This window comes from Streptomyces sp. bgisy159, assembly GCF_057707805.1.
In genome coordinates, this window is sequence record NZ_JBYIQX010000034.1 from 1 (window position 1) to 55547 (window position 55547).

Annotated in this window: 56 protein-coding genes and 1 pseudogene (1 of these 57 running past the window's edge); 25 read left to right on the forward strand and 32 right to left on the reverse strand. The window is 72.8% G+C overall.

Annotated elements, in window-relative coordinates:
• Positions 1-214 precede the first annotated feature (214 nt).
• Both AC3ET3_RS26595 and AC3ET3_RS26600 read right to left on the reverse strand, forming a co-directional pair.
• Positions 215-1684, reverse strand: a complete 1470-nt coding sequence (locus AC3ET3_RS26595; protein WP_435613016.1) for a DUF3152 domain-containing protein — start codon at positions 1682-1684, stop codon at positions 215-217.
• Positions 1685-1692: 8 nt separating this feature from the next.
• On the reverse strand, positions 1693-2658 hold the full coding sequence (locus tag AC3ET3_RS26600) for an alpha/beta fold hydrolase (RefSeq protein ID WP_432140096.1): 966 nt from the start codon (positions 2656-2658) through the stop codon (positions 1693-1695).
• A gap of 166 nt (positions 2659-2824) precedes the next feature.
• On the opposite strand from AC3ET3_RS26600, the gene AC3ET3_RS26605 reads away from it, so the two are divergent.
• The 4 genes from AC3ET3_RS26605 to AC3ET3_RS26620 all read left to right on the forward strand — a co-directional run bounded on the left by AC3ET3_RS26605 (position 2825) and on the right by AC3ET3_RS26620 (position 5010).
• Positions 2825-3049: a hypothetical protein gene (locus AC3ET3_RS26605; RefSeq protein WP_432140099.1), complete on the forward strand. Its 225-nt coding sequence runs from the start codon at positions 2825-2827 to the stop codon at positions 3047-3049.
• Positions 3050-3269: 220 nt separating this feature from the next.
• Complete coding sequence (locus AC3ET3_RS26610; protein ID WP_432140095.1) at positions 3270-3911, forward strand: TetR/AcrR family transcriptional regulator; 642 nt, start codon at positions 3270-3272, stop codon at positions 3909-3911.
• 284 nt (positions 3912-4195) lie between these two features.
• Positions 4196-4423 carry a DUF3107 domain-containing protein gene (locus AC3ET3_RS26615; RefSeq protein ID WP_432140094.1) on the forward strand — a complete coding sequence of 76 codons (228 nt, stop codon included), beginning with the start codon at positions 4196-4198 and terminating at the stop codon, positions 4421-4423.
• Between the two features lie 317 nt (positions 4424-4740).
• Positions 4741-5010 (forward strand): hypothetical protein, encoded by a 270-nt coding sequence (locus tag AC3ET3_RS26620; RefSeq protein WP_432140093.1) that lies wholly within the window; start codon positions 4741-4743, stop codon positions 5008-5010.
• Between the two features lie 88 nt (positions 5011-5098).
• Here the strand turns inward: AC3ET3_RS26620 and AC3ET3_RS26625 are convergent, their stop codons facing one another.
• Complete coding sequence (locus AC3ET3_RS26625; protein WP_432140098.1) at positions 5099-5854, reverse strand: ferritin-like fold-containing protein; 756 nt, start codon at positions 5852-5854, stop codon at positions 5099-5101.
• Between the two features lie 582 nt (positions 5855-6436).
• On the opposite strand from AC3ET3_RS26625, the gene AC3ET3_RS26630 reads away from it, so the two are divergent.
• Positions 6437-8542 carry a DEAD/DEAH box helicase gene (locus AC3ET3_RS26630; protein ID WP_435613017.1) on the forward strand — a complete coding sequence of 702 codons (2106 nt, stop codon included), beginning with the start codon at positions 6437-6439 and terminating at the stop codon, positions 8540-8542.
• A gap of 140 nt (positions 8543-8682) precedes the next feature.
• The gene (locus AC3ET3_RS26635) at positions 8683-9558 is read left to right on the forward strand and encodes an alpha/beta fold hydrolase (RefSeq protein WP_432138743.1); all 876 of its coding nucleotides are present in this window, start codon (positions 8683-8685) and stop codon (positions 9556-9558) included.
• 49 nt (positions 9559-9607) lie between these two features.
• On the opposite strand, the gene AC3ET3_RS26640 is transcribed toward AC3ET3_RS26635, so the two are convergent.
• Positions 9608-10501 carry an NYN domain-containing protein gene (locus AC3ET3_RS26640; RefSeq protein WP_432138742.1) on the reverse strand — a complete coding sequence of 298 codons (894 nt, stop codon included), beginning with the start codon at positions 10499-10501 and terminating at the stop codon, positions 9608-9610.
• 188 nt (positions 10502-10689) lie between these two features.
• Here AC3ET3_RS26640 and AC3ET3_RS26645 point away from each other — a divergent pair, with 188 nt between their 5' ends.
• Positions 10690-10842: a hypothetical protein gene (locus AC3ET3_RS26645; protein WP_432138741.1), complete on the forward strand. Its 153-nt coding sequence runs from the start codon at positions 10690-10692 to the stop codon at positions 10840-10842.
• A 107-nt stretch (positions 10843-10949) separates the two neighbouring features.
• Here the strand turns inward: AC3ET3_RS26645 and AC3ET3_RS26650 are convergent, their stop codons facing one another.
• The 4 genes from AC3ET3_RS26650 to AC3ET3_RS26665 form a co-directional block, all read right to left on the reverse strand.
• Entirely contained in the window at positions 10950-11555 is a 606-nt protein-coding gene (locus tag AC3ET3_RS26650) for a MarC family protein (RefSeq protein WP_432138740.1), read from the reverse strand.
• Between the two features lie 57 nt (positions 11556-11612).
• The gene (locus tag AC3ET3_RS26655) at positions 11613-12470 is read right to left on the reverse strand and encodes a PHP domain-containing protein (protein ID WP_435613018.1); all 858 of its coding nucleotides are present in this window, start codon (positions 12468-12470) and stop codon (positions 11613-11615) included.
• 364 nt (positions 12471-12834) lie between these two features.
• Positions 12835-13476 carry a DUF6758 family protein gene (locus AC3ET3_RS26660; protein WP_432138738.1) on the reverse strand — a complete coding sequence of 214 codons (642 nt, stop codon included), beginning with the start codon at positions 13474-13476 and terminating at the stop codon, positions 12835-12837.
• Between the two features lie 194 nt (positions 13477-13670).
• On the reverse strand, positions 13671-14255 hold the full coding sequence (locus tag AC3ET3_RS26665) for a suppressor of fused domain protein (RefSeq protein ID WP_432138737.1): 585 nt from the start codon (positions 14253-14255) through the stop codon (positions 13671-13673).
• Positions 14256-14705: 450 nt separating this feature from the next.
• Between AC3ET3_RS26665 and AC3ET3_RS26670 the strand changes: the two genes are divergently transcribed.
• Together AC3ET3_RS26670 and AC3ET3_RS26675 are read left to right on the forward strand one after the other, a co-directional pair.
• On the forward strand, positions 14706-15839 hold the full coding sequence (locus AC3ET3_RS26670) for a magnesium and cobalt transport protein CorA (protein WP_432138736.1): 1134 nt from the start codon (positions 14706-14708) through the stop codon (positions 15837-15839).
• A gap of 35 nt (positions 15840-15874) precedes the next feature.
• Entirely contained in the window at positions 15875-16390 is a 516-nt protein-coding gene (locus AC3ET3_RS26675) for a hypothetical protein (RefSeq protein ID WP_432138735.1), read from the forward strand.
• Positions 16391-16396: 6 nt separating this feature from the next.
• Here AC3ET3_RS26675 and AC3ET3_RS26680 read toward each other — a convergent pair whose 3' ends face one another.
• Positions 16397-17164 carry a hypothetical protein gene (locus tag AC3ET3_RS26680; RefSeq protein ID WP_432138734.1) on the reverse strand — a complete coding sequence of 256 codons (768 nt, stop codon included), beginning with the start codon at positions 17162-17164 and terminating at the stop codon, positions 16397-16399.
• A gap of 231 nt (positions 17165-17395) precedes the next feature.
• Between AC3ET3_RS26680 and AC3ET3_RS26685 the strand changes: the two genes are divergently transcribed.
• The 3 genes from AC3ET3_RS26685 to AC3ET3_RS26695 are packed head-to-tail and all read left to right on the forward strand — an operon-like array spanning position 17396 to position 20466.
• Positions 17396-18688 carry a magnesium transporter MgtE N-terminal domain-containing protein gene (locus AC3ET3_RS26685; RefSeq protein WP_432138733.1) on the forward strand — a complete coding sequence of 431 codons (1293 nt, stop codon included), beginning with the start codon at positions 17396-17398 and terminating at the stop codon, positions 18686-18688.
• Complete coding sequence (locus AC3ET3_RS26690) at positions 18678-19289, forward strand: DUF1003 domain-containing protein (RefSeq protein WP_432138732.1); 612 nt, start codon at positions 18678-18680, stop codon at positions 19287-19289. Before AC3ET3_RS26685 ends, AC3ET3_RS26690 begins: the two co-directional genes overlap by 11 nt.
• Positions 19290-19332: 43 nt before the next feature.
• Positions 19333-20466 carry an Mrp/NBP35 family ATP-binding protein gene (locus AC3ET3_RS26695; RefSeq protein WP_432138731.1) on the forward strand — a complete coding sequence of 378 codons (1134 nt, stop codon included), beginning with the start codon at positions 19333-19335 and terminating at the stop codon, positions 20464-20466.
• A 102-nt stretch (positions 20467-20568) separates the two neighbouring features.
• Here the strand turns inward: AC3ET3_RS26695 and AC3ET3_RS26700 are convergent, their stop codons facing one another.
• From AC3ET3_RS26700 to sigE, 5 genes are all read right to left on the reverse strand, one after another.
• Positions 20569-21228: a hypothetical protein gene (locus tag AC3ET3_RS26700; protein WP_432157675.1), complete on the reverse strand. Its 660-nt coding sequence runs from the start codon at positions 21226-21228 to the stop codon at positions 20569-20571.
• Positions 21229-21398: 170 nt separating this feature from the next.
• Positions 21399-21851, reverse strand: coding sequence for a sec-independent translocase (locus AC3ET3_RS26705; protein WP_432138729.1), 453 nt, complete (start codon positions 21849-21851; stop codon positions 21399-21401).
• 190 nt (positions 21852-22041) lie between these two features.
• Positions 22042-23745, reverse strand: coding sequence for a S1C family serine protease (locus AC3ET3_RS26710; protein ID WP_435613030.1), 1704 nt, complete (start codon positions 23743-23745; stop codon positions 22042-22044).
• A 703-nt stretch (positions 23746-24448) separates the two neighbouring features.
• On the reverse strand, positions 24449-25441 hold the full coding sequence (locus tag AC3ET3_RS26715; protein ID WP_432138728.1) for an anti-sigma factor family protein: 993 nt from the start codon (positions 25439-25441) through the stop codon (positions 24449-24451).
• Positions 25438-26148, reverse strand: coding sequence for an RNA polymerase sigma factor SigE (sigE, locus tag AC3ET3_RS26720; RefSeq protein ID WP_432138727.1), 711 nt, complete (start codon positions 26146-26148; stop codon positions 25438-25440). The genes AC3ET3_RS26715 and sigE overlap by 4 nt, the downstream gene beginning before the upstream one ends.
• A 234-nt stretch (positions 26149-26382) precedes the next feature.
• On the opposite strand from sigE, the gene AC3ET3_RS26725 reads away from it, so the two are divergent.
• On the forward strand, positions 26383-27081 hold the full coding sequence (locus tag AC3ET3_RS26725) for an O-methyltransferase (RefSeq protein WP_432138746.1): 699 nt from the start codon (positions 26383-26385) through the stop codon (positions 27079-27081).
• Between the two features lie 207 nt (positions 27082-27288).
• On the opposite strand, the gene AC3ET3_RS26730 is transcribed toward AC3ET3_RS26725, so the two are convergent.
• Positions 27289-27456 (reverse strand): DUF3117 domain-containing protein, encoded by a 168-nt coding sequence (locus AC3ET3_RS26730; RefSeq protein ID WP_003966491.1) that lies wholly within the window; start codon positions 27454-27456, stop codon positions 27289-27291.
• A 386-nt stretch (positions 27457-27842) separates the two neighbouring features.
• Between AC3ET3_RS26730 and chcB the strand changes: the two genes are divergently transcribed.
• Entirely contained in the window at positions 27843-28646 is an 804-nt protein-coding gene (gene chcB, locus AC3ET3_RS26735; protein WP_432157678.1) for a 2-cyclohexenylcarbonyl CoA isomerase, read from the forward strand.
• 51 nt (positions 28647-28697) lie between these two features.
• On the opposite strand, the gene AC3ET3_RS26740 is transcribed toward chcB, so the two are convergent.
• Complete coding sequence (locus tag AC3ET3_RS26740) at positions 28698-29291, reverse strand: DNA-3-methyladenine glycosylase I (RefSeq protein WP_432138725.1); 594 nt, start codon at positions 29289-29291, stop codon at positions 28698-28700.
• Positions 29288-29647 carry a DivIVA domain-containing protein gene (locus AC3ET3_RS26745; protein ID WP_432138745.1) on the reverse strand — a complete coding sequence of 120 codons (360 nt, stop codon included), beginning with the start codon at positions 29645-29647 and terminating at the stop codon, positions 29288-29290. Before AC3ET3_RS26745 ends, AC3ET3_RS26740 begins: the two co-directional genes overlap by 4 nt.
• A gap of 131 nt (positions 29648-29778) precedes the next feature.
• Here AC3ET3_RS26745 and folP point away from each other — a divergent pair, with 131 nt between their 5' ends.
• A complete protein-coding gene (gene folP / locus AC3ET3_RS26750) occupies positions 29779-30639 on the forward strand; it encodes a dihydropteroate synthase (RefSeq protein ID WP_435613019.1) in 861 nt (286 codons plus the stop codon).
• 57 nt (positions 30640-30696) lie between these two features.
• Here the strand turns inward: folP and AC3ET3_RS26755 are convergent, their stop codons facing one another.
• Positions 30697-31458 (reverse strand): LOG family protein, encoded by a 762-nt coding sequence (locus tag AC3ET3_RS26755; RefSeq protein ID WP_432138723.1) that lies wholly within the window; start codon positions 31456-31458, stop codon positions 30697-30699.
• Between the two features lie 119 nt (positions 31459-31577).
• On the reverse strand, positions 31578-32657 hold the full coding sequence (dapE, locus tag AC3ET3_RS26760; RefSeq protein ID WP_432138722.1) for a succinyl-diaminopimelate desuccinylase: 1080 nt from the start codon (positions 32655-32657) through the stop codon (positions 31578-31580).
• A gap of 107 nt (positions 32658-32764) precedes the next feature.
• Between dapE and AC3ET3_RS26765 the strand changes: the two genes are divergently transcribed.
• Both AC3ET3_RS26765 and AC3ET3_RS26770 read left to right on the forward strand, forming a co-directional pair.
• Entirely contained in the window at positions 32765-33748 is a 984-nt protein-coding gene (locus AC3ET3_RS26765; protein WP_432138721.1) for a VldE C-terminal domain-containing protein, read from the forward strand.
• 275 nt (positions 33749-34023) lie between these two features.
• A complete protein-coding gene (locus AC3ET3_RS26770) occupies positions 34024-34464 on the forward strand; it encodes an ATP-binding protein (RefSeq protein ID WP_432138720.1) in 441 nt (146 codons plus the stop codon).
• 193 nt (positions 34465-34657) lie between these two features.
• Here AC3ET3_RS26770 and AC3ET3_RS26775 read toward each other — a convergent pair whose 3' ends face one another.
• Both AC3ET3_RS26775 and fdxA read right to left on the reverse strand, forming a co-directional pair.
• Complete coding sequence (locus AC3ET3_RS26775) at positions 34658-35752, reverse strand: bifunctional succinyldiaminopimelate transaminase/glutamate-prephenate aminotransferase (RefSeq protein ID WP_435613020.1); 1095 nt, start codon at positions 35750-35752, stop codon at positions 34658-34660.
• A 134-nt stretch (positions 35753-35886) separates the two neighbouring features.
• Complete coding sequence (gene fdxA, locus AC3ET3_RS26780) at positions 35887-36207, reverse strand: ferredoxin (protein WP_030746389.1); 321 nt, start codon at positions 36205-36207, stop codon at positions 35887-35889.
• A 141-nt stretch (positions 36208-36348) separates the two neighbouring features.
• On the opposite strand from fdxA, the pseudogene AC3ET3_RS26785 reads away from it, so the two are divergent.
• Together AC3ET3_RS26785 and AC3ET3_RS26790 are read left to right on the forward strand one after the other, a co-directional pair.
• Positions 36349-37398: pseudogene (locus AC3ET3_RS26785) on the forward strand (GNAT family N-acetyltransferase); the annotation flags it as partial.
• 182 nt (positions 37399-37580) lie between these two features.
• Positions 37581-38435, forward strand: coding sequence for a transglutaminase family protein (locus AC3ET3_RS26790; RefSeq protein WP_432138718.1), 855 nt, complete (start codon positions 37581-37583; stop codon positions 38433-38435).
• A gap of 22 nt (positions 38436-38457) precedes the next feature.
• On the opposite strand, the gene AC3ET3_RS26795 is transcribed toward AC3ET3_RS26790, so the two are convergent.
• The 9 genes from AC3ET3_RS26795 to AC3ET3_RS26835 all read right to left on the reverse strand — a co-directional run bounded on the left by AC3ET3_RS26795 (position 38458) and on the right by AC3ET3_RS26835 (position 46878).
• Positions 38458-39072, reverse strand: coding sequence for a response regulator transcription factor (locus tag AC3ET3_RS26795; RefSeq protein WP_432138717.1), 615 nt, complete (start codon positions 39070-39072; stop codon positions 38458-38460).
• Positions 39069-40238 (reverse strand): sensor histidine kinase, encoded by a 1170-nt coding sequence (locus tag AC3ET3_RS26800; RefSeq protein WP_432138716.1) that lies wholly within the window; start codon positions 40236-40238, stop codon positions 39069-39071. The genes AC3ET3_RS26795 and AC3ET3_RS26800 overlap by 4 nt, the downstream gene beginning before the upstream one ends.
• A complete protein-coding gene (locus AC3ET3_RS26805) occupies positions 40235-40993 on the reverse strand; it encodes an ABC transporter permease (RefSeq protein ID WP_432138715.1) in 759 nt (252 codons plus the stop codon). Before AC3ET3_RS26805 ends, AC3ET3_RS26800 begins: the two co-directional genes overlap by 4 nt.
• A complete protein-coding gene (locus AC3ET3_RS26810) occupies positions 40990-41904 on the reverse strand; it encodes an ABC transporter ATP-binding protein (protein WP_432138714.1) in 915 nt (304 codons plus the stop codon). Before AC3ET3_RS26810 ends, AC3ET3_RS26805 begins: the two co-directional genes overlap by 4 nt.
• A gap of 185 nt (positions 41905-42089) precedes the next feature.
• Complete coding sequence (locus AC3ET3_RS26815) at positions 42090-44675, reverse strand: hypothetical protein (RefSeq protein ID WP_435613021.1); 2586 nt, start codon at positions 44673-44675, stop codon at positions 42090-42092.
• A gap of 194 nt (positions 44676-44869) precedes the next feature.
• Complete coding sequence (locus AC3ET3_RS26820; protein ID WP_432138712.1) at positions 44870-45280, reverse strand: DUF6113 family protein; 411 nt, start codon at positions 45278-45280, stop codon at positions 44870-44872.
• Entirely contained in the window at positions 45280-46134 is an 855-nt protein-coding gene (gene mshB / locus AC3ET3_RS26825; protein WP_435613022.1) for an N-acetyl-1-D-myo-inositol-2-amino-2-deoxy-alpha-D-glucopyranoside deacetylase, read from the reverse strand. Before mshB ends, AC3ET3_RS26820 begins: the two co-directional genes overlap by 1 nt.
• A gap of 370 nt (positions 46135-46504) precedes the next feature.
• Positions 46505-46666: a hypothetical protein gene (locus tag AC3ET3_RS26830; RefSeq protein ID WP_432138710.1), complete on the reverse strand. Its 162-nt coding sequence runs from the start codon at positions 46664-46666 to the stop codon at positions 46505-46507.
• A gap of 74 nt (positions 46667-46740) precedes the next feature.
• Positions 46741-46878, reverse strand: a complete 138-nt coding sequence (locus AC3ET3_RS26835; protein WP_435613023.1) for a hypothetical protein — start codon at positions 46876-46878, stop codon at positions 46741-46743.
• Positions 46879-47188: 310 nt separating this feature from the next.
• On the opposite strand from AC3ET3_RS26835, the gene AC3ET3_RS26840 reads away from it, so the two are divergent.
• The 5 genes from AC3ET3_RS26840 (at position 47189) to AC3ET3_RS26860 (ending at position 52083) form a co-directional block, all read left to right on the forward strand.
• Positions 47189-47443, forward strand: a complete 255-nt coding sequence (locus AC3ET3_RS26840; protein WP_432138708.1) for a winged helix-turn-helix domain-containing protein — start codon at positions 47189-47191, stop codon at positions 47441-47443.
• 247 nt (positions 47444-47690) lie between these two features.
• A complete protein-coding gene (locus AC3ET3_RS26845; RefSeq protein ID WP_435613024.1) occupies positions 47691-48095 on the forward strand; it encodes a DUF6507 family protein in 405 nt (134 codons plus the stop codon).
• Entirely contained in the window at positions 48092-50104 is a 2013-nt protein-coding gene (locus AC3ET3_RS26850) for a hypothetical protein (protein ID WP_435613025.1), read from the forward strand. Before AC3ET3_RS26845 ends, AC3ET3_RS26850 begins: the two co-directional genes overlap by 4 nt.
• A complete protein-coding gene (locus tag AC3ET3_RS26855) occupies positions 50101-50466 on the forward strand; it encodes a DUF6086 family protein (protein WP_432157687.1) in 366 nt (121 codons plus the stop codon). Before AC3ET3_RS26850 ends, AC3ET3_RS26855 begins: the two co-directional genes overlap by 4 nt.
• Before the next feature lie 186 nt (positions 50467-50652).
• Positions 50653-52083, forward strand: coding sequence for a DUF6177 family protein (locus tag AC3ET3_RS26860; RefSeq protein ID WP_435613026.1), 1431 nt, complete (start codon positions 50653-50655; stop codon positions 52081-52083).
• A gap of 181 nt (positions 52084-52264) precedes the next feature.
• Here the strand turns inward: AC3ET3_RS26860 and AC3ET3_RS26865 are convergent, their stop codons facing one another.
• The gene (locus AC3ET3_RS26865; protein ID WP_432138703.1) at positions 52265-52459 is read right to left on the reverse strand and encodes a hypothetical protein; all 195 of its coding nucleotides are present in this window, start codon (positions 52457-52459) and stop codon (positions 52265-52267) included.
• Positions 52460-52647: 188 nt separating this feature from the next.
• On the opposite strand from AC3ET3_RS26865, the gene AC3ET3_RS26870 reads away from it, so the two are divergent.
• A complete protein-coding gene (locus AC3ET3_RS26870) occupies positions 52648-54810 on the forward strand; it encodes a S9 family peptidase (protein WP_435613027.1) in 2163 nt (720 codons plus the stop codon).
• Positions 54811-54942: 132 nt separating this feature from the next.
• Here the strand turns inward: AC3ET3_RS26870 and AC3ET3_RS26875 are convergent, their stop codons facing one another.
• A protein-coding gene (locus tag AC3ET3_RS26875) for an ABC transporter ATP-binding protein (RefSeq protein WP_432138701.1) crosses the window boundary here: on the reverse strand, positions 54943-55547 show its 3' portion. The gene runs 466 nt beyond the window's last position; the window shows 605 of its 1071 coding nt (coding positions 467-1071); its start codon lies off the right edge, out of view; the stop codon is at positions 54943-54945.

A 55547-nucleotide genomic window follows, 5' to 3' on the forward strand; every position in this document is an offset into this window, starting at 1 on the left:
CCCCCCCCCCCCCCCCCCCCCCCCCCCCCCCCCCCCCCCCCCCCCCCCCCCCCACCGGAAGGGGTGAACGGCCGTAACTTTCGGGTGCGGGTCGCGTTCTGTCGCGCTAGGACATGGTCCGTACACGAAACGTGACGGCTCTCACACGTTGGGCGGGCGCCCGGTCGGCCCCCGCTCAGCCGCCACCGCTAAGCCGCAGCCGCTCAGCCGGCGATCATCCGCCACCGGGGTAGGGCCACGGGTTGGGCAGGCAGTGGATGCCGTCGTGGTCGAGGAACTTGGTCTGCTGCTGCATGACCGGAGCCAACTCGCCGTTCTTGTCGCAGTTCACATGGCCGTAGCCGAGCCGGTGGCCGATCTCGTGGTTGATGAGCATCTCGCGGTAGCCGCGGATGTCGTCCCCGTACGTCTCGGATCCCTGGGCCCACCGGTAGGCGTTGATCATCACGCGGTCGGTGGCGGCCGAGTCGCAGGAGACGTTGTCCTCGGTCGTGTCCAGCCCCGACTTCTCGCACCAGTCCGCAGTGGTGCCGGGGCTGGCGAGCGTGATGATGAAGTCCGGCCGGCCACTGTGGACGCGCTCGAAGGTGCGGGCGCCGTTGTGCGCCCAGCTTCGGTCGTCGTTGAGCGTCTTCTGGACGGCCTGCGCGAACAGCTCCGCGTCGAGGCCGAGCCCTTGCTCGACGTCCACCCGGTACGTGTACTTCCGGCCCTTCTCCGGCCCCTTGGCGATCCCCGGGACCGCGGCGAACTTCCCCGAGCCCTGGAGTGCGGGGTTCAGCGCGAACTTGGTGCCGAGTTTCTGCTCGTACGTCAAGGGGGTCGGGGAAGCCGGTGCCGAGGCACTGGGCCGGTCGTCGGCGCGCGAGGCCGGGTCCCGGGCGTCCCGGGCCTGCCCGGACGCGGCCTGCGCCGGCTCGTCGCCCGCCTCCGCGCCGTCCGTGACCTGTCCGGCCACGACCACGGCGAGCACGGTGGTGACGGCAGCAGCCGCGATGCCGGTGAAGGTACGGCCCCTGCCGCCGCGCGCGGAGGCCGGATCGCCGGTGGGCGGCGCGTCGTCCTCGTCGTCCGCGTCACCGGGCGAAACGGGGGGTGCGTGCCGGTCGGTGACGGAGGGGCGCGGGATCCTTCCGGTCGCGGGTCCGGCCCCCGTGCCGGGTCCGGCCCCCGTGCCGACGCCGACGGCGGCCGGATGCCGGGCGCGGAACACGTCGTCGTACTCGTCGAAGGCGTCGAGGTACTCCGGGCGCGGCCCGGACCCGTGGCCCGGCCGCTGCCGCGGTACCGCCGCCCGGGTACCGTCACCGGCCGGCGCGGCACCGTTCACCTCACCCCAGCCCCCGCCGGCCTCCCGCTGCTCGGGGTGCCCTCCCCGGACCCGGGGGACGCCGTGCGCGGGTGTGCCCTCCGGAAAGCGCGGCACTCCCTGAGCCGGGGTGCCGTCCCCGTACCAGCCCTCACCCGGGGCAAGCGAGCCGCCCTGCCCGTACCAGGCCTCGCCCTGAGCCGGCGGGCCCTGCCCGTACCAGACGTCGCCCTGGGCCTGCGCGGGGCCACCATCCCCGCGGCCGACACCGCCGTGGGCGGTGCTGCCCCCACTGTCGGCGGCCCCCGTTCCCCTCCTGTTGTCGCCCTCCGCACCGCGCTTCGGTGCGGGTCCCCGTCGGCTGTGGCGTCCCACCTGTCGCCTCAGCTCCCCTGGACGGTCGTCGTCGCGAGGAGTTCGCGGACCGCGGTCGCGACCGTGTCCGGGTACTCCATCATCGCCACGTGCCCGGCGGACGGCAGTGTCAGCAGCCGGGAGTCGCGGAAGGCGCGGGCGGCGCGCTGGGCCATGCGGAAGCCGACCAGCTGGTCGCGGCCGCCGTAGACCAGCAGGGTCGGCGCGAGGACGCGCTCGGCCTGGCGCCACAGCCCGTGCTGACCGCCGAGCGTGTACGCGTTGACGAGCCCGCGCGCGGAACGGGTCATCGCGTCCCAGAAGTACGGCAGCCGCAGCCGCCGCTCCATCTCCTCCACCGCGTGGCGGAACGCCTCCTCGGACACCCGCCCGGGCTCGCCGTAGCAGAGCCCGAGGACGCCGCGCACCCGCTGCTCGGCCGTCCACTCCCGGGTCAGCCGGCTGAACAGGGTGGCCGCACCCGGGAGGCTGAGCAGTCCCGTCGGCACGGCGCTGCGCTGGACCCGCAACTCCGGCAGGGCCGGCGAGACGAGGGTCAGGGTCCGCACGAGGTCGGGCCGTACGGCGGCCACGCGCGTCGAGACGGCCCCGCCGAGCGAGTTGCCGAGCAGGTGGACGGGGCCGCGGCCGGAGGAGTCGAGATAGCGGATCACAGCGCGCGCGTGCGCGGTGACGGAGTAGTCGCCGTCGTCCGGTGGCGGGGAGTCGCCGAAGCCGGGCAGGTCGACCGCCTCGCTCTCGACGACGCCGTCGAGCAACGCCATCAGCGCGGACCAGTTCTGCGAGGAGCCGCCGAGCCCGTGCACGTACAGCGCGGGCTCCAGGCCCTCGCGCGTCGCCGGTCTCGACCTGACCGTCAGGGTGGCCCCCGGAAGCCCCACGGACCTGAGCCGCTCACCCTCCGCGACCCGGACGGGCACCGCCTTCGGGAGCACACTGGTGGGCGGCACGGACGGCAGCTCGGTCGAAGACATGCGGCAATGTTACGAGACGATCACGTCGGGGTTCACGTGTTCGGTGTCACAGAACGTACCCGCACGACGTGGCATACGGAACCCGGTTCTCCTAGGCTCGTGTCACAGGGCACCCGCGTGTGGCCCCTGCTTGTTCACAGGGACGTCCGTAGGAAGGGAGCCCATGATGGCCGTCGACCCCACCGATCCCGAGACCTTCGAGCAGCTCGACACGGAGACGCCGGACGAGTACGACGTGGAGGCCCCGGAGAACGACGCTGCCGAGCAGCACGCCGATGTGACACCCGACCGGGACGACCCGCTGGAGGGCGTCGACCCGGCCACCGCCAACGAGGCCGATCTCGTCGAACAGGCGCGGATCGTCTCCCTGGACGAGGACGACTACCGCTGAAGACGGTTGCCCGAGCCGACGGCGCTGACCCGCAGGAGACCGGAAATCGGCTCATCATGCCCGGGCCGCCCCCGTTTGAAACGTTTTGCACGACTGTTCCGCCTGTCCGGTCCGTGAAATTCTGCGCTCGCACTGCGCACACAGCGGTTACCGAAAAGTACGATGGCGGGCGCAGCGGCACACCGCATGTGGACGACTGTGGACGACTTTGGGAGGCGGCGTGACAGCCATCGAGCAGACAGAGGCGGCACGCCCGAGGGGTACGCGCCTGCCGCGCCGTGCCCGACGGAACCAGCTCCTGGGCGCGGCCCAGGAGGTCTTCGTGGCGCAGGGCTACCACGCCGCCGCGATGGATGACATCGCCGAGCGCGCCGGTGTCAGCAAGCCGGTGCTCTACCAGCACTTCCCCGGCAAGCTCGACCTGTATCTCGCCCTGCTGGACCAGCACTGCGAGTCGCTGATCCAGTCCGTGCGCAACGCGCTCGCGTCGACGACCGACAACAAGCAGCGCGTCCGGGCGACCATGGACGCCTATTTCGCGTACGTGGAGGACGACGGCGGCGCGTTCCGCCTGGTCTTCGAGTCGGACCTGACGAACGAGCCCGCCGTGCGCGAACGCGTCGACAAGGTGACGAACGAGTGCGCCGAGGCGATCTGCGACGTCATCGCCGAGGACACCGGCCTGTCCCGCGCGGAGTCCATGCTGCTCGCCTCCGGCCTGGGCGGCCTGGCCCAGGTGGTGGCCCGCTCCTGGCTGCACAGCGACCGCAGCGTCCCGCGCGACGAGGCGGTGCAACTGCTGGCCTCGCTCGCCTGGCGCGGTATCGCCGGCTTCCCGCTGCACGGGGCCGAGCAGCACTGAGCGGTCGGGCGCTCTCGAGCGGCGTCGAGCGGTACGCGATCCGAGGAGCCGGCCTGGGCGTCCGGACGATCGGGCGGGTTCGTCCCCACCCGGGTCCGTTCCCGGCCGGTGTTCCGGCACACGGGGGTTCGCCCCGCACGCGTGTTTGCTCCCGGGTTTGTTCCCGGCCGGTGTTCGCTCCTGGCGTGGACGGCCGCGCCGTGTACGTCCCCTCACCGGGCTAATGTGTGCAGCGTACGGCGCGGACGCCCGCGCACCGCAGTGACCGTCGGAGGGACATAGCCGTGGAGGTCAAGATCGGCGTGCAGCACGCGCCCCGCGAGATCGTTCTGGAGAGCGGTCAGACTGCCGAGGAGGTCGAGCGCGTGGTGGCCGAGGCACTGGCCGGCAAGTCGCAGCTGCTCACCCTCGTGGACGAGCACGGCCGCAAGGTCCTGGTCCCGGCGGACCGCCTCGCGTACGTGGAGCTGGGCGAGCCGGCCCCGCGCAAGGTGGGCTTCGGCGCGCTGTAGCCGACAGCACGATCAGCACGACCGGAGGGGTCAGGTGACGTCGCGTCACCTGACCCCTCCGGCCTTTCGGCTCCTTCGGCCCTTCCCGGCCCGTCCAGTCCGTGCGGCCCTTCCGATCCGTCCGCGCCTCCCGTCCCACGCCCGTCCCACGCCCGTCCCACGCCCGTCACACGATCGACACGGTGTCACCACGTCACCGCCGCACCCTCACCACGGACGGAGCACATCGGGCCTCCTCGGGAGGATTGCATTTCGCAGGTCACGGGTATGACGGGCTACGACTCGACGCACAGCCCGGCCGTCTGGGAGGGACCCGCATGATCTTGGAAGCGCTAGGCTCCGCTGTGCTCGGCATCGTCCTCGCCTGGGCGGCGATCCACCGCCTGTCCCACCGGTTGCCCGCCCGCACCCTGGTCCTGGCGACCGGTGTCGCCGGAGCCCTGTTCGGCGCCTTCCTCATGGACAGCGCGCTGGAGTCGGGCAGCATCGTCCTCGTCCTGGTGGGTGCGACGGTGGTCTCGGCCGCCTCGCTCTCGCTGCTGCTGCGCCCGGCGGGGCGCCGTCTGCGCCGATCAGCGACGGCGTAGACCGCACCCTCGTCCGGAAGACAGCAGCTCCGCCGCTGTGCGGCAGCCGGCCCGCCCGTGGGGGCGCCGCGGCCTGTCGCGAAAGGCCCTAGGCCGCCAGGCCCAGCGCGGCCATCCGCTTGGTGTGCGCTTCCGTGATCCGGGAGAACATCTTGCCGACCTCGGCGAGATCGAACCCGTCGGCCACTCCGCCGACCAGCATCGTCGACAGCGCGTCCCGGTCCGCGACCACCCGCTGCGACTGCGACAGCGCCTCGCCCATCAGCCGACGCGCCCACAGCGCGAGCCGTCCGCCCACGCGCGGGTCCGCTTCGATGGCCGCCCGCACCCGCTCGACGGCGAAACCGGCGTGCCCGGTGTCGTCGAGCACGGCGAGCACCAGCGCCCGGGTGTCGGAGTCCAGCCGGACCGCGACCTCTCGGTAGAAGTCGCTGGCGATCGAGTCGCCGACATACGCCTTGACCAGGCCCTCCAGCCAGTCCGAGGGCGCCGTCTGCCGGTGGAACCCGTCCAGCGCCGCGACGAACGGCTCCATGGCCTCCGTCGGCTCCGACCCGATCTCCGTGAGCCGGTCCCGCAGCCGCTCGAAGTGGTGGAACTCGGCGGACGCCATCTTGGCCAGCTCCGCCTTGTCCGCCAGGGTCGGCGCCAGCTTGGCGTCCTCCGCGAGCCGCTCGAAGGCGGCCAGCTCGCCGTACGCGAGAGCCCCGAGCAGGTCCACCACGGCGGCACGGTACTGCGGGTCGGCGGAGGCCGCGGTCCAGTCCTGGGCGGCGATACCGGTGGCGGGGTCGGCGGGGGACTCGGCGTTCTCGGGCTTGTCAGAGGTGGTCATGCAGCGCACAATAGCCCGCTCACCGGACGGTGGAAGTCCCTGGTCAATCAGTGTGACCACGACGACGCACAGGACCGGCCGGCAGACCCGCCGCGCGACCGGGCGCGGAGCGGGACGGGAAGCCGTGCGGCGATGTGACAACCACTACGTGACCGAATCGGTCATCGCGTGTGCGCGATTCCGGGGTATGGTGGTAATGCGCCTGCTGGTACGACGGCACTTCATGTACGCGCCGTACCTCGACAGGCCGCACGTATGAGGATGCCCGGTCGGTGGCCCGATCGGCTCCGACCCGACAGCCCTCCTGGTCCGTACGGCACATCGCGTGCGGGGGCCAGAGGGAACCCTCAGCGGTGAGAGCGCTAGAGCGTCGGCAGAGGTCCCGTGTCATACGGCTTGCCCCAGTGGGTCGTCCGTAAGGCAGCCGACGTCCCCGGCACGGTCCGTCAACGACCCCCGCGCTCGCCTCGCACCGCGCCACACAGAAGAGGCAGCACCCTGACTACCACGTTCAGAGATCTCGGAATCCTCCCCGAGACCGCCGAGGCCCTCGAAGCCGTCGGCATCATCACCCCCTTCCCCATCCAGGAGATGACCCTCCCCGTCGCCCTCTCGGGCACGGACGTCATCGGCCAGGCCAAGACCGGCACCGGCAAGACCCTCGGCTTCGGTCTGCCGCTCCTGGAGCGCGTGACCGTCCCCGCCGACGTGGAGGCCGGCCGCGCCGAGCCCGAGCAGCTCACCGAGGCCCCGCAGGCGCTCGTCGTCGTCCCCACCCGCGAGCTGTGCACGCAGGTCACCAACGACCTGCTCACCGCGGGCAAGGCGCGCAATGTACGCGTCACCGCGATCTACGGCGGCCGGGCCTACGAGCCGCAGGTCGAGGCCCTGAAGAAGGGCGTCGACGTGGTCGTCGGCACCCCGGGCCGGCTCCTCGACCTGGCAGGCCAGAAGAAGCTCGACCTGAAGCACGTCAAGTGCCTCGTCCTCGACGAGGCCGACGAGATGCTGGACCTCGGCTTCCTGCCCGACGTCGAGAAGATCATCGACATGCTCCCGGCCCGGCGGCAGACCATGCTGTTCTCGGCCACCATGCCGGGCGCGGTCATCGGCCTCGCGCGCCGGTACATGTCCCAGCCCACCCACATCCGCGCCACGGCACCGGACGACGAGGGCGCGACCGTCGCGAACATCAAGCAGTTCGTGTACCGCGCGCACTCCATGGACAAGCCGGAGATGGTCGCCCGCATCCTGCAGGCCGAGGGCCGCGGACTGGCGATGATCTTCTGCCGCACCAAGCGCACGGCCGCCGACATCGCCGAGCAGCTGGAGCGCCGCGGCTTCGCCTCCGGCGCGGTCCACGGCGACCTCGGCCAGGGCGCCCGCGAGCAGGCGCTGCGGGCCTTCCGCAACGGCAAGGTGGACGTCCTCGTCTGCACCGACGTCGCCGCCCGCGGCATCGACGTCGAAGGCGTGACCCACGTCATCAACTACCAGTCCCCCGAGGACGAGAAGACCTACCTGCACCGCGTCGGCCGTACGGGCCGCGCGGGCGCGAAGGGTACGGCGATCACGTTCGTCGACTGGGACGACATCCCGCGCTGGCAGCTGATCAACAAGGCGCTGGAACTGGGCTTCAACGACCCGGTGGAGACGTACTCGACCTCCCCGCACCTCTTCGAGGAACTCGGTATCCCGGCCGGCACCAAGGGTGTCCTGCCGCGCGCCGAGCGCACTCGCGCCGGGCTGGACGCGGAGGAGCTGGAGGACCTGGGCGAGCCGGGCGGCCGGAGCCGCGGTGACCGGCGTGGCCGCGGCGGGCGGGACGAGTCCCGCACCGCCGAGCGCGAGCGCCCGGCCGCCCGTACGCCACGCCGCCGCCGTCGTACACGCGGCGGCGCCCCCCTCGACGCGACGTCGGGCTCGGCCCAGCCGGCTGCCGCCGGCCCCGCGGCCGAGCCGGCCGCGGTGACCGAGGACGCGGCCGCCCCGCGTACCCCGCGCCGCCGTCGCCGCACCCGCAACGGCGCCCCGCTCGCCGCCTCCGCCGCGACGGCGGCCACGGCGCCCGAGGGCACCGGTGTCCAGGCGTCCGCGGAGGCCGCGGTGGCGACCGCCGAGGGTCCGGCGCTGGACACCCCGGCCGTGGCCGCGCAGCCCACGGAGTCCGCCGAGGCGGTCGTGGCCCCGGCGGAGACCCCGGCGAAGTCGCGCCGCCGCACCCGCCGGAGCGCGGAGCCGACGGCGACCGCCCCTGCGGCGGAGACGGTGACGGCCCCCGAGGCGGAAGTCCCGGCCGAGGAGGCCAAGCCGCGCCGGACCCGGAAGGCCGCGGCCACCAAGGCCGCCGAAACCGCCGTCGACACAGCGGAAGGCACGGAAACCAAACCCCGCCGCACCCGCAAGACCACCGCCACCAAGACGGCCGAAACCACCGAAACCGCAGCGGACACCCCCGCCGAGCCCACCGAGGCCAAACCCCGCCGCACCCGCAAAACCGCCGCCACCAAGGCCGCCGAAACCGCCACGGAAACGGCCGAGGGCGTGGTTCCCAAGCCGCGTCGCACACGGAAGACCGCGGCTGCCGCGGAGGCTCCCGCCGAGGGCGCCCAGGGCGCCGACGCGACCGAGGCGAAGCCGAAGGCCCGGCGTACGCGCAAGGCCGTGGCGACGGTCGAGGCGCCCGCCGAAGGCTGACCGACCGGCACCGGCCGACGGCCCGGACCCGTACACCACGGGGCCGGGCCGTCGGCGTCTTCCCGAACCCGGCTCCCGGCCCGGCGCCCGGCCCGGCGCCCGGCCCGGGCGGCCCGCGGCCGAGCCGGTACCCTCCCCCCGTGACAGAACCCCCCGCCTTCCCTCCGCCCCAGGGCGCCCGCGCCTACCCCCTGCGCACCACGCGCGGTGCCTTCGCCGTCGTGGACGCGGGTACGGCGCAGCGGGGCGTGGTGATGCTGCTGCCCGGGTTCACGGGCAGCAAGGAGGACTTCCACCTGCTGCACGAGCCCCTCGCGGCGCGCGGCTACCGCACGATCGCCGTGGACGGGCGCGGGCAGAACGAGTCACCCGGGCCGGTGGACGACGAGACGCCTTACGCACAGGACGAGTTGGCGCGGGACGTGCTGGCGCAGGCTGCCGCGCTGGGCATGCCGGTGCACCTGGTCGGGCACTCCCTCGGCGGTCACATCGCCCGGGCGGCCGTCCTCCTCGACCACACCCCGTTCCGTTCGCTGACCCTCATGTCGTCGGGCCCGGCTGCGATTTCCGATGCCCAGCAGCACCGGGTGAAGCTGCTGCACGACGCGCTGGCGGTGCTGACGATGGCGGAGGTGTGGGAAGCGATCACGGCGATGGGCCCACCGGAGGAAGTCGGCGGCCCGGCCCGGGGTTTCGGCGGGCCGGGGCTGCTGCGCCGCCGCTGGCTGGCCCACAGCCCGGCACAACTCCTGGCCACGGGCCGTCAGTTGTGCCACGAGCCGGACCGGGTCGGCGCGCTGGCAGCGCTTCCGCTGCCCTTCCACGTGCTGTCGGGTTCCCGGGACGACACCTGGCCGGTGCCGCTCCTGGACGAGATGGCGGCGCGGCTCGGAGCCCACCGTACGGTCGTACCGGGCGCAGAGCACTCCCCCAACCTGGACCGCCCCCTGCCGACCGCCGCCGCCCTCGCCGGCTTCTGGGACGGGCACCGGGATCCCCGCGGGCACGGCGCCTGACAGGTGTCGGGCCGGGGTACTTCCGCGGCGGGCCCACCGGCCGGGTCCGCTAGTACTGCGTGCGCAGGTGCTCCCAGAACCCGTCCCGCAGGGCGCGCCGCAGCTCGGCCTGGCCGCGCAGCGAGTACTGCAGGATGGCCTCCGCCTCCACCAGCAGATCCTGGTCGACGGACCCCGGCAGATAGGGGTGGCCGGGCAGCAGTTCCCCGACGGAGTCGCGGCCCCGCGCCGCCAGCCACTTGGCGGCGATCTGCGCGCCCGCGAACCGTACGTCGTCCCGGGTCGGCCGGGCCCCCGAGGCCTCGTAGGCGGCCGGGGTGCGGCGGGTGACGTAGGGCTTGAAGAAGTCGAGGTCGAGGGTGCGCTGGCTGTCGACCTCCCAGAGCAGCGGCTCGGCCTGGTTGCGGCCCTCGGGGGCCTCGATGCCCCAGAGGTGCACCCGGGCTCCGTAGCCCTGGGCCGCCTCGACCGCCGAGACCAGGTCCTCGTCGCCGCCGAGGAGGGCCGCGTCGCTGATGGCGCGGTGGCGGGCGAGGGACTCCAGGTCGGTGCGGATCAGGGAGTCGACGCCCTTCTGCTGGTTGTTGGCGTTGAGGTTGCCGAGGCGCACCTTGACGTCGGGCAGCTCGGCGATGGACTGCTGCTCGGCGGTGTGGATGCGGCGGCGGGCGCCGTCGTACCAGTAGACCCGCAGCAGCCGGCTGTCGGCGAAGATCGAGCGGGCCCGGTCGATGAGCGCCTCGATCAGGCCCTCGGCGTCCAGGTCGAAGGCGCGCCGGTCCTCGGTGCCGGCGACCAGCCGTCCGGCGGCCGCGTAGAGGTATCCCGCGTCGACGAAGATCGCATGGGTCGAGGGGGTCTTGGCCACCTCGGCGAGCATGCGGGTCAGCAGTTCGTTGGTGTGGTCGATGCGGGCGGCGAGGGCCGCGAGGTCGTCGTTCATCGTCTCCATTGTCCCGGCGGTCACGCTGCGAACACAACCGATCCCGATCCGTCCCGGCGAGGCGCCCCGACGAGCCTCTTACCGGTCAGTATTTAGCCGTTCGAAAAATTTCTTTAGCGTAGGGAATGTTTGTAACACGGAGTCTGTTAACTCGGTTGTACAACGCCATCGAGACGAAGGGAGAAGCTGTGCGCTTCGAGATCATGCGACTCGACGATGTCGACGGCACGCCCGTGGACAGCACCGTCGTGGACGCCGCCTCCGTCAACGGGATCGTGCAGCAGGCCGCCGCCACCGGGCAGCGCCTCTGGATCCGCCCGGCCGCCGGCCCGGCCTCGTAACAGACGCGAACACACCCCGCAGCAGACGCGAACACGCCCCGCAGCAGCACGGAGCCCCCGTACGGCATGGATGACCGTACGGGGGCTCCGTGCCGCACGGGTGCCGGTCACGCCCCCTGGATCACCTGGGTCACCCCGTTGATGATCTGCTGAACGGCGATCGCCGAGAGCATCATGCCCGCGAGCCGCGTCACCAGCACCACACCACCGTCCTTGATGACCCGGATGATCAGCAGCGAGTACCGCATGACCAGCCACAGCACGACGTGGATCGCGAGGATCGCCGCCCACACCGACACCTGTGTGGAGACCGAGTCGGCCTTCTGGACGGCCAGGATGACCGAGACGATGGCACCGGGGCCGGCCAGCAGCGGCATGCCCAGCGGCACGAGGGCCACGTTCACGTCCTTGGTCTGCTGCGGCTCGTCGGTCTTGCCGGTGAGCAGATCCAGCGCGATGAGCAGGAGGAGCAGCCCACCGGCGATCATCAGCGCCGGCACGGACACGTGCAGGTAGTCGAGGATCTGGTGGCCGAGCAGCCCGAACACGGTGATCACACCGCCGGCCACGCACACGGCCTGCAGGGCCATCCGCCGCTGCGTCTTGCCGGGCCGCCCGGCGGTCAGCGCGAGGAAGATCGGGGTGATCCCGGGGGGATCCATGATGACAAAAAGGGTCAGAAACAGAGAGCCGAAAACGGCGACGTCGAACATGAGTGCCTTGCGGAGATATGAAACGTACGGAGGTGGGGTGAGCGCGGGGTGGAGCCCTCAGGCCCCGCCGGCCCCCGGCACCGGGAAGGCCCCGGTCGCCCGCCGCGTGATCTCGCCGTACACCTCGGGATCGGTGGTGTAGTCGCCGAGCCGGCACGTCTTGCGGCTGCCGTGGTAGTCGCTGGACCCGGTCGTCAGCAGTCCCAGTTCCTTGGCGAGACCACGCAGCCGGGCCCGGGTGTCGGGTTCGTGGTCCATGTGGTCGACCTCGATGCCGTCCAGTCCGGCGGCGGCCATCTCGGCGATCGCGGTCTCCGGCACCGTACGGCCGCGCTTGTCGGCGCCCGGGTGCGCGAACACGGTCACCCCACCCGCGGCCTTCACCAGCCGGATCGCCTCGAACGGATCCGTCTCGTGCTTCTCCACGTAGGCCCGGCCGCCGTCCGCCAGCCAGTCCGCGGTGAACGCGTCGCTCACCGTCGCCACGACGCCGAGCTCGACCAGCGCGGTCGCGACATGCGGGCGGCCGACCGATCCGTCCCCCGCGATCCGCGCGACCTGCTCCCAGGTCACGGGCACACCCAGCGCCCGCAGCTTCGCGATCATGCCCTTGGCCCGGGGCACCCGGTCGTCGCGCACCAGCTCCCGCTCCGCGAGCAGCGCGGGCTCCTCGGGGTCGAAGAGGTACGCCAGCATGTGCATGCTGATGCCGTCGATCCGGCAGGACAGCTCGGCCCCGGTCACCAGCGTCAGCCCGGCCGGCAGCGCGGCGACGGCCTCGGCGTGCCCGCGCGTGGTGTCGTGGTCGGTCAGCGCGACGACGTCCAGCCCGGCAGCGGCGGCGTTGCGCACCAGCTCGGCGGGGGAATCCGTACCGTCGGAGGCGGTGGAGTGGGTGTGCAGATCGATACGCACGACGCAACTCCAGGCGGTTCCGGACGGAAGGGGACGCTCCAGCATAACGGCAGCGCCGACGCCCTCCTGGGGCCGGGACAGCGCTCGGCACTCGTCCCTCGACCCTCGGCACCCGGCATGCCCCCCGTTCCAGGCTCCCAGCCCTCGGGCACCCGGCCTTCAAGCAGCGGCCCCTCAAGCACCCGGCCCCCAAAGACCCGCCGCCCCGGCGCCCCGCCCCCGCAGCCCTTCTCACAGCCGCGTGCTCACCGAGCCGTGCTTACCGGCTTACCCGGCCCTGCTCACCGGGCGGTGCTCACCGAGCCCCGCCCACCTCACGGACTCACAGAGCCCTTCTCGCCGAGCGGTGCCGCTCCCCCCGAGGTCACGGCTCCAACAGCCGCGGCGACAAGGCTCCGCAGGGCACCAGTTCCACCTCGGCCCCCGCCTCCCGCAGGTCCGCCAGCACCAGTTCGTCGTACATCAGCAGTCCCGACTGTTCGGGCCACACGACCGCCCAGAGCCACAGCCCCAGCGCCTCCCCCGCGAACACCGCGCGGTCGTCCGGCGAGCCGGCGACGTGCCACAGCGGGGTGGGCCGGCCGGCGGCCAGCACCTTGACCTGGGGTGGCTTCTCGACGTTCATGTACGGCCCGGGATCCGGTCCGTCGATGCCGGCGTACCGCGCGCCGAGTCCGACGCCGAGCTCCTCCGCGACCAGGATCAGCTCGCCCATCCCGCCGAGCGGCCCGGGTCCGGTGCAGGCGACGGCGCTCGCCCGGCCGCCGCTGCGGTCGTCACCGGCGCAGGCCGCACCCGTGAAGAGCCAGCCGACCGGCAGGGGCCACGGCATCCACACCGGCACCTGGGTCTTGGCGACGACGACGCTGAGCGCCTCGACACTGGGCGGGATCACGGGCTGCAGCGGATACACCGTCCCGTGCACGGCGCACTGCCAGGAGTCGGAGAAGAGACCGGGCGCCCTGACCCGGCCACCGCACTTCGGGCAACTGGGTTCGCCCCTCATAGAGCCCCACGGTCCTACCCCTGCCCCGCCACGTCAAGGACGATCACCCGTCCGGCCGGAAGCGCGGTGGTGAAGGCGTCGCGTCCGCGGGCGCGACCGGCGAGCCGCCCGCGCGGGCGGCTCGCCAACTGCCCCCTGTGAGCCACCTGTTGAGGCAGTCTCCGGTGAGCTTGCTCACGTCGGCCCTCGTCGGCTCAGGCCAGCGGGACGGACGCGCGGACCGGGTCGCGCAGGTCGGTGCCCTGGGTGAGCCACCGCTCCTGGAGAGCCTCGGCGCCGTGCACCCGCTTCCACGCGGCCTCGTTGGCGGTCATCGGCAGCAGCGGCAGGAAGCGCACCGGATCCATCGGCTCGTCGAGTTCCAGGTCCTCGACCAGACCGCCGGGCTCGGCGACCAGCACGGAGGTGAACGCGGCCCCCGGCCACAGCGGCTCCCCCACGTCGAGCGAGGCGCCGGGGGCCACCACCACACCCTCGACCTGCGGGGACGCGGCGAGGACGGCGAGCGGCCGGAGGACCTTGTCGGTGTCGGCGGGGCCGGTGCGCACGGACAGCACCAGCTCGGCGCGCGGGCCCTTGAACGGGTCGGCGACCATCGCCGTGGGGTCGTTCATCGGCTGCGCGGACATGCCGAGGGTGGCGTAGCGCACGATGTCGCCCTCGTGGAAACGGAGCACCTCGACACGGTCGGCGCCGAGGAAGGTGACCGCGGCACGCGCGTCCGGCTCGCCGAGCGCCGAGCGCAACCGGGCCTCGACCAGAGGAAGAACATCAGCCATGCGGCGAGCATAGAACTCGTCAGCACGCGGCAAAGCGGCGCCTTGACAGTTCAGTCGGCTGATACTGTTGCCCGGTGGTTCGGGGCAGCACGCATCTGCGTCGCGTATCAGCCCCGACGCCGAAGGAACTCCCTTACGAGGGACCGGCCGGAGGAGGTGGGGCTGCCATGGATCGAAGTCGACCGTGCAGTACCACTCGCTCTTCCGGCCGCTGAATCAGCTGTTCAGCTGCTCTTGCTCTGGCGTTCTGCCTCTCGCGTTCACCTTCATCCGGAAGAGCACTTCGTTTCGTCTTGCCTGATCTCAGTCAGTAGCGAAGCTCGCCACCGCGACGGTGCGGTGCTCCCCGCTTTGTGGACGTGCCAAACCTCCGGTGTCAGGACGTCCCCATTCCGGGCAGTTCCAGCCGTCGTGGCGGACTTTCTTTGCTCGTCGCGAAGGAGCCCTGCCATGTCGATGATCCGCGACCTGCGTGCCGTCGTCCGCCCGTCCCGCCCCGTCCTGCGCAAGCACCACGGGGCGGGCGGCTACGACGCTCCGTACGAGCCGGTCCGCGACGGCACGGCGTCCTCGGCCGTGGTCGACTGCGCCGTGTACCAGGACGGCGCCCGGGTGCAGACCGACACCCCGCTCACCCCGCACGAGGCGATGCGCCGGGTGCGCCGCGACGGCGGGTTCGTCTGGATCGGGCTGCACGAGCCCACCGAGGCCGAGTTCGCCGGCATCGCCGGGGAGTTCGGGCTGCACCCGCTCGCCGTGGAGGACGCCGTACAGGCCCACCAGCGGCCGAAGCTGGAGCGCTACGACGACTCCCTGTTCACCGTGTTCAAGACCGTGCACTACGTCGAGCACGACGAGCTGACCGCCAGCAGCGAGGTCCTGGAGACCGGCGAGGTCATGTGCTTCACCGGGCGGGACTTCTTCATCACCGTGCGGCACGGCGGCCAGGGCTCGCTGCGCGCCCTGCGCCACCGCCTCCAGGACGACCCCGAGCTGCTCGCCAAGGGCCCGTCGGCGGTGCTGCACGCCATCGCCGACCACGTCGTGGACGGGTACATCGCGGTCGCCGACGCACTGCAGGACGACATCGACGACGTGGAGACCGAGGTCTTCTCGCCGGGCCGCAAGGGCACCCCGCGGGGTACCGACGCGGGCCGGATCTACCAGCTCAAGCGGGAGATCCTGGAGTTCAAGCGGGCGGTGTCGCCGCTGCTGCGGCCCATGCAGCTGCTGAGCGAGCGGCCGATGCGGCTGATCGACCCCGACATCCAGAAGTACTTCCGGGACGTCGCCGACCACGTCGCGCGCGTGCACGAGCAGGTCATGGGTTTCGACGAGCTGCTGAACTCCATCCTGCAGGCCAACCTCGCGCAGGCCTCCGTCGCCCAGAACGAGGACATGCGCAAGATCACGTCGTGGGCGGCCATCATCGCCGTGCCGACCATGGTGTGCGGGGTGTACGGGATGAACTTCGAGTACATGCCGGAGCTGCGGTGGAAGTTCGGGTATCCGCTGGTCCTCGGGGTGACGGTCGTCATCTGTGTGGGCATCCACCGCACCCTGAAGCGCAACGGCTGGCTGTGAGAGCCCCGCTGGTGGCGCGGCACTAGGGTGATGCCATGACTAGCGAGCTGCTCGACCAGGCCCTCGTCGAGGAGGCCAGCAAGAAGTCCGGGCTCATCTGGGTCTCGGCGGACGGCGCCCCGGCCGCGCGTGCGCTGTGGCACGTGTGGCACGAGGGAGCGGCCTGCGTGGTGGGCGACGGGCCGGGCGAGCAGCCGCTGCCCGGGCTGGTCGACGGGGCGGCGGTCGAGGTCACCGTCCGCAGCAAGGACAAGGGCGGCCGGCTGGTCTCCTGGACCGCGCGCGCCGTCCAGCTCGCCCCGGGCGGGGAGGCGTGGGAGGCGGCGGTCGCCGAGCTCAAGGGCAAGCGTCTGAACGCGCCCGACGGTGAGGCGATGACCGAGCGCTGGGCGCGTGAGTGCCGGGTGCTGCGGCTGGAGCCGACGGGTACGACGCTGCCGCTGCCGGACGGGGACCTCGCGGCCCGTCCGGTGCCGTCCGCGGCGACGACGCGGGAACCGGCCCCCGCGGGCCTGCCCCGGCTCCTGCTGAGGAAGCGCCGCCGCCGGTAGCGGCCGTCAGGACGTCGGGAGCCGCTTGCCGTAGTCCACGGTCTCCTTCTCCGGCGGTTCCTCCAGGGCGAAGTCCTGGCCCCAGGCGGAGAAGGTGAGCGTGCCGGCGCCGCCCGCGCGGACCAGGCGCAGCGGGTACGGCCGGCCCTCAAGGGAGACGTCCAGGGTGCCACCCGAGCCGTCGCCGCCGGTGATGCGGATGGTGCGGACGCCGGCCTGCTCGTGGTGGCCGTCCGTCGACAGCTTGCCGTGCAGCGTGAGAAGGCCGTCCAGCAGGACGTTCTTGTCGGTGAGACCGCTGAACTTCTTGTACGCCGGATCGCCGGACGGCACCTTCACGTACTTGCCGCCGAGCTTGTCGGCCGCCGCCGCGTCCGAGCCGCCCTCACCGTCCTTGGCGTCGTCGCCGTCGTCGCCGTGGCTCCAGAAGTCCGCGTCGGCCTTCAGGTAGAGCTGCTCGCCGATCCGCAGCAGATGGAAGGTGGCGCCCTCCGCGGTGACCGAGCCGCTGCCGCCGTCCGCCTTCAGGCGCATGTCCAGCTCGTAGGTGCGCCCGCCGGCGGCCACCGTTCCCGCGAGGCGCACCGCGTTCACCGAGGAGGCCGCCGCCCTGGTGCGCTGCTGGATCTGCTCGGGGGGCAGCTTGCCGACCCCGTTGGTGCCCGCGTCCGGATCCTCGCTGCACCCCGTCAGCCCGAGTCCCGTCACGACCAGCGCGCACACGGCGCCCAGCAGTGCGGTCCGACGCGTACGACCCTGGGGCATCGCAGTCACGAAGAGGGCTGCCTTTCTGCGGGGGTGTCCTGAACGGCGTACGGCAGCGTACCGGGATCGGAGATCCGGAACGGAGTCAGTCCGTCCGGACCGCTCACCAGGGCGGAGCCGATACGGACGGGCTAGCCTGAAGCCCGCGGCAACGGGCATTCCGGAACAGGAACGCAGCACCGCCGAACCCGTCGGACACCGAAACGAACCCGAGAAGGACACCGAAAGGGACACTTCGCCATGGCAGCCGGCGCCCCCCGGATCTTCGTCTCGCACCTCTCCGGTGTCGCCGTCTTCGACCCCAACGGCGACCAGGTGGGCCGGGTCCGCGATCTGGTCGTCATGCTGCGCGTCGGCCGCCGACCGCCCCGTCTGCTCGGTCTGGTGGTGGAGCTCGCCACCCGCCGCCGCATCTTCCTGCCGATGACCCGGGTGACCGGCGTGCAGTCCGGCCAGGTGCTCACCACCGGGGTGCTCAACGTGCGCCGCTTCGAGCAGCGGCCCACCGAGCGCCTCGTCTTCGGCGAGCTGCTGGACCGCCGGGTCACCCTGGTCGAGACCGGCGAGGAGGTCACCGTCCTCGACTTGTCGGTGCAGCAGCTGCCGGCCCGCCGGGACTGGGAGATCGACCGGGTCTTCGTCCGCAAGGGCAAGAAGGCCGGCGCGTTCCGGCGCGCCAAGGGCGAGGCGCTGACCGTCGAGTGGACGGCCGTGACCGGGTTCTCCCTGGAGGAGCACGGGCAGGGCGCCGAGAGCCTGCTCGCCACCTTCGAGCAACTGCGCCCCGCCGACCTCGCCAACGTGCTGCACCACCTGTCGGCCAAACGCCGCGCGGAGGTCGCCGCCGCCCTCGACGACGACCGCCTCGCGGACGTGCTGGAGGAGCTCCCCGAGGACGACCAGATCGAGATCCTCGGCAAGCTGAAGGAGGAGCGCGCGGCGGACGTCCTGGAGGCGATGGACCCCGACGACGCCGCCGACCTGCTCGGCGAACTCCCCGAGCAGGACCAGGAGCGGCTGCTGAGCCTGATGCAGCCCTCCGACGCGGCCGACATGCGCCGGCTGATGTCGTACGAGGAGCACACGGCGGGCGGTCTGATGACCACCGAGCCGGTCGTGCTGCGGCCGGACGCGACCGTCGCCGACGCGCTGGCCCGGGTCCGCAACCCCGACCTGTCCCCCGCGCTCGCCGCGCAGGTGTACGTCTGCCGCCCGCCCGACGAGACGCCGACCGGCAAGTACCTCGGCACGGTGCACTTCCAGCGGCTGCTGCGCGACCCGCCGTACACGCTGGTCGGCTCGATCATCGACGACGACCTGCAGCCCCTCGACCCGGAGGCGCCGCTGTCGGTGGTCGCCGGGCTCTTCGCGACGTACGACATGGTCGCGGTGCCCGTCGTGGACGAGGCGGGGTCGCTGCTGGGCGTGGTCACCGTGGACGACGTCCTGGACCACATGCTGCCGGACGACTGGCGGGAGACGGAGTTCCACCTGGAGGTCGACGAGGCGGGGGGCGCGGCCCATGGCACCTGAACGCGACGGCATCCGCGAGGGCCGCGCGCACGCGGGCCCGGCCCGTGACCGCGCGCCCGTCGGCGCCACCGCCGCCACGCGCCCGCGCGCCCGCCTGGACCAGCCCATGCCGCCCCGGCGGCGGTTCCTGCCGGAGTACGACCCCGAGGCCTTCGGGCGGCTCTCGGAGCGCATCGCGCGCTTCATCGGGACCGGGCGGTTCCTGGTCTGGATGACGGTCGTGATCATCGTGTGGGTGCTGTGGAACATCGCCGCGCCGCACGACCTGCGCTTCGACGAGTACCCGTTCATCTTCCTGACGCTGGCCCTTTCCCTGCAGGCGTCCTACGCCGCCCCGCTGATCCTGCTCGCGCAGAACCGGCAGGACGACCGGGACCGGGTCAACCTGGAACAGGACCGGAAGCAGAACGAGCGGTCCATCGCCGACACCGAGTACCTGACCCGGGAGATCGCCTCCCTGCGGGTGGGCCTGGGTGAGGTGGCGACCCGCGACTGGATCCGCTCGGAGCTGCAGGACCTGACGAAAGAGCTGGCCCGCCACGACGGACACGCCGTATTCCCGGCAGAACGGTCGGCGGCACGTGACGCAGACGACCGCTGACGGGCTGGCCGACAGCCCCCGGGCGCGCCGTACCATCGTCCTTATGGCTACGGAAGACGCGGTGCGCGAAGCACTGGCGACGGTGAACGACCCCGAGATCAACCGCCCCATCACGGAGCTGGGGATGGTCAAGTCCGTGGAGATCGGCGCGGACGGAGCGGTCGCGGTCACCGTCTACCTCACGGTGTCCGGCTGCCCGATGCGCGACACCATCACGCAGCGCGTCACGGAGGCGGTCTCCCGGGTCGAGGGCGTCACCCGGGTCGACGTGACGCTGGACGTCATGAGCGACGAGCAGCGCCGTGAGCTGGCGGCGGCCCTGCGCGGCGGCCAGGCCGAGCGCGAAGTCCCCTTCGCCAAGCCGGGCTCGCTCACCCGCGTGTACGCGGTCGCCTCCGGCAAGGGCGGCGTCGGCAAGTCCTCGGTCACGGTGAACCTGGCGGCGGCGATGGCGGCCGACGGTCTGAAGGTGGGCGTCGTCGACGCCGACATCTACGGCCACAGCGTGCCGCGCATGCTGGGCGCGGACGGCCGGCCCACCCAGGTCGAGAACATGATCATGCCGCCGTCCGCCAACGGGGTGAAGGTCATCTCCATCGGCATGTTCACCCCGGGCAACGCGCCGGTGGTCTGGCGCGGCCCGATGCTGCACCGGGCGCTCCAGCAGTTCCTGGCGGACGTCTACTGGGGCGACCTGGACGTCCTGCTCCTGGACCTGCCGCCGGGCACCGGTGACATCGCCATCTCGGTGGCCCAGCTGGTTCCGAACGCCGAGATCCTGGTCGTCACCACGCCGCAGCAGGCGGCGGCCGAGGTCGCCGAGCGCGCGGGTTCCATCGCGGTCCAGACCCATCAGAAGATCGTCGGCGTGGTGGAGAACATGTCGGGCCTGCCCTGTCCGCACTGCGACGAGATGGTCGACGTCTTCGGCACGGGCGGCGGCCAGGTGGTCGCCGACGGCCTCACCCGGACGACGGGCACCAACGTCCCGGTCCTCGGCAGCATCCCGATCGACGTCCGTCTGCGCGAGGGCGGCGACGACGGCCGGCCGGTCGTCCTGACCGACCCGGACAGCCCGGCCGGCGCGGCGCTGCGCGCCATCGCGGGCAAGCTCGGCGGCCGGCAGCGGGGGCTGTCGGGGCTCTCCCTGGGGATCACCCCGAAGAACAAGTTCTGAGCCGCGGTCAGGGGGCGAGGGGCGCCGGGTGGCGCCCCTTTTCCGCTGCCCGCGCGTCTCCGTCTCTGCCCCGCGCGGGTCCTCCTGGCTGCGCGCTCCTGCTCACGCGTACGCGCCGATGTCCTTGATCATGGCGAAGCCGAGCCCGTAGGCGCTCATGCCCCGGCCGTAGGCGCCCAGGTGCACGCCCTGCTCGGTGGAGCCGGCGAGGACCCACCCGAACTCGGACTCGCGGTAGTGGAAGGGTGTCGGCACGCCGTCCACCGGCAGGGAGAGCGTGGACCACTCGGAGCCGGAGAGGTCGTCGGCCAGCGCCCACGCGGTCTCCGTCTGCTGCTCCAGCCAGTCGTCCCGCAGGCTGTGGTCCATCTGCCCCGGCCAGGTGAAGGACAGCAGCCCGACACCCGCCAGCCAGGCCGCCGAGGAGACCGACGTGGCCTCCAGCAGCCCCGTGCCGTCGGCGCTGCGCCGGGAGGGGTTCGCGGCGACGGTCACCACGACCGCGAACTTCCCGCGCTCCTCGCCGGCCGTCTCATGCCGTACGGACGGCTCGTCGCCGTGTCCCACCGACCCGTGCTCGACGGACCCGTCGGCCGCCGTCCCGACCTGCATCAGCCAGCGCGGCCCCGTGAAGGCCTCGTCGAGGCCGTACCAGGGGAACGGCGCCTCCAGGTAGCCGTCGGCGGTGCGCCGGGCGGAGGGAACCTGCTGTTCGTCCTCCGCGGCCGGCGTCTGCGCGACTGCCTGACTCGTCGTCTCCATGTACCCGGACGCCTCCTCGCTCTCGCCGGACCGGTCCGGCCCGCCCCCCTTCGGGCGGCCACGCCTCACGGCGTTCGATCCGCACAACAACTTGGCAGCATAGCCACCCATCTCCGGGCAGCCGGGAACGCGCCCGGCGCGCGGGGCGCGCGGGCGCCGTGTTCAGGCCGTCAGGTGGCGTCCGCGTCGAAGGGCGGCCGGGTGTCCGCGCCCGGCTCCTCGGGCTTCTTGGTCATGTCGACCCGCCCGGAGGGCGACGAGGACGACGAGGACGCGGCGGACGGCGTCGAGGCGTCCGACCCGCGGCTGTGGACGGCCTCGGTGACCTCGGCCATCTCCTTCTTCAGGTCGAAGCCGTTGCGGATCTCCTTCAGCCCCATGTCCTCGTTCTCCAGCTGCTTGCGGATGAACGTCTTGGGGTTGAGGTCCTCGAACTCGAAGTCCTTGAAGTCCGGGCCGAGTTCGCTGCGGATGTCGTGTTTGGCGCTGTCGGAGAACTCACGGATCTTCCGGATCGTGCGCGCCACGTCCTGGATGACCTTCGGGAGCTTGTCCGGACCGAAGACGAGCACGGCCAGGACGATGATCGTCACCAGCTCAAGCGCACCTATGTCATTGAACACCTGAAGCTCCTTGCGATGTCCGGGCCGGGTCCACGGTACCTGTCGGGGCTGGGCGACCGGTACCGTCCCGCGCGGTCGGAGTGCGGCGTCACGGCCTGTTTTCCGCGTTGTTTGCCTAGTGCCACGGTGTTGCGCGGTGTCTTCTGTGAGGTTGCTGTCACTTTGCCCCGTCCGGCCGGGTCCGGGCCGCTCAGTCCGAGGAGGAGCCGAGGACGAGGGAGAGCGTGCGGCGCGCTCCGTCGCGTTCGACGGTGAGCTCCAGGCGGTCGCCGGGGCGGTGGGCACGGGTCTTGATGATCAGCTCCTCGCCCGAGTGGACGGGCTGGCCGTCGACCTCGACGATGACGTCACCCGCCTCGATCCCGGCCCGGTCGCCCGGCCCTCCCACGACGACCGGGGCGCTGCCGTCGCCGTTCTTCGTGCCGACGCGGGCGCCGTCGCCGCCGTAGTCCATGTCGAGGGTGATGCCGATGACCGGGTGGGTCGCCCGGCCGGTGTTGATCAGTTCCTCGGCGACGCGCTTGCCCTGGTTGACGGGGATGGCGAAGCCCAGGCCGATGGAGCCGGCCTGGCCGCCGCCGGGCTCGGAGCCGCCGCCGGCGGACCGGATCGCGGAGTTGATGCCGATGACCCGGCCCCGGATGTCGAGCAGCGGGCCGCCGGAGTTGCCCGGGTTGATCGGCGCGTCGGTCTGCAGCGCGTCCACGTACGACACGTCACTGGCGTCGCCGCTCTCGCCGCCGGCGGTGATGGGACGCTCCTTGGCGCTGATGATGCCGGAGGTGACCGTGCCCGCGAGGTCGAAGGGGGCGCCGATGGCGACGACCGGGTCGCCGACCTGGACGCTGTCCGAGTTGCCGAGGGGCAGCGGCTTGAGGCCGGTCACGCCCTTCACCTTGACGACGGCCAGGTCGTAGCCGGCGTCGCGGCCGACGATCTCCGCCTCGGCGGTCTCACCGCCGTAGAACACGACGGTTATCCGGCCGCCGCCGCCGGCCGCTTCGACGACGTGGTTGTTGGTCAGGATGTGGCCGCGGCTGTCCAGCACGAAGCCGGTGCCGGTACCGGACTCGTCGCCGCCGACGACGTGCAGGGTCACCACGCCGGGCAGGGCCCGGGCGGCGATCCCGGCCACGCTGTCCGCCGGCCGCTCCGGGGCCTCCACCCCGGACTGCGGCAGCTCGACGGACCCGAGACCGCCGTTGCGCTCCAGGTAGGTCCCCGCGATGCCGCCCACGCCTCCCGACAGGAGCGCGAGGGCCAGCGCCGCCCCGAGCAGCCTCTTGCGCGCCCGCTTGCGCTGCTGAGCCTCGGTGAGCACCCCGGCGCCGGTCTGCTGCAGCGGTGCGGTCGGGGCGGGGGCGGCGGCCCAGGGGTCGTAGCCCTGCCAGGGATCGGGTGGCGATCCGGCCGACCCGGCTGGCCCGGGGGACGGCGCGCCGGCGGCCGATGTCGGCGCCGGGGCGGGTGCCGGGCCGGGGTCCGGTCCGGGAGCGGGGTCCGGTCCACCGGGAGCGGGGGCCCGTCCGGGGGATGGTACGGGGGCTGGGGGCGGGTCGGCGGCAGGAGAGGGGCCGGGGGCCGAGTCCGAGGCCGGTGGCGACGCCGGGGCCGGCGGGAATGCCGGGGCCGGGTGGGACGCCGAGGCGGAGGCCGGGTGTGATGCCGAGGCGGGAGCTGACGCCGGGGCCGGTCCGGGTGCCTGCGCCGGTACCGGTACGTCGCCGAAGGGGGCGGCCGTGGAACACCCGGCCTGATCGGCGCCGGGCTCGGTTCCGGCGCCGGTGAGGTGGCCGACCCGGCCCGACACCGCCGGATGCTGTACCGGCGGGGCGGGCGCCCAGGGCCCGGGCTCCCCGTACGGGGGCGTGCTGTAGGGGTCGGGGTCGTGCAGCGGCTGCGGCCGCTCCGGCGCACTCGCGGAGTGCTCCCCGGGGTGCCCCACGTCCCCGGAGAAGCCGCCGGTCGCCCCGGAGGGCCCGGCCGGGCTGCCCGGAGAAGCGTCGTCCGCCGTCACAGACCGGCCGGAGGGTTCCGGGGCGCCGACGCTCCCGGGGATGCCGACCACCCCGGAGGATCCGGCGGCGCTGTCCGGAGGGGCGCCCGAGGGCCCGGACTGCTCGGAGTACTCGGAGTACTCGGAGTACTCGGAGTACTCGGCCAGAGTCGCGGAACGGTCGACGGAGGCGCCGCCTCCGGAGGGTCCGGCTGGTGAGGGCTCGATTGAGGGACCGGTTGAGGGACCGTCGAAGTCGCCGGCGGGCGCGACGCGGTCGGTGGCGGGCCCGGGCTCGTCACAACCGGCGGCGGCTTCCGGCTCGTCGACGGCGGGCGGGGCCGACGGGCGGCTCAGTTCGTAGTCGCCGTCGGGCGTCGGCCGGGTGGGGTGGGCCAGCCGGAAGTCACCGTCGGCGTCCTCGGCCGGCGCGCCCGGCGCCTCCTGCGCCCGCGGCCGGCTCCACCACTTCCCCTTCGTGGGCTTGCCCTCGTCCATGCTCTCCCCGCACGCCTGAGCGCCCGGCCGGATGGCATAGGGGCGCGGTCCGGTCTGGATTCAATCAGGTTCCGGGCCGCGGGCGCACCGCGCGGCGGCTGGGTCAGCGCTCCCGCTGGCCGGAGTGACCTGGGGTGACGGCGGAAGAGGGGGTCGGCTCGGGGGCGCCGGTCCCCAGGGCGAGCAGGCCGGGTGGGCTGAACTCCGGGGCGGTGGTCAGGGACGTCAGGGAGATGGGTGGGACGTCGAGCGGACGTATCAGCGGTGACCTCGCCGCCGCTCCCGCGACCACGGGGGTCATGCCCTGGCGCCCGGCGGCCGGGGTCGGCAGACCGGGCAGCAGCGGCGCGGACACCTCGGTGGGCGCCGCGGGGTGGTCGCCGAGCCCGCCCTGTCGGCCGCTCTGCGTGAACAGCGGAGCGGAGCCCCGCCGCCGCGAGGTCTCGGGTGTGGTCGCCGATCCGGTGCCGGATGTGCGCGCCGGGGTGACGTTACTGCCGTTGCCGGAGCCGCCGCGGGCGTCCGCGGTGGGGTCGACGGGGACGCTGCCGGTCATGCCGCCCAGCGCGATCGCGGCCAGCGAGACAGCGCCGGCGGCGGCGAAGGCGAACCGCAGCCCCCGGGAGCGCTCGGCGTCGCCGCGGCCCACCGGGTGGATACGGAAGCCGCGGTCGTCGGCACCCGGCGCGAGGGCGGGGTTGCGTACGGCCGGGCCGGTGGCGAGGGCGGTGGCGGGGCCGCGGGTGGGGTCGTAGGAGAGGGCGAAGGGCTCGGGTCTCCTCATCCGGAAGGCGGCGAGTCCGCCCCCGCCGAGCGGCGTGCCACCGCCGTCCTCCGGGTCACCCCCTCCGGGGAGCCCCTGGAGACGGGCCAGGAAACTTTCGGAGGGCGCCGGTGGAGCCACGGCGGCGAACACGTCCTTCAGCCGGCGCTGGGCGTCCACCTCCGCCTTGCACTTCGGGCAGGTGGCGACATGGGCGAGGACGCGCTCACGCGTGTCATGACCGAGCTCTCCGTCCACCAGGGCGGAGAGTCGGTCTCCGAGATGCTGCTCTGCGAGGTGTCCCTCGACAGGGTTCGGCCGTGATCCACTCACGCGGTCGCGCCCCCTCCCCTCAGCACGGGAACGCGGGGCACGAGCGAGCGGCGCTCGGCGCGTGCCTCCGGCGACCGGTGTGCGAGGGCCTTGCGCAGCTGGGAGCGGCCGCGGTGGATCCGGGAGCGGACGGTGCCGAGCTTGACGCCGAGGGTCGCGGCGATCTCCTCGTAGGAGAGCCCTTCGATGTCGCACAGCACGACCGCGGCGCGGAACTCCGGCGCGAGGGTGTCCAGGGCCTGCTGGACGTCCGCGTCGAAGTGGGCGTCGTTGAGGATCTGCTGCGGGGTGGGTTCCTTGCTGGCGAGACGCTCGGCGGCGTCGTCGCCGAGGGTGTCGAAGCGGATGCGCTGCTTGCGGCGGACCATGTCCAGGAAGAGGTTGGTCGTGATGCGGTGCAGCCAGCCTTCGAAGGTGCCCGGGGTGTAGGTCGACAGCGAGCGGAAGACACGGACGAAGACCTCCTGAGTGAGGTCCTCGGCGTCGTGCTGGTTGCCGGTGAGGCGGTAGGCGAGGCGGTAGACGCGTCCGCTGTGCGTGCTGACGATCTCCTCCCAGGTGGGCGGAGTCCACGCCTGCCCGTCCGCGTCGGTGGCGAAGGTCGCGGTCTGGGCTCGGCCGGCCGTGGGGCCGGCGGCGGGGTGGTCAGCAGCGGTGTCGGTCACGGATTTCGGCTTGCCCGCCGATCCGAGAAGGCGCCGCAGCACTCTTCCCCGATCTCCAGGCGCAGCCGCACCTCCCCTGTCAGCTCTGGTGGTGTCCAGTGGAGCCCCTACCATAGCCACCTCGCCCGTTAGGACCGGATAAGCGGTTTTACGAGAATTTGATCTGGGCTGATACGGCTCATACGGCTGCGTCAGCAGTTGCCGACCGGCCCGCTCGCTGTCGTGATCCAACCGTGCCCCCAGTCGTCGTTCCCACCCTCTCAAACGCCTGGTCCCATCTGCGGGTTCCCGGCGGCAACGGATACAGTCACGCCGAGGCAACCATGGGGACAGGAGAGGGTCATTACCGGCAACCGGCAGACGAGCTGGGCGTTCGCCGACGCCTATGTCGCCGAGGACGACGCGCTGCGCTGGGCCCGCGACCGGGCCCGTGAGGCAGGGCTGCGCTCGGTGTCGCCCAGCACGGGCGCCGCTCTGCGACTGCTCGCCGCCACCGTGGACGCGAAGGCGGTCGCCGAGATCGGCACGGGCACCGGCGTCTCCGGTATCCATCTGCTGCACGGCATGCGCCCGGACGGCGTGCTGACCACCGTGGACCCGGAGCCGGAGCACCAGCAGTCCGCCCGGCAGGCGTTCCGGGCGAGCGGCTTCGCCAGCAACCGGTCCCGCTTCATCCCGGGACGCGCCCTCGACGTGCTGCCTCGGCTCGCCGACTCCGGCTACGACCTCGTCTTCTGCGACGGTGACCGCCTGGAGCTGCTGGACTACCTCGCTGAATCGTTGCGCCTGCTGCGCCCGGGCGGGCTGGTGGTGTTCGAGGGCGTCTTCGCGAGCGGTCGCACGGTGGACTCCGGCCCCCAGCCCACGGAGGTCATACGCATCCGGGAGCTGCTGCGCGCGGTGCGCGAGAGCCAGGAGCTGGTGCCGTCCCTGCTGCCGGTCGGCGACGGGCTGCTGTGCGCGGTCAAGCGCTGACGGGACGCACCGGTCCCACGCCCCCCCACGTACCGCACCGAGGCGCACGGACCCGGGCGGCGAAGCACGGGGCGACGAGGTTGCGGGGCGACGGGGTTGCGGGGCGACGGGGCGACACTGCCGATCACACGGGTCCGCCGGGCAAAACAACCGCCCCGGCACCTGATGTGATGCCGGGGCGGTTGAAAGGGTATGGTCGCTGGCGCGTCAGCCGACGACTTTCTTGAGGGCGTCGCCGAGGGCGTCGGCCTCGTCCGGAGTCAGCTCGACGACGAGCCGACCGCCGCCTTCGAGCGGAACGCGCATGACGATGCCCCGCCCCTCCTTGGTCACCTCGAGCGGGCCGTCGCCCGTCCGCGGCTTCATGGCCGCCATGCTCGTTCCCCTTCCTGAAACCAGCTCATCGTCAAAGCCGACGGCCCCTGAAGGGCATGCGCGGTCCTGGCGCCCGGAGGGCTGGGGACACGCGACACCGGCATCGAACACATTGCTTCCCAGCCATTATCCCGCATCTCAGGACCCGATGACCAACATCAGTCCGCATCGCTTGGGCAACGCACGCGAGCAAAACCACTCAATTCGGCGATGTGGCTGCGATACTGCGCGCCCTCACGGAGGGACGCCGTCCGGGAATCGGCCCGGATTCTTTGACGCAGCTCACACGGCCGGTCCGGCGCCCGGGCCGCGATCTCCGTCATGCTGTCCTGCAGACAACGACGTACTGAGCGGTACGTCAGTGCCGCGACCTGGAGGGGACACCCATGGCCGACACCGTGCTCTACGAGGTGAGCGACGGACTCGCCACGATCACCCTGAACCGCCCCGAGGCGATGAACGCGCTGGACGTCGCGACCAAGGTCGCTCTGCGTGACGCCGCGCGTGCCGCCGCGGACGACGACGCCGTACGGGCCGTGCTGCTGACGGCGGCCGGGGACCGGGCGTTCTGCGTGGGCCAGGACCTGAAGGAGCACATCGGGCTGCTCGCGGCCGACCGGGAGACGGGGTCGGGGCAGACGATGAGCACGGTGCGCGAGCACTACAACCCGATCGTGCGGGCGCTGGTTGAAGCGCCGAAGCCGGTGGTCGCGGCCGTGAACGGGGTGGCGGCCGGCGCCGGGTTCGGCTTCGCCCTCGCCGCGGACTACCGGATCGTGGCCGACACGGCGAGCTTCAACACGTCGTTCGCGGGCGTGGCGCTCACCGCCGACTCCGGGGTCTCCTGGACCCTGCCGCGGGTGATCGGGCCGTCCCGGGCGACCGACCTGCTGCTCTTCCCGCGCACGGTCAAGGCGCAGGAGGCGTACGAGCTCGGCATCGCCAACCGGGTCGTCGCCTCGGCGGAGCTGCGGGCCGAGGCGGAGAAGGTGGCCCGGGGGCTCGCCGCGGGTCCGACCGTGGCGTACGCGGCGCTGAAGGAGGCGGTGGCCTTCGGGCTGACGCACTCCCTCGCCGAGACGCTGGAGAAGGAGGACGAGCTGCAGACCCGCGCCGGGCAGTCCGAGGATCACCAGATCGCGGTGCAGGCCTTCGTGAACAAGGAACGCCCGAAGTACCTGGGCCGGTAGGCGACGGGGTCCCCGGGTCCGGTGCGGGCGTTCTTCCCGCACCGCGCGTCGCTAGACGGCGGCGCCCCGGGCCACGCAGGTCGCCAGGTGGTCGTCGACCAGTCCGCACGCCTGCATCAGGGCGTACGCCGTCGTCGGGCCGACGAAGCGCAGCCCCCGCTGCTTCAGCGCCTTGGACAGGGCCGTCGACTCCGGGGTGATCGCGGGGACGTCGGCCAGGGACTTGGGGACCGGGCGGAGGGCTGGGTCCGGGGCGTGGGACCAGATCAGCTCGTCGAGGTCGCCCGGGGCCCAGTCCGCCAGCACGCGCGCGTTGGCGAGGGTGGCGTCGATCTTGGCGCGGTTGCGGATGATGCGCTCGTCGGTGAGGAGACGCGCGCGGTCCTCGTCCGTGAAGCCGGCCACGGAGGCGATCCGGAAGCCGGCGAAGGCGGCGCGGAAGCCGGGGCGGCGGCGCAGGATGGTGATCCAGGACAGGCCGGACTGGAAGGCCTCCAGGCTGAGGCGTTCGAAGAGGGCGTCGTCGCCGTGGACCGGCCGGCCCCATTCCTGGTCGTGGTACGCCACGTAGTCCGGCGTGGACAGGGCCCAGGGGCAGCGCGGGGCGCCGTCCGGGCCGGTCAGGGCGGTGCCGTCGGTCGTCACCGGGAGTCCTCCTGGTCGGGCTTCTCCATGGAGAGGTGCGGGGGGTGCGGTCCCTGGGTCCGGGCGCCGGACAGCGCGGCCTCCAGGTCGGCGATGCGCGCGTCCCGCTCGGCCAGTTCGGCGGAGAGGCGGTCGAGGGCGTCGTCGACGTCCGCCATGCGGTAGCCGCGGGCGGCGAGCGGGAAGCGCAGGGAGTCGATGTCTGCGCCGGTGACCGGACGGTCGTCGGGCAGCGGGTCGTGCAGCCGCTGGGGTTCGGCCTCCGGCAGCGGGCCGGTGCCCTCGCCGCCGCCGACCACGGCGAGCGTGACCGCGGCGACGACGACGGCGAGCGCCACGACCAGGAAGAAGAACATAACCATCGGCGGGTCCCCAGGCTCGGTGTGCGCGAAGTCGGATGTGTCAGGCTCCGATCGTGCCATGCGGGTGTGACCGTTAGGGTCGCAGGCGGTGGTTGTCGGGACGGCACAGGGAGAGGTCACAGGGGATGCTCAGGCTGGGCAGGCGGGAATTCGGCGAGCACGAGCCGGTGATCATGGCGATCGTCAACCGGACCCCGGACTCCTTCTACGACCAGGGCGCCACCTTCCGTGACGAACCGGCTCTCGCGCGCGTGGAGCAGGCGGTGGCCGAGGGCGCGGCGATCATCGACGTCGGCGGGGTGAAGGCGGGACCGGGTGAGGAGGTCACCGCCGAGGAGGAGGCGCGGCGCACGGTCGGGTTCGTGGCGGAGGTGCGGCGGCGGTTCCCCGAGGTGGTGATCAGCGTGGACACCTGGCGCGCGGAGGTCGGGGCGGCGGTGTGCGAGGCCGGGGCGGATCTGCTCAACGACGCCTGGGGCGGGGTGGACCCGGGGCTGGCGGAGGTCGCGGCGCGGTACGGGGTGGGGCTGGTGTGCACGCACGCGGGGGGTTCGCAGCCCCGTACCCGCCCGCACCGCGTGACCTACGACGACGTGATGGCCGACATCCTGCGGGTGACCGTGGGCCTGGCGGAGCGGGCGGTGGCGCTCGGGGTGCCCCGCGAGTCGGTGCTCATCGACCCGGGGCACGACTTCGGGAAGAACACCCGGCACAGCCTGGAGGCGACGCGACGGCTCGGGAAGATGGTGGAGACGGGCTGGCCGGTGCTGGTCTCGCTGTCCAACAAGGACTTCGTCGGGGAGACCCTGGACCGGCCGGTCAAGGAGCGGCTGATCGGGACGCTGGCGACGACGGCGGTCTCGGCGTGGCTCGGGGCGCAGGTGTACCGGGTGCACGAGGTGGCGGAGACCCGGCAGGTGCTGGACATGGTGGCGACGATCGCGGGCCGGCGGGAGCCGGCGGTCGCGCGCCGGGGGCTGGCGTAGGTCCGTGCCGCCCGGCGCGGGGCTCCGCCGCGACGCGGAGCCCCCCGATCGGTCGCCTCAGCGCGCGGCCTCCTTCGACACCAGGGCCACCGCCTCCTGCACGTCGTCGGTCACGTGGAACAGCAGCAGGTCCTTCTCCGTCGCCTTGCCCTGGGCCACCAGTGTGTTCCGCAGCCAGTCCACCAGGCCGCCCCAGTAGGCGGTGCCGAACAGGACGATGGGGAACCGGGTGACCTTGCGGGTCTGGACGAGGGTGAGCGCCTCGAAGAGTTCGTCGAGGGTGCCGAGGCCGCCGGGCAGGACGACGAACCCCTGGGCGTACTTCACGAACATCATTTTTCTGACGAAGAAGTAGCGGAAGTTGAGCCCGATGTCGACATAGGGGTTCAGCCCCTGCTCGAAGGGCAGCTCGATGCCGAGGCCGACGGAGGTGCCGCCCGCCTCGCAGGCGCCCTTGTTGGCCGCCTCCATCGCGCCGGGCCCGCCGCCCGTGATCACGGCCCACCCTGCCTCGACCAGGCCCCGGCCGAGGCGCACGCCGGCGTCGTAGTCCGGGGAGTCCACCGGGGTGCGGGCCGAGCCGAACACGCTGATCGCGGGCGGGAGTTCGGCGAGGGTGCCGAAGCCCTCGATGAATTCCGACTGGATGCGCAGGACCCGCCACGGGTCGGTGTGCACCCAGTCGGAGGGTCCTCCCACGTCGAGGAGGCGCTGGTCGGTGGTGCTCGTCTGGATCTGACCGCGGCGTCGGAGCACCGGTCCCAGGCGCTGTTCCTCCGGCTGCCGCTCCTGCGTCCCCTCGGGGTTGCCGGTCGCCATGTGCGCTCCCTCCGCTTGCCTGTTTTCCGCATCAGCGTAGATCGCCGCTGGTTACGGGCGGGGGACTTCGGCGTGTCCGCCGTTCAGCGGCACCGGGCGCGAAGATCGCCGGGAGCGGCTCAGGCGGTGAGCCAGTCGCGCAGGCGCTCCTCGGCGGCCAGGATCTTGGCGGTCTCGACCCGTTCGTCGCGGCGGTGCGCCAGGTGCGGGTTGCCGGGGCCGTAGTTGACGGCGGGGATGCCGAGGGCGGCGAAGCGGGAGACGTCGGTCCAGCCGTACTTGGGCTGGGGGGTGCCGCCGACCGCCTCGATGAACGCGGCCGCGGCCGGGTGGGAGAGGCCGGGCAGGGCGCCGCCGCTGTGGTCGTCGACCACGAACTCGTCGACCCCGCAGTCCGCGAACACCTCGCGGACGTGGTCGACGGCCTCCTGCTCGGTGCGGTCGGGCGCGTAGCGGAAGTTGACGGTGACGACGCAGTCGTCCGGGATGACGTTGCCGGCCACGCCGCCCGAGACGCGCACGGCGTTGAGGCCTTCCCGGTACTGCAGGCCGTCGATGACCGGGTTGCGGGGCTCGTAGGCGGCGAGGCGGGCGAGGATGGGGGCGGCGGCGTGGATGGCGTTGGAGCCCATCCAGCTCCGGGCGGAGTGGGCGCGCTCGCCCTTCGTCCGCAGCAGCACCCGCAGCGTGCCCTGGCAGCCGCCCTCCACCTGGCCGTCGGAGGGTTCCAGCAGGACCGCGAAGTCGCCGGTCAGCCAGTCGGGGTGGGCCTCGGCGACGTGCCGCAGGCCGTTCAGCTCGGCGGCGACCTCCTCGTTGTCGTAGAAGACGAAGGTGAGGTCGCGGTTGGGGGCGGGGACGGTGGCGGCGATGCGCAGTTGCACGGCGACGCCGGACTTCATGTCACAGGTGCCGCAGCCCCACAGCACGCCGTCCGCGTCCAGCCGGGAGGGGACGTTGTCCGCGATGGGGACGGTGTCGATGTGGCCGGCCAGGATCACGCGTTCCGCCCGTCCGAGGCCGGTGCGTGCCACCACGTTGTTGCCGTACCGGTCGACCGTGAGGTGCGGCAGGGCGCGCAGGGCGGCCTCGACGGCGTCCGCGAGCGGCTTCTCGCTGCCGCTCTCCGAGGGGAAGTCGACGAGCCGCGCGGTGAGGGCGGCGGCGTCCAGCGTGAGGTCAAGCGAGGTGTCGGCCATGGCGTCGACCCTAACCCGGTGGGTGACGGCCGAGCGCGAGCGCCCGTTTTCAAACAGGCTTTCACACGGGCCTCCTGCGGCTCCGTACTCTCCAGTACCTTGTACCCGTGCCAGCGCCGTCCCCCTCCGCCAAGCGTCGTCGCCGCCCCCTGCGTTTCGGGGCGGGTCTCGTGGTCCTGCTCGCCGTCGCGGGCTATCTCGTGGTGCAGTACGTCACCGCGGGCGCCGGCGACCCGGGGTGCAGGGTCTTCTCGGCCGACGGGAAGGGGGCGTCGTACGAGTTCTCGCCGGAGCAGGCGGTGAACGCGGCGACGATCGCCGCCGTCGGCACCAACCGGGGCATGCCCGAGCGGGCCGTGACCATCGCGCTCGCGACCGCGCTGCAGGAGTCCGGGCTGCGCAACATCTCCTACGGCGACCGCGACTCCCTCGGTCTGTTCCAGCAGCGGCCCTCGCAGGGCTGGGGCACCGAACGGCAGGTGATGGACCCGTCGTACGCGGCGAACGTCTTCTACGAACACCTGGCGAAGGTCCCCGACTACACCGGGCTGCCGCTCACGGTGGCCGCGCAGCGGGTGCAGCGCAGCGGGTTCCCGGACGCGTACGCCAAGCACGAACCGGACGCCACACTGCTCGCGGCCGCGCTCACCGGGCGGTCGGCGGCCACGCTGACCTGCGGTGGCCGGCCCTCGGTGGGCACGGTGGCCACCGGGCCGCAGGCGGTGCGGGACGCGCTGGTGCGGGACTTCGGGCGCGCGGTGCTGCAGGAGGCGGGCGCGCAGGTCGGGGCGGCGCGGGAGAACCCGGCCGAGGGGACCGCACGCGGTCCGGCCGCGAGCAGCGGCGGGCGGACCGTGACCCTGCCGGTTCCGGCCGGTACCGGGACCGACGGGCGCGGTACCCGGGAACGCGGCTGGCAGCTGGCGCACTGGGCGGTGGCCAACGCCTCGAAGCTTCGCATCGAGCGGGTGTCGTACGCCGGGCGGGAGTGGGTCGCCGGGAACACGGACAGCCGGTGGCGGTCCACCGGGCCGGACCGGTCCAGCGAGGCCGGCGCGGCGAGCGACGTTCGAGTGGTCACCGCGCAGTAGTGCGGCCCTTCCCCCGCAGGGGTTGTGCGGAGGGTGCCCGCACCGCCGTGCTCCCGGGTTTTCCGACGGTTGCCGCCTTTCCCGCGAAGCCCTTGGGAACAAAGGGCTGCACGGCTTTCCCGGCGGTTTCCGAGGAACGACCTTTGTCCGTTTTTATCCGTAGCTGATAATGCGACGCATTACCAACTCTTTACGTTGGGCATGCGCAACTTCACGGGGAGTCGAGCGGTAGTCACGGCGCACGTGTTCCACAACCTCTCCCGTCAAGGAGCAACATGTCCCTCCCCCTGACCCGCCGGATCGCCCGTGCCGCGCTGCTCGTCGCTGCCGGAGCGGCTGCCGGGGTCGGTGCGGCCGGCTCCGCCAGCGCGGCCCCCGAACTGCCCGCCGCCCCGAACGTCGGCGGGCTGACCTCGCTGGACGCGGCGAGCGTCGGCACCACCCTCGACGGGGCCACCCAGAGCACCACGGGGCTCGCGACCGACGCCGGCGGCAAGGCCGTGCAGCAGTCGGGCAAGACCGGCGGCAAGGCCGTGAAGAAGGCCGCGCCGGCGGCGCAGAAGGCGGCCGGTGAGGCGGCCGGGTCCGCGGGCGACCTCCTCGGGGACGCCACCGGCACCGCGACCAAGGGCGGCCTGCCGACGGACTCGCTCACCCAGGGTGGCGGGCTGCCGGGCGCCCAGACCCTGCCGGTGAAGAGCCTGCCGCTCGGCTAGTCCGCGACACGTACGGCGACGGGGCCCGGGATCCTTCCCCCGGGCCCCGTCGCCGCGTCGTACCCGCACCGCGCCCGGCGGCGCGTCGTACCCGCACCGTGCCCCGCGCCGCGGCGTGCCCGCGCTGTGCCCGGCGGCGCACCCGCACCGCGTCTTACCCGCACCGTGCCCGGCGGCGCGCTGAGTTCGTGCGCTATGCCAGGCGCCGGGCCGCCGCCGCCACGCGCTCGTCCGTCGCCGTGAGGGCCACGCGGACGAAGTTCTCGCCCGCCGCGCCGTAGAAGTCGCCGGGGGCCACGAGGACGCCCCGTGCCGCGAGGTGGGCCACGGTGTCCCAGCAGGACTCGTCCCGGGTGGCCCACAGGTACAGGCTGGCCTCGCTGTGCTCGATGCGGAAGCCGTGGCCGAGCAGGGCCTCGCGCAGGACCGTGCGGCGGGCGGCGTAGCGTTCGCGCTGCTCGTGGACGTGGCTGTCGTCGCCGAGCGCGGCGACCACGGCCGCCTGGGTCGGGGCGGAGGTCATCATGCCGCCGTGCTTGCGGATCTCCAGCAGCGGACCCAGCACCGCCGGGTCGCCGGCCAGGAAGGCCGCCCGATAGCCGGCCAGGTTGGACCGCTTCGACAGCGAGTGGACCGAGACGATGCCCTCGTGGGAGCCGCCGTTGATGTCCGGGTGCAGCACCGACAGCGGGTCGGCCTCCCAGCCCAGCTCGATGTAGCACTCGTCGGAGAACAGCAGCACCCCGTGCTCGCGGGCCCAGGCGACCGTGCGGCGCAGCTCGTCCGCGGTCAGCACCCGGCCGGTCGGGTTGGAGGGCGAGTTCAGCCAGAGCAGCTTCAGGCCCGCCGGGTCCAGCCGCGTCGGGTCGTCGTACGCCTCGTGGTCCGCGCGGGCGAGCCGCGCCCCGACCTCGTACGTCGGGTAGGCCAGCCGCGGGTAGGCGACCCGGTCGCCGGGGCCGAGGCCCAGCTGGGTGGGCAGCCAGGCCACCAGTTCCTTGGAGCCGACGATCGGCAGGACGTGCCGGTGGGTGACCCCGCGAGCGCCCAGACGGCGCTCCAGCCAGCCCGTGATCGCGTCCCGCAGCGCCGGGGTGCCCCAGACCGTGGGGTAGCCCGGGGAGTCGGCGGCGTCGATCAGCGCCTTCTGGACCAGTTCCGGAACCGGGTCGACCGGTGTGCCGACGGAGAGGTCGACGATGCCGTCCGGGTGCGCGGCGGCGGTCTTCTTGTAGGGCTCCAGCTTGTCCCAGGGGAAGGCGGGCAGACGGTCGGAGACTGCGGACACGGGAATCTCGCTCACTTTCTTGTACGCCCGGGTACGGCGAAACGCCTCGGTCCCGTGCGGCGCTCACGATCGGGGCGATCGCGGCCGTACGGGACCGAGGCGGCGCGGCTCAGTGGTGCGGGCCGCTTGCGCGGTTACTCGCCCTGCGGCGGCAGAGCGGCCACGAACGGGTGATCACGCTCGATCAGCCCCAGCTTGCTGGCGCCGCCCGGGGAGCCGAGCTCGTCGAAGAACTCGACGTTCGCCTTGTAGTAGTCCTTCCACTCCTCCGGGGTGTCGTCCTCGTAGAAGATCGCCTCGACCGGGCAGACCGGCTCACAGGCACCGCAGTCGACGCATTCGTCCGGGTGGATGTACAAGGACCGCTGGCCCTCGTAGATGCAGTCGACCGGACACTCCTCGATGCACGCCTTGTCCTTGACGTCGACACAAGGCTGCGCGATGACGTAGGTCACGCTGTCGTTCCTCCTCGATAGGGCGCTGGCGGGCCTCCCACAGGCCCCGCCGCCTGGCGCGCGGGAGCGCGGCGTCGTCGATGCCCGCCCCTAGTATCTCCGTTCCTGGGCATGATCCGAACAGGAGGGGTGAACCGACCAGTGGAAATCTCGGCCGCCGGGCGCCTGGAGGTCCGTATCACCGCTGCTGACGTGGGCAAACGCGTCTCCGTCCGGCGGTTCGGCGGGCCTGGCGCGACAGGCGGGAAATTCACCGACACGGTGGGTGTTCTCACATCATGGGACAACGGTGTGCTGCTGATCACACGCCGGGACGGGGAGACGGTCCGGATCGACGAGGCCGCGCTGGTCGCGGGCAAGGTGGTGCCGGCCGCCCCGGCGCGGCGCCGGGGGCCCGCGGCCTCGTACGAGGAGCTGGCGCGGGTCACCACGCGCGCGTGGCCGCCGGTGGAGAACGAGCGGCTCGGCGACTGGCGGCTGCGGGCCGCGGTCCAGCCGGTGGAGCGTGCGGCGGGGGTGGCCGTCGGGCGGCGGGAGGGCTTCACCCGGCGCGCCAACTCCGTGCTGTCGCTGGGCGACCCCGGCATGCCTCTCGACGACGCCCTGGCGGCCGTACGGCGGTGGTACGACGAGCGCGGGCTGCCCGCCTACATACAGGCGGCCACCGGGGCCGAGGGCACCCAGGAGCTGCTGTGCGCGGAGCTGGAGCGGCGGGGCTGGATACGGGAGGTGACCGCCGAAGTGTGGGTCGGGGCACTGGCGCCGCTGGCCGACCGGGGTGAGCCTGGTGGTGTGGTGTCGGCGCGGGAGGCCGACGAGATGTGGCTCGCACGGTACCGACGCAAGGGGATGAGCGAGGTGGCGTTGCAGGTACTGTCCGGCGGCCCTTCGGTGTGGTTCGCGTCCGTGCCGGGTGGCGGGGGCGGGGCGCCGTCCGCGATCGGGCGGTGCGTGGTGGACGGCCGGTGGGCCGGGTTCGCCGCGGTGGAGGTGGACCCCGCGCGGCGGCGGCAGGGCCTGGCCACGGCCGTCATGGCCGCGCTGGCCCGGCGGGCGCTCGACGAGGGCGCGTCGGCGGCCTGGCTGCAGGTGGAGGCGGAGAACGCGGGGGCGCGGGCGCTGTACGCCGGCATGGGTTTCGCCGCGCATCACGCGTACCACTACTACCGGGCGCCGGAGGATTCGGGTTCCGGTCCTGGCTCCGGGTCCAGGTCCGGGTCGGGGTCCGAGTCCGGGGCCGGATTTCCTTCCGGTTCGGGCTCCGCATCCGGTTCGGGCTCCGCTTTCGATTCGGGTTTCGCTTCCGCTTCCGCTTCCGCTTCCGCATCCGGTTCCGGCCCGGACCGGTCGGCGTGAGAGGGCGCGGGCCTGTCATGCGGCGTCCTCCCTATCCCCCTTCGCCCGAGCGCTCGGCCGATCTGCGGCGGCGGTTCGCCGAGGAGGCGCGGTCCGAGCGGCCCGATCTGGCCGAGCTGTGCCTGCTGGTGGGCGCCACGGCGGACGGGGCGCTGGACGAGGCCGGGCTGGACGCCGCCCAGATGGAGCTGGACCGGCTGGCCGGCGAGCTGCCGTTCCGGCCGGGCGGGCCCCGCGCCTGGGCGGTGGCGCTGCGGGACCTGCTCGGGGAGCGGTACCGCTTCCACGGCTCGACCGGCGACTACGAGCGGCTGGAGTCGTCACTGCTGCACGAGGTGCTGCGGCGGCGGCGCGGACTGCCGATCCTGCTGTCGGTGGTGTGGCTGGAGGTCGCGCGGCGGGCCGGGGCGCCGGTGCACGGCGTCGCGCTGCCGGGTCACTTCGTGGTCGGGTTCGGGCCCCCGGACGAGCAGGTGCTCGCCGACCCGTTCGACGGGGGGCGGGTGCTGACCGACTCGGACGCGCAGACCCTCGTGGTCGGGGCCACCGGGGTGCCGCTGGACCGGTCGATGCTGGCGCCGGCGGATCCGCTGGAGGTCGTGCTGCGGATTCTCAACAACGTCCGCGCCTGGGCCTCGGCGCGCCCCGAGCGGGCCGACGTGGCGCTGTGGGCGGTGGAACTGGCGCTGCTGGTGCCGTCGCATCCGGCCCGGCTGCGCTACGAGCTGGGGCAGGTGCTCGTGCAGCGGGGCGACTTCGTCGAGGGCGCCGAGGAGATGGAGGAGTACGCGGACCTGGTGGAGGTCGTCGACGAGGCCCTGGCGGACAAGGTCCGGGCCCAGGCGCAGGCCGCCCGCGCGCTGCTGAACTGAGGGGCCGCGGTCGTACCGGCGGCTACAGCCAGCCCTTCTCCCTGGCTATCCGCACCGCCTCCGTGCGGTTGCGCGCCGCCAGCTTCTGGATGGCCGTGGACAGGTAGTTGCGCACCGTGCCCTGGGAGAGGTGCAGGGTCGCGGCGAGGTCGGCGTTGGTGGAGCCGTCGGCCGCGGCGCGCAGGATCTCCCGTTCGCGGTCGGTGAGGGGGTTGGCGCCCTCCGCGAGGGCCGCCGCAGCGAGGGTGGGGTCGATGACCCGCTCGCCGGCGAGCACCTTGCGGATGGCGTCGGCGAGTCGGGCCGCCGGGGCGTCCTTGACGAGGAAGGCGTCCGCACCGGCCTCCATGGCGCTGCGCAGGTAGCCGGGGCGGCCGAAGGTGGTGAGGACGACCAGCTTGACCGCCGGGAGTTCCGCGTGCAGGCGGGCGGCCGCCTCGATGCCCGTCGCGCCCGGCATCTCGATGTCCAGCAGGGCGACGTCCACGGCGTTCTCCCGGGCGGCGGCGGACACCTCGTCACCGCGCGCGACCTGGGCGACCACCTCGATGTCGTCCTCCAGGCCGAGCAGGGCGGCGAGCGCCTCGCGGACCATCGACTGGTCCTCGGCCAGCAGGACCTTGATCATGCGGGTCATGCCCCGGATCCTACGTGCGCCGCCTGGGCCGCCGGGGCGGCGGGGACCCGCGCGACCAGGCGGAAGCCCGGCCGGGCGGAGCCCGCCTCCAGGGTGCCGCCCGCCTTCTCCAGACGCTCGGTCAGCCCGGTGAGGCCGTTGCCGGGGCCGCCGCCGGAGCCGCCGGAGCCGTCGTCCTCGACGCAGAGTTCCAGGAGCGGACCGTCCAGGCTCTGGCGGCGCACCAGGTCGACGGTGCAGCGCCGGGCGCCGCTGTGCCGTACGACGTTGGTGACGGCCTCGCGCAGCGCCCAGGCGAGGGCGCTCTCGCTGACCTCGGGGACGCCGTCGAGGTCGGGCTCGGCGGGTATCTCGGCGGTGACGCCGGCGGCCGTCAGGGCCACCTTGGCGCCGGCCAGTTCGGCGGCGATGCGGGGGCGCCGGTAGCCGGTGACGGCCTCCCGGACGTCGACCATGGCCTGCCGGCTGACCTGTTCGATGTCGGCGACCTGCTGGGCCGCCTTGTCGGGGTGGGCGGGCAGCATCCGGCCCGCCAGCTCGCTCTTGAGGGTGATCAGGGACAGGGAGTGGCCGAGCAGGTCGTGCAGGTCGCGGGCGAGGCGCAGCCGCTCCTCGTTGGCGGCCAGCTGGGCGACGGTGGCGCGGGCCTCGCGCAACTCGATCGTGGTGCGGATCAGTTCCCGCACGCCGGCCATGGAGAAGCCGCCCAGCAGGGCCGGCAGCAGCAGCCCGGCGAGGAACTCGGTGCCACCGGGGACGCCGAACGAGACCACCGTCAGCAGGGCGGAGACCCCGGGGAGCACCCAGCGGGCGTACCGCATCGGCAGGGCCGCCCCGGAGGCGACCGCCACGTACACGTAGAGCACCATCCACTCCCGGCCCAGGGTGAGGGAGAGGATCGTGGACTGGGCGGCGAGGACGCCGAGCGCGGCGCCGACCGCGGCGACGGCGTCGCGGCGCCCGGCTCGGAAGATGAGGAGGAAGTACCAGGTGACGAAGGCCACCAGGCCGATCCAGCCGAGGATCCGGACGCCCGTGGCGTGGCCGCCGTGCAGCAGGTCGTCGACGGGTGCCTGCATGTAGGCCAGCCAGATGCCGGTCCACAGCAGTTTCATGGCCTGTTGCCTGCGGTTCTGCGGGCGCTGCCCGAGGCCGATGCCGCTCACGCCTTCAGCGTGTCCTTCCGGTACAGCCAGGCCGCGCCGCCCGTGAACAGGGCGAAGGACACGGCGAGGATGACGATGTCCCTGAGGTGCGGGGCGCGGCCCTGTTCGACGGCCTGCCCCAGGGCAGCGTACGCGTGGGTGGGCACCCAGCGGGCGGTCTCCCGCAGCCAGTCCGGGAAGTTGGTGGTGGGCATCCACAGGCCGCCCAGGATGGACAGCCCGAAGTAGATGATCATGGTGAGGGGGCGGACCGAGTCGCCGCTCGCCAGGTACCCGATGGCCACGCCGAGCGCGGCGAACACCAGGCTGCCCGCCCAGATCGTGCCGGTCAGCGCGAGCCACTGCCAGGCGTCCAGGCGTACCTCCTTCATCGCGGCGGCGACGGCGAAGACCACCACGATGGACGGCAGGCTCACCACGGCGGCACTGGCGGTCTTGGCGAGCACGTAGCCGTGGCCGGGCAGGGGGGTCAGCCGCAGCTGGCGTACCCAGCCGCTCTCCCTCTCCTTCGCGATGCGCTCGCTGTTGCCCATCAGGACGGCGGTGAGCGCCCCGAAGGAGGCCATGGAGACCATCATGTAGGTGGGGAGGGTGAGCCCCGTGCCGTCGATCTTCTCGTCGCCGTCGGCGCTGCTCGCGATCAGCAGGAAGAGCACGGACGGGTAGAGCACGGAGAAGAACAGGAACTTGCGGTTGCGCAGGGCGCGGGTGAGTTCGAGCCGGATCAGGCCGCTGGAGGCGAGGACACTCGTCATCGGGTGCGGGCCTCCTCGGCCGCGGTGATGGCCACGAAGGCCTGTTCCAGGCCGAGTCCGGCGACCTCCAGGTTGCGGGGGTACAGGCCGAGGCCGTAGAGGGCGTGGACGGTGGCGTCCGCGTCCGTCGACCGGATGCGGACGGTGGGGCCGCTGACGTCGAGGCCCGTCAGGAACGGCAGCGCGCCCAGGGCGGTCCGGTCGATCGCGGCCGGTTCCAGGTCGAAGGAGACGCGGCGCGACCCGGCCCTCGCCTTGATCTCGGCGGCCGTGCCGTCGGCCAGCAGCCGTCCGCGGTGCAGCACCAGCACCCGGTCGGCGACGGCGTCGGCCTCCTCCAGGTAGTGGGTGGCGAACAGGACCGTGCGGCCCTGGCCGGCCTGCTCCCGCATGGTGGCCCAGAAGGCCTGCCGGGTGGTGACGTCCATGCCGGTGGTCGGCTCGTCGAGGACGATCAGGTCGCTGTCTCCGGCGGTGGCGAGCGCGAACCGCACCCGCTGGACCTGGCCGCCGGAGAGCTTGTCGACCTTGCGGTCGGCTATCCGGTCGACGCCTGCCCGGGAGAGCACCTCGGACGGCCGGTGGGGCCGCGGGTGCAGGTCGCAGGCGAGCCGGACCAGTTCACCGACGGTGACCTCGTCCATCAGCCCGCCGCTCTGCAGCATGGCGCCGACCCGTCCGGCGGCGATGGCCTCCCGCGGGGTGGCGCCGAAGACCCGGGCCGTGCCGCTGTCGGGGGTCTTCAGCCCGAGCAGCAGGTCGAGGGTGGTGGACTTGCCGGCGCCGTTGGGGCCGAGCAGCGCCACGGTCTCCCCGGCGTCGAGGGCGAGGCTCAGGCCGTCGACGGCCCGTACCTCCCCGTAGTTCTTGGTCACCTGGTCGAAGGCGACCACCGCAGGTGTCGTCGTCATGGCACGATCCTGGCCGCCGGGGGCGGCCGCCCGGCAGTGTCGGCGGTCCTGACTGCCGTATGACAGATGTCATCCGGTGGCCGTGACGTGGCGCCGTGCCCGTCCGTGGGCGTCGGGGGGACGGCCGCACGACGCGGGGGACGCCCGGCGATGGCCGGGCGTCCCCTGTCGGTGTCGGAGCCGCGTCAGTTCGGGGTGGTGTCGACGACCGCGACCCGGTCGGTGGTGCTCTTGAGGGCCGGGCGCAGGGCGCTGATGACGTCCTGCACGGTGACGGGGGTCTTCTGACCGGTGCCCCGGGTGATCAGGACGCCGTCGAAGGCGCCGCCGTAGAGCTCCTTGAGCGCGGCCTGGTCGTAGCTCTCCACGAGCTTGCCGTCGACGGCCTTGACCCGGAGGAACTTCCACAGGGACTTCTCCGGGCTGAAGGCGATCCGCTGGACGCCGTCGTCGGTCTTGACCACGACCTTGGCGGACATCGCCGGCTCGGCGAACTCCTTCATCATGCGGTCGACCTCGGCGTTGCTGACGGTCGGCTGCTTGGCGGCGGTGGGGACCGGCACCGCGGCGCCGGGGCCGTTCGCCACCTGGCTGCGGTAGGCGTCCTCGACCGCGTCGGCGGCCCGGGCGGCGTCGATGCCCTTGCCCGCCTTGCCGTAGACGGCGACGGCCTTGCCGGACTCGAACCTGATGGTGCCGTCCACGGCCGATCCGGCACCGCCGGCCGCGGCCTCCAGGGCCGCGTGCAGCTTCTCCTCGTCGACCGGCATCGCGGGCTCGACGACGCGCTTCTGGCCGAACAGCGAGCCGACGACCGAGAGGGGGTTGTAGTCGCTCTTGGCGGCCGCGTCGACCGTGGCCTGCATGTCGAACTGCAGGCCGGCCTGGTCCGGCCGGAGCGTGACGGTCCGGCCGTCGACGGTCAGCTTCAGCGGCTGGCCGGCCCGCTCCTCGAAGGCCTGGTCGAGCTTCTTCACCGCGTCGTCGCGGGTGCCGCCGCCGATGTCGACGCCGAGCACCGTGGTGCCCTTGGGGACGTCGGAGTGGTTCATCAGCAGCCCGGCGCCGTAGACACCGACGCCGGCGACGACGAGGACACCGCCCAGCAGGACCAGCTTGCTGCGGCCCTTCTTTTTCTTCTTGCCCTGCGCCGGGGCCGCGCTCTGGGCGCCGGGCTGGGACGGCTTCGGCGCGGCCTGCGGGCCGGGGGCGTCGGAGCGCGCGCCGGGGGCGCCGAAGGGGCCGCCCTGGGCGGCGTTCGGGGGGACGACCGGGATGCCGCTGGTCACGGTGTGCCCGGAGACGTTGTCCGGGCGGGGGAAGCCGCCGTTCGGGCCGGGTTCGGGGGCCGGCTGCTGCGGGGTGAGGATCGCGGTGTCGTCACTCAGACCGCCGCCGGGGCGGGGGCCGCCGGAAACGGCTCCGGGGGCGCCCGGGGTGTTCCCGGGGCCTCCGGGGGCGTGCCCTGGGCCTCCGGGGGCGTTCCCCGGGCCTCCGGGAGCGTGCCCCTGGGAGCCGGGGCCGGCCGGGGCGGTGGGGCCGCCCGGGTGTCCGGTCCGCGCCTCGGGCGGGACCGGCGGCACCATCGGGCCCTTGCCGGTGACCGGGCCGGTGGTGGGTCCGGCGGGGCCGGCCGGGCCACCGAGGGGGGCATGGCCGCCGAGGGTGTCGTGGAGGGGGTCGCGGCCACCGGCGGCACCGGGACCGGCCGGGCCGCCCGTCGCGCCGGGGCCGGCGCCGAGGGGGTCCTGGGGTCCGGCGAAGTTCCGGGCCTCGTCGAAGCCGCGGGTGTCGTCGTAGTTCCGGGAGCCGTCGTAGTTCCGGGGGCCGTCGAACCCGCCGAAGTCCTCGTAGCCCTCGGGACCGGTCGGGGCGGCCGGGCCGGCGGGGGTGGTCGACCCGGCGGGGGTGCGGCCGTCGGGGCCGTAGCCGGAGGGCCCGCCCGGGTTCTGCCGCGTGCCGGGTTCGGAGAAGTACGGCAGGTCGTCGCGGGCCGGGTCGCCGCCGGTGCCGGGGCGGGAACTGGCGTTCAGCGCCTCGGTGACGTCGAAGGACCCGGTGCCGCCGCCGTGCCCGGGAGCCACCGGGCCGCCGGTGGCGCCGCCGGGCAGGCCGGAGCCGCCCTTGCCGCCGGGGCCGCCCGAACCGGGGCCGCCCGGCACGGACATGGAGCCGACGACCCCACCGGGCCGCCCGGCGCCGGACGCGGGACGCGGCGCTCCGGCCGCACCCGGGCCGGTCGAAGTCGAGGGCGCGGAGGGGGCGGAGGAAGCGGACCCGCCCGAAGCACCCGGCACCCCGGCGCCATTGGTGGAGCCACCGGCCTGACCGCCCTTGTTCGCCGCGGACTTGCGGGGCGCGAACCAGTCGCTGGTCCGCTCCTCGGCCGCGGGCGCGCTCTCGGCCGGCGCCGGAGCCGCGGCGGGCGTGCCCGTCGTCCCGGCGGTCCCGGCCGTCGCGGCTCCGGCGGCCGTCCCGGCCGCGCCTGCCGGACGCGTGTGGGTACCGGTGTCGTCGCCGGACCCCTCGGCGTCCCCGACGGGCTTGCGCACGACGACCGGCGGAATGGGCCGGGAACCGGGGATGTTGATACGGATCCGGGTCGTCAGCGTGGTCTCGGTCTTGCGTTCCTCCGGCCGGGCGGCCGAACGGCCCGCGTCCGCGTCGCCGTCGGACACCACGGGGGTGCCGTACGGCGGCGTGCCCGACGGGTACGCGGCTCCGCCGCGCCCGTTGGGCCCGGAGGACGGACTGTCAGTTTCACGACTCAAGGCAGGTTCTCCATGTTGGCTCCGCCGCCCGCCACGACCTCACATGGGGGGGTGACCCAGCCTCGACCGGAGTCGTCGGCACGGGGATGCTCGGCGGCGCGGTCCACCATACTGGCCACTTCTCGCCCGTATCCCACGACCGCCGGGGAAACCCACACGGGATACGCACGCCCACGTCCTGGCGAAGTGGTACGTCACTTGCCAAGTCGGACGTCGTCGCCCGGTGGTTGCCGCACCGGGGCAAGGGTGGCGCAGATCACAGCGAGGGCCATGCCGCCGAGCAGGAACAGATAGGAGCCGGCGCCGGCGCCGAAGAGGAAGTCGCCCTCGGGGCGGGACGCGGTGAGCAGCAGGACGGCGATCATCCAGCCGGCGGCGGGCGCGACGGCCCCGGCCCGGCCGGCGAGCGCGCGGGCCCCGCCGAGGAACAGTCCGGCCGAGCCGGCGAGGGCGAGCAGCAGCCCCCCGGGGAACCAGCCGGCCTGGACGAGGGCGCCGGCCGCGCCGGTGACGGCACCGAGCAGGAAGAGGCCCACGCCGGCGGCGAACCGCCCGGCGGAGGGGGCGCGCAGCGGCTGAGCGAGCAGCGATCCGCGCTCTGACATCACGCGACCCCCTGGAACAGGTCGGACTCCGGTCGCTCCGGCCGCTCGCCGCGCACCAGCTCGTAGTACTCGGTGGTGAAGAGGGGCTGGGCGAGCTCGTTGGAGAGCGCGAAGTACGGGGCGTCGGGGGCGACCTCGATCTGCGTGGCGTGCGCGCGCATGGCGGCGGCCTTGGCGGCGGCGTGCGCGGAGCCGTCGATCACGGCGGTGATCCGGTCGTCGTCGACGACGCCGGGTACGTCGGCGACGGCGGCGCTCTTGTCGAAGGGCAGCCCGGGCAGTTCCTCCCCCAGCCGCCGGAAGGCGTCCTCGGCGACCGAGCGCGGGACGCGGTTCCAGTAGACCTTGGGGACGCTCCAGCCCGCCTCGGCGGCCAGTTCCACGGCCCGCATGGCGACGCGGTGGGCCTGGATGTGGTCGGGGTGGCCGTAGCCGCCGTTGTCGTCGTAGGTGATCAGGACCTGGGGCCGGGTCTCCAGGATCACCTGGACGACGTGTCCGGCCGCCTCGTCGAGGTCGGCCTGCCAGAAGCAGGCCGGGTCCTCGTTGTCCGGAAGGCCCATCATGCCCGAGTCGCCGTACCGGCCCGCGCCGCCGAGCAGCCGTACGTCGGTGACGCCCAGTTCCCGCATCGCCGAGGCGAGTTCGCCCCGGCGGAACTGTCCGAGGGCGGCGCCGGTGAGGTGGCGCAGCTCCGGCGGGATGACCTCGCCGCGTTCGCCGAGCGTGCAGGTGACCAGGGTCACCTGGGCGCCCTCGGCGGCGTACCGGGCCATGGTCGCGCCGTTGTTGATCGACTCGTCGTCCGGGTGCGCGTGCACGAGCAGCAGACGCCGGGCGGGGGTTTCCGTCATGGCTCCACCCTACGAGGAGGCGTGCCCCGCGGGCGGCCTGGCCGGGGTGGACTCACACTCCCGGGGCCGCCCGCCCCTCCCGGGCCCGGGGGTACGGAGGGGCGGGCGGTCACCACGGGACCGCTACCGTCCTGCTGGCCCGTCGCCGGTCCGTCGCCGGTCAATCAGGACGGGTTCATCGCACCTCCTCCTGGGGCCTGCGTATGGCAGGAGCACGGGCAGCGGTGGACCAGGATCAGGCCCCGGCCGTGCGGCACGGGAACGTCCTCGGCCCGACGGCACCGGGCGTGCAGTTCCCGCAGGCCGTCGTCCTCCCGGGCGACCACGCACTCGGCCGACAACCGGGACGCGTCCACAGCGCCTCCCGCGTTCACCGCCCCTCACCCCCGCCGTCGACGACGGACGGCAGGAAGGCGAGCACGTCCGGCACCTGCGGGAACCCCGGGGCGCACTCCCGGCAGGCGTACACCGTGAACCCGGGCCCGGAGTTCTGGTGCACCTCGGACACGACGACCGGCGCATCGGTGACCACACCGCAGCGCACACACATCCGGACGGGCGCTCGCCGCTCCCGCGGAGCGGTCCCCGCCCCTTCGCTCCGCTCGCTCACCCGGCCACCGCCGCGAGGTCAGCCCCGAGCCCGGCGGCGAGCCGTCGGCGGCGCAGCCATGCCTGCTCGCGCTCGTGGTCGGCCTGAAGGACGTAGAGACGGACCGGGGCCAGGTCGTACTCGGCGAGAGGCATGTCGTGCCGGTGGGTCGGACGCTGAACGGGGAGCGGCGGAACGGCGGTCCGGGTTACCTCCCGATCAGGGGCAGGAGGTGCCGTTCCTCGCCGACTGCCGGACACAGACGCAACTGTTCCCGCGAGTCGGCGCAAGAGCGCGTGGATAATTCTCACCGTCATCAACCTCCACGGAGTTGCTGGCCACGCCCCCGGACCGCTGCAACGGTCGCGGGGGCACCTTCGCAATGTACCACGGTACGCCATGGGCGCCCTTGGTGCACCACGGCCCGTCAAGGCGGCTACTGGTATGCCACGCCAAGCTGAGGTCATGGCCGAGTACGAGTGGCAGCGCATTGCACGCGCCATCGAAGAAGAGATCCGATCCGGACGCATCCCGCCGGGTGGGGCGCTCTCCAGCATCACGCGGCTGGCTGAGACCTACGGCGTCGCCGACCGGACCGTCCGGCGCGCTCTGCGAGATCTCCGCGAGCGCGGGCTCATCGAGACGCTGCCGCACAAGGGCTCCTACGTCGTCGATTCTCTGCCACACGCCGACCCCTCCGACGGGCAGCCTCCCAACTGACCTGAGCCCTTCCGGCACCTCGCCGGCCCGGTCTCCTGGCCGGTCACCCGAGCCGTCCGCTCCCTCCGTTCCACCACGCCAATCCAGCCAGTCGGCCAAGCCACGCCTGCGAGTTGTCAGTGGTGCACGAGAGAATGTTCGACGACTCACGGGAGGAACAGGCGAGGCCCGTGCGGCTGCCGGAAGGAACGAGAAGGCCGCATACCGCCTCGCCGCACTGACACATGCGGGACTTGGGGGAAGCGGTATGACGGGGTGGGACATAGACGTCGTCGGGGTGTACGGGGTTCTGTCGCAGTCGGGTACGGAGGCGCGGAACCTGTCGGACACGGGGATGGCGATGCAGGGGAACCTGGCGGAGGCGGCTTCGGCGGCGGGGACGATCACCAGTGAGATGGGGCCGTACACAAGTACGGCCGGACTGGTGGGGGCGGCGCTGGGTGAGTTCCTGCAGCGGTGGAGTCTGGATCTGCGGTATGTGGCGGAGCGGACGTCGAAGTCGCTGAACGGGGCGGCGGAGGCCACCGGTTATTACGTGCAGGGTGACGTGGCGATGGCGGCGACGGCGCAGCGGGAGGCGGCGAAGGAGCCGAGGCTGGACCTGCCGGGCGCGGGCGGCACTGCGGGTGTGCGGGCGGGGGCGCGGGAGTGAGCGGTGGGGGCAAGGACCTGATCGATCCGTCGGGGATACCGCACTTCATCGGGGATCTGTCCACGCTGGAGACGGAGGTGATGCTGCTGAGCGCGAACGCGGCCCAGTTCCGTGCCTCCGGCGGGAACATCCATACCCTCTTCCAGGGATTGGCCGCGTTCTACCACGCCCCGGAAGCCTCCGATCTGTTCGCCACGACGGTGCCGGTGAAGGCGAAGACGGACGAGTTCGCGGGGGATCTGGAGCAGGTCGCGCAGGCGCTGGCGGACTACGGTGGCGAGGTGCGGCCGCTGGCCGGGAGGCTGGAGACACTGCGGGGGCAGGCGAGCGCGTTCGTGGCCTCGCTCGCGGGGGACGACGACTGGCACAAGGACCAGGACAAGGTCGACCGCAACAACGAGTTGTGGCGGGAGGTCAACCACACGGTGGCCGCGTTCCAGGCCGCCGAGCTGGCCTGTCACAACCGGATCACCGCGCTGGTCGGCGGCACGGTGTTCACCGTGGACGACGGCTCGCACGGCCCGGCCATGTACGGCTACCGGGCGGAGGATCTCGACCTGGCGGGCGAGACGCCGTGGGGTGCGCCGGCCGAGCGGGAGTACGAGGGCTGGGACTGGCTGAAGCACCACGTCTCGGAATCGTGGAACGGTGTCTGGGAGGACGGTGTACTGGCCACGGTCCACGGGGTGGCGACCCTGTTCGGGCACGACGGCTGGGCGGCGGCCGGGCAGGCGTGGAAGAGCCTGGCCCAGGTCAGCACCGCCTCTGCCCTGACCTCCGCGACCGCCGGCACCTGGTGGCTGGTCCCCGAGGACAAACTGCCCTCCTGGCTGCGGGAGTCGCGTACCGCCTACAAGCAGACGGTCAAGGGCTTCGTCGCCTGGGACACCTGGAAGACCAACCCCTCCCGCGCGGCCGGCACGGTCGGCTTCAACATCCTGACCACGATCGGCGGCGCCGAGGGCGCGGGCGCGGCCGCCTCCGCGGCCGGCAAGACCTCCGCCGGGGCCCGCGCCCTGTCCGTGGCCGGCAAGGTCGGCCGGGCCATCGACCCCATGACCTACGTCGGCAAGGCCGGCGGCTACGCCTTCGTCAAGATCGGCGACACCTTCCGCGTCCTGAAGGACCTCCACACCGGCGCCATCCCCCACCTGGTCGACCAGGCCGACGCGATGCGCTCCCCCAGGGTCCCCGCCGACGCCATCCCGGGCATCGACGCCGCCACCGGGAAGACCATCTACCTCGTCAAGGAAGGCGACCTCCTCAACGCCGACGGCACCATCCACCAGGCCAAGGAGCAAGCCCCGGTCGAGAAGTCGGCCGACGAACGCGCCGCGTCTACGGAGACATCCACTCGCCAACCAGAATTGGTGGGAGGAGGCCGCTGGACCGAAGCCACTGACCATGCCGGGGAAGGCCGGTCTCCTCAGGCGAGCCACGACGTTTCGGGAGGCCGCAGCGACAGGTCTGGCGACCTCGACGGTCCCCATACAGGGTCGGCCAACGGTGTAATTCATGACACCGGATCCGAGCACCCGGCGTCTGGACATGCCGACGCGACGTCCGGGCATGGCGGCCTCGAAGGCGCACATGGAGATGTCCCGCCGAAGGCTGTCCACGAAGTCCCAGGAGGGGACGGCTCCTCGAATCGAGAGCGTGCTCCCCGAGAAGGCGACACCAACTACGTGGTGGACAACCCAAACAACCGGGCGGACACCATCACTGATATTGATCGAATCGAAGACGGAACCTTGTGGGAAGAGAAGACCGCGACGGGGAATGATCCGCGCCTCAATGTGCAGAAGTGGATTGCCAAGCACGTCTTCAAGAAGCTCGATGCCTACGTCAGAGCCCGCCCGTACATGCCAGGATTCGAAGACGCACCGATCGGGCTAAGCTTCATAGAACGAGGAGCCACACCGCAGTTCAGAGCTGCAGTAGAGTCCGGCATAGCTGAGTGGCAGGCAAAGCACCCTGACGTCAAGGTAAAGGTGAGGTGGGCGGAGTGAGCTGTTTCTTTCAGGTGGGCGATGATGACGTATGGAACCCCTCCAATTCCCTAGCCAGAGCGTTCCTGGGACAGGCCGACGCACTGTCTCAGATCATCGGCAGGGACCCGGGACTGGGCGAAATCATCGAAGATGAATGCGAAATCGACCCGGCAGCATTTCCCGAGTTCGTGGATGCCCTGGTCAAGACATATCAGGACTCCAACAACGAGGCACTCAAGGCATTGCTGAAGGGCTTCGTCACGGTGGCGCTGGTACTGGTCGACCGGATGGGCTCCCAAGTCATGTCGATCAACCCCGAATACGCTGACATGTGGGCAACCGAGGCTGAGACGCAGGCGAAGTCCATGCCGTGGGGCTAGGCCCTTACGGCACTCTGGACGTTCTGCGATCAGGAAGACCGATCGGTATCCGATCCTGTGAAGGTACCGCTGAATCGAGCCGGGGAAGATCGACCCCTGAGCCCTGACCCGACCAGCAGACCGTGTGGGCTGGACCCGAATGAACGAACAGATAGAACCCACTTCTGTAGCGACGGAAAGCCACGCATGACAAGCGAGTTCATCGCACTCACCCCGAAGATGCCCGACAGCAAAGCGCTGCTGGCAGCCCTGCACGCCGGCGGTCCGGAGCTGCAACTGACCGCCGCCGAAGAGGGCGCCGTCGTTCACCTGTGCACCGCTGCGGGGCGTCCGCTGGTGTCCGTGGAGGCGCCGGTGCTCGTTCAGGTGCCCGGTGAGGCCCGGCGGCTGCTGGGGGACCGGGTGGCCGTTCCGGAGCTGCCGTTCTGGTGGACCGAGGTGCGGGCCGACACCGCGGTGCCCGAGGCGCGCTCCCTCGCGGAATCCGTGTGCGGGCGTCTGGTGACCTTCCTCGGCGGCACCGTGTGGCCACGAGCGGCGGCCACCACGCGCACGGTGAAGGTCCCGCCGGACACGCCTCAAGAGAGCCCGCAGAGCTCTCAAGAGCACGTGGACGGGACTCCCCGCGTCGACGTCCTGACCGAGTCGACCGCCGTCGTCGTCTCCGACCGCCCGCTCCTCCCCCTCACCACCTGGCTCTCCGGCCTCCTGCGCGACGCGGCCGGGTCGGACCGCGCCCTGCACCTCGTCACCCCGCCGCAGACCCGTCTCACTCTTCCCCTGCGCGCCGCACTGGGCCGGGTCCCCAACCGCTGGGTGGTGCAGGACCCGAACGGCGGCTACTACGACGGCTCGTCCGGGGTCCGGCTGAGCTGGCGGGGCGGCACGTTCGTGCCGGAGGCCGGGGTGGTCGCCGACGCCTTCGCGGCCGGGACCGGGGCCGGGCCGACGAGCGAACGGCAGCTCAACGTCTCGTTCCGTACGGTGCACGCGCCGGACGCCCGGCTCGTGCTCGGGCGGGCCCTGGAGGCCGCCTGGCGTCACCTGACCGGCGCGCCGCCCACCGGTTGGGGTACGGCGGAGCCGGTCAACCTGCCCTGGTCGACCGGTCAGTTGACCGACCTGGCGCGCGACCGGGCCCCCGCGGCCACCCACCTCGTCGCCGTCGGCTCCCCCGACCGCCCGGCCGTCGCCACCCAGCGCATCACCCGCACCACGGCGGGCGTCGCCGAGGAGGTCAGCCTCACGATCGGTTACGAGCGGCCCGACGACGTCCCCCTGGACGCCCTGGAGCCCCTCGCCGCGAGCCTCGTCGCGGAGCACGGACTGACCACCATGCTGGCCACCGTCCGCGCGGCCCGCGCCGACCTCACCGTCCCCGCGCACCTCGAAGTGCCGCCGGTGCCGGTCTCGTTGACGCTCGGCCCGCGAGACGTGCGCAAGGCCGGCCTCGCCCACGCCAGTCGGCCGCCCGTCCGGGTGCCACCGCGTCGGCTCGGCCCGGCCGCCGAACCCGCACTCCACTACCCTCTCGGCGACGGCACCGACCCCGGGGCCTGGACGGCGCTCCAGAGCCTCGACGCGCATCTGCGGAACGGCTCCGGCGGGCGCCGGTGACGGGTGCGGGCGCGGCAAGCCCCGTGCGGGCCGTGGAGGCCCTCCGGATCGCCGTCGGCCGCCCCCGGAGGAAGCCCGGCGTTGCGACGGCCGACGGGGCCCTCAGGGCCCTTGACGGTGGCGTTCCGAGCGGGACCCCGGCTGCCCGGCCCGGTCAGGGCAGGCGCGGCGCCGGACCTGCTCAGAACTTGATGCTGCTGATCATGCTCGCCACACTCGTCGTCAGATCACTGATCGTCGGAGCCATCGTCGACGAGGCCAGATAGAAGCCGAGCAGCATGCAGACGACCGCATGCCCGCCCTTCAGGCCTGACTTCTTGATCAACAAGAAGACGATGATCGCCAGCAGCACCACCGCCGAAATCGAGAGTGCCACGGCGGCTCACCTCCAAGAACCCGGGTACATGGGGGATGACAGAGCGGGTGAAGTTGTAAATCCATACAGCAGCCAGCAGGTTCATACCCACACAGCGCTAGTGATCATAACTATGAGTGCGCGCGCATCGGTCGGCGCACGGACGCGCAAGGGGGCGCATGGCCAATCATGGCCAATAGGGTCGGGGCATGACGACCGAGCCAGAGTCAGAGTCCCCGTCGGAGACCTACTCGTTCCCCCGACTGCACGCCCGCACCCAGCGGTTCACCCTCGGCGCGCCGCGTTCGTTCACCGTCGCCCCCGACGGCTCCCGTGTCGTGTTCCTGCGCTCCGGCTCCGGCACGGACCGCGCGGGCGCGCTGTGGGTCCTGGATCCGGCGGACGGCTCCGAGCGCCTCGCCGCGGACCCGTACGCCCTGCTGGGCGGAGCGACGGAGAACCTGTCGCCGCAGGAGCGGGCGCGCCGCGAGCGCAGCCGGGAGGGCGGCGCGGGGATCGTCGGGTACGCCGCCGACGACGCCGTGGAGCTGGTCTCCTTCACCTTGTCGGGGCGGCTGTTCACGGCCCGGCCGGCGTCCGGGGAGGTGCGGGAACTGCGGGTTCCGGGGCCGGTGATCGACCCGCGGCCGTCACCCGACGGCGGGTGTGTCGCCTATGTCGCCGGGGGTGCCCTGCGGGTGGTTGGGGCCGACGGGGAGGGCGACCGGGTGCTCGCCGCACCTGACAGTGAGTCGGTTTCCTATGGAATCGCCGAGTTCATCGCGGCCGAGGAGATGGGGCGGTCCAGGGGCTTCTGGTGGTCCCCGGCGTCCGACCGGCTGCTGGTGGCGCGCGTGGACGACACGCCGGTGCGGCGCTGGTGGATCTCGGATCCGGCCCATCCCGAACGTGACCCACAACACGTTCCCTACCCGGCGGCCGGCACACCCAACGCGGCGGTCCGGCTGTTCCTCTTCGGCCTCGACGGGGAGCGCACGGAGGTCGTGTGGGACCGGGAGCGGTACCCGTATCTGGCGCGAGTGCACTGGTCAGCGGCGGGTGCGCCGCTGCTGCTCGTACAGGCGCGCGACCAGCGGAGCCAGCTGTTTCTGGCCGTGGACACGACCTCCGGGACGACCCGGATGGTGCATGCCGAAGAAGATCCGATTTGGCTGGATCTTTTCGCCGGAGTGCCGTGCTGGAGCCCGTCGGGGCAGCTGGTGCGGGTCGCCGACGAAGGGGGTGCGCGGGTCCTGGTGGTGGGTGAACGTCCCCTCACGGGTGCGCAGTTGCACATTCGTGCGGTGCTTGACGTCTCCGCCGACGACGTCCTCGTGTCCGCCTCGGCGGGGCAGGACGCGGCGCGGCCGGAGATCGGCGAAGTGCACGTGTACCGGGTCAACGAGCTGGGGGTCGAACGCGTCTCCGAGGAGCCCGGCGTCCACTCGGCGGTGCGCTCGGGCGCGGTGACGGTGCTGGTGTCGGCGACGCTCGACCGGCCGGGCAGCCGGGTGCGGGTGCTGCGGGACGGGAAACCGGTGGCGACCGTGGCGTCCCATGCGTCGAATCCCGGCCTCACCCCGCGGGTCACGCTCACCGAGGGGGGCGCACGCCGCATCCCGTGCGCCCTGCTTATGCCTGCGGACTACCCCCGTGACACCTCCCGGGGTGACACCCCCCTGCCGGTCCTGCTGGACCCCTACGGCGGTCCGCACGGCCCGCGCGTGCTGGCCGCCCACAACGCCCATCTGACCTCGCAGTGGTTCGCCGACCAGGGCTTCGCGGTGCTGGTCGCCGACGGGCGCGGCACCCCCGGCCGCTCCCCGGCCTGGGAGAAGGGCGTCCACCACGACTTCACCGTCTCCCTGGACGACCAGGTCGAGGCGCTGCACGCGCTGGCCGAGCGCTACCCGCTGGACCTGTCCCGGGTGGCGATCCGGGGCTGGTCGTACGGCGGCTGGCTGGCGGGGCTGGCCGTGCTGCGCCGCCCGGACGTCTTCCGCGCGGGCATCGCGGGCGCGCCGGTCACCGACTGGCGGCTGTACGACACCCACTACACCGAGCGGTACCTGGGCGACCCGGTCGAGCAGGCGGCGGCGTACGCGAAGAGCTCGCTGGTGACCGACGAGGGGCTGTCCGAGCCGGCCGAGCCGCACCGGCCGCTGATGATCGTGCACGGCCTGGCCGACGACAACGTGGTGGTCGCGCACGCCCTCAGGCTGTCCTCGGCGCTGCTGGCGGCGGGCCGGCCGCACGAGGTGCTGCCGCTGTCCGGCGTCACGCACATGACCCCGCAGGAGCAGGTCGCCGAGAACCTGCTGCTGCTCCAGGTGGACTTCCTCAAGCGGGCGCTGGGTCTGCCGCGGACGTGACAGACGGCACAAATGCGCACGAAGTGCGTTAACACGGAGGCAACTTGGCGGAAGCGGTACCGATATACGGACGCGCGACGCTGAGCAGCGTACGGCCGTGCGGGTGCCGTAAGCGAGCCGGGGTGCGCCATGTCACCCCGGCTCGTTCCCGTCGTCCTCCGGGGTGTTCGTCTGCGCCTCGGGCGGGACCACCCGCTTCTCCTCGGCGAAGTGGCACGCCGAGTCGTGCGCCGCGGGCCCGGACGCGCCCTGGAAGGCCTCCGGGACCGCGAGCAGCGGCACCTCCACGGCGCACCGCTCGCGCGCCTTCCAGCAGCGGGTGCGGAAGCGGCAGCCGGAGGGGATGTTCGTCGGGGACGGCACGTCGCCCGCGAGCAGGATGCGCTCGCGGTACTCGCGGGCCTCCGGGTCGGGCACCGGGACCGCCGACAGCAGCGCCTGGGTGTAGGGGTGCGTCGGGTGGTCGTAGATCTCCCGGTCGGTGCCGGTCTCGACGATGCGGCCCAGGTACATGACGCCGACCCGGTCGGAGATGTGCCGCACGATGGACAGGTCGTGGGCGATGAAGATGTACGAGAGGTCGAGGTCCTTCTGGAGCCGGTCCATCAGGTTGATGACCTGTGCCTGGACGGAGACGTCCAGGGCGGAGACCGGCTCGTCGGCGACGATCACCTCGGGGTTGAGGGCCAGGCCGCGGGCGATGCCGATGCGCTGGCGCTGACCGCCGGAGAACTGGT

Excerpts from the sequence above, each read along its gene's own strand:
- mshB (WP_435613022.1), bottom strand. The coding sequence starts at position 46,134 with ATGACGGAAACCCCCGCCCGGCGTCTGCTGCTCGTGCACGCGCACCCG.
- AC3ET3_RS26630 (WP_435613017.1), top strand. The coding sequence starts at position 6,437 with ATGACCCTCCCCGTCGCCCTCTCGGGCACGGACGTCATCGGCCAGGCC.
- dapE (WP_432138722.1), bottom strand. The coding sequence starts at position 32,657 with ATGGCCGACACCTCGCTTGACCTCACGCTGGACGCCGCCGCCCTCACC.
- AC3ET3_RS26700 (WP_432157675.1), bottom strand. The coding sequence starts at position 21,228 with ATGGAGACGACGAGTCAGGCAGTCGCGCAGACGCCGGCCGCGGAGGAC.
- chcB (WP_432157678.1), top strand. The coding sequence starts at position 27,843 with ATGGCCGACACCGTGCTCTACGAGGTGAGCGACGGACTCGCCACGATC.
- AC3ET3_RS26695 (WP_432138731.1), top strand. The coding sequence starts at position 19,333 with ATGGCTACGGAAGACGCGGTGCGCGAAGCACTGGCGACGGTGAACGAC.
- AC3ET3_RS26790 (WP_432138718.1), top strand. The coding sequence starts at position 37,581 with ATGCGGCGTCCTCCCTATCCCCCTTCGCCCGAGCGCTCGGCCGATCTG.
- AC3ET3_RS26755 (WP_432138723.1), bottom strand. The coding sequence starts at position 31,458 with ATGGCGACCGGCAACCCCGAGGGGACGCAGGAGCGGCAGCCGGAGGAA.
- AC3ET3_RS26685 (WP_432138733.1), top strand. The coding sequence starts at position 17,396 with ATGGCAGCCGGCGCCCCCCGGATCTTCGTCTCGCACCTCTCCGGTGTC.
- AC3ET3_RS26795 (WP_432138717.1), bottom strand. The coding sequence starts at position 39,072 with ATGACCCGCATGATCAAGGTCCTGCTGGCCGAGGACCAGTCGATGGTC.
- AC3ET3_RS26600 (WP_432140096.1), bottom strand. The coding sequence starts at position 2,658 with ATGTCTTCGACCGAGCTGCCGTCCGTGCCGCCCACCAGTGTGCTCCCG.
- folP (WP_435613019.1), top strand. The coding sequence starts at position 29,779 with ATGCTCAGGCTGGGCAGGCGGGAATTCGGCGAGCACGAGCCGGTGATC.
- AC3ET3_RS26605 (WP_432140099.1), top strand. The coding sequence starts at position 2,825 with ATGGCCGTCGACCCCACCGATCCCGAGACCTTCGAGCAGCTCGACACG.
- AC3ET3_RS26845 (WP_435613024.1), top strand. The coding sequence starts at position 47,691 with ATGACGGGGTGGGACATAGACGTCGTCGGGGTGTACGGGGTTCTGTCG.
- AC3ET3_RS26840 (WP_432138708.1), top strand. The coding sequence starts at position 47,189 with ATGGCCGAGTACGAGTGGCAGCGCATTGCACGCGCCATCGAAGAAGAG.
- AC3ET3_RS26770 (WP_432138720.1), top strand. The coding sequence starts at position 34,024 with ATGTCCCTCCCCCTGACCCGCCGGATCGCCCGTGCCGCGCTGCTCGTC.
- AC3ET3_RS26640 (WP_432138742.1), bottom strand. The coding sequence starts at position 10,501 with ATGAACGACGACCTCGCGGCCCTCGCCGCCCGCATCGACCACACCAAC.
- AC3ET3_RS26660 (WP_432138738.1), bottom strand. The coding sequence starts at position 13,476 with ATGAGGGGCGAACCCAGTTGCCCGAAGTGCGGTGGCCGGGTCAGGGCG.
- AC3ET3_RS26745 (WP_432138745.1), bottom strand. The coding sequence starts at position 29,647 with ATGTTCTTCTTCCTGGTCGTGGCGCTCGCCGTCGTCGTCGCCGCGGTC.
- AC3ET3_RS26675 (WP_432138735.1), top strand. The coding sequence starts at position 15,875 with ATGACTAGCGAGCTGCTCGACCAGGCCCTCGTCGAGGAGGCCAGCAAG.
- AC3ET3_RS26870 (WP_435613027.1), top strand. The coding sequence starts at position 52,648 with ATGACGACCGAGCCAGAGTCAGAGTCCCCGTCGGAGACCTACTCGTTC.
- AC3ET3_RS26805 (WP_432138715.1), bottom strand. The coding sequence starts at position 40,993 with ATGACGAGTGTCCTCGCCTCCAGCGGCCTGATCCGGCTCGAACTCACC.
- AC3ET3_RS26690 (WP_432138732.1), top strand. The coding sequence starts at position 18,678 with ATGGCACCTGAACGCGACGGCATCCGCGAGGGCCGCGCGCACGCGGGC.
- AC3ET3_RS26650 (WP_432138740.1), bottom strand. The coding sequence starts at position 11,555 with ATGTTCGACGTCGCCGTTTTCGGCTCTCTGTTTCTGACCCTTTTTGTC.
- AC3ET3_RS26835 (WP_435613023.1), bottom strand. The coding sequence starts at position 46,878 with ATGCCTCTCGCCGAGTACGACCTGGCCCCGGTCCGTCTCTACGTCCTT.
- AC3ET3_RS26670 (WP_432138736.1), top strand. The coding sequence starts at position 14,706 with ATGTCGATGATCCGCGACCTGCGTGCCGTCGTCCGCCCGTCCCGCCCC.
- AC3ET3_RS26810 (WP_432138714.1), bottom strand. The coding sequence starts at position 41,904 with ATGACGACGACACCTGCGGTGGTCGCCTTCGACCAGGTGACCAAGAAC.
- AC3ET3_RS26820 (WP_432138712.1), bottom strand. The coding sequence starts at position 45,280 with ATGTCAGAGCGCGGATCGCTGCTCGCTCAGCCGCTGCGCGCCCCCTCC.
- AC3ET3_RS26620 (WP_432140093.1), top strand. The coding sequence starts at position 4,741 with ATGATCTTGGAAGCGCTAGGCTCCGCTGTGCTCGGCATCGTCCTCGCC.
- AC3ET3_RS26860 (WP_435613026.1), top strand. The coding sequence starts at position 50,653 with ATGACAAGCGAGTTCATCGCACTCACCCCGAAGATGCCCGACAGCAAA.
- AC3ET3_RS26730 (WP_003966491.1), bottom strand. The coding sequence starts at position 27,456 with ATGGCGGCCATGAAGCCGCGGACGGGCGACGGCCCGCTCGAGGTGACC.
- AC3ET3_RS26665 (WP_432138737.1), bottom strand. The coding sequence starts at position 14,255 with ATGGCTGATGTTCTTCCTCTGGTCGAGGCCCGGTTGCGCTCGGCGCTC.